Below are 56,201 nucleotides of genomic sequence, written 5' to 3' on the forward strand. Positions count from 1 at the left end.
ACGCCGGAGGTCTTCTTCGCGGCCATTTTTGTCATCAAGGCAACGTCATCGAGTACCGCGGCGATGTCGTCGATCAACACCAACAAGCTGCTTCCTGCCATGAATCGGACTTCCTTAAAGGGGGATGGCGCGAGCATAACGCGGCGCAGGGCTTTACGGGCACATTGTTGAGGCACGCGGATGGCCGGTGCTACCATGCGCAACCGCCGGTATTGGCAAGGAAACTCCTGGTTTATGAGCAGCATTCGCGAGCGCAACAAAGAAAAAATCCTGCGGGCGGCGAGCGAGGAGTTTGCCGACAAGGGCTTCGCCGCGACCAAAACCAGCGATATTGCCGCCAAGGCCGGGCTGCCCAAGCCCAACGTCTATTACTACTTCAAGTCCAAGGACAACCTCTACCGCGAGGTGCTCGAAAGCATTATCGAGCCGATCCTGGCGGCTTCCACGCCGTTCAATCCGGACGGCGAGCCTTCGGTGGTGCTGAGCAACTACATCCGCTCGAAAATCCGCATCTCCCGCGACCTGCCGTTTGCCTCCAAGGTGTTCGCCAGCGAAATCATGCACGGCGCGCCGCACCTGAGCGCCGAGCAGGTCGAACAGCTCAATGCCCAGGCCAAGCACAATATCCAATGCATCCAGAGCTGGGTGGACCGGGGCTTGATCGCGGCCATCGACCCCAATCACTTGATGTTCAGCATCTGGGCGGCGACCCAGACGTACGCGGACTTTGACTGGCAGATCTCGGCGGTGACCGGCAAGGCCAAGCTGGATGAAGCGGATTATGAAGCGGCGGCGCAGACGATTATTCGGTTGGTGCTCAAGGGCTGTGAGCCGGACTGATACACCGAGGGGCCTGTGCCAATCGGGGGCAAGCCCCCTCCCACAATTTATGCGGGAGGGGCTTGCCCCCGATGAGTCCTTTTCAGTCAGCAGAGAATCAAGCTGACCCCCCCGCATCCGCCAACAACCCCACCCCCTCAATCGCCGTGATCGCACACTGCTCGTCAATATCCGACGTATCCCCGCTGATCCCGATCGCCCCCAGCACCACACCGTCCTGATCCCGTATCAACACGCCACCCGGTGCCGGCACCACGCTGCCCTGCCCCAGGCTGTTCAACGCCGCGATAAACGCCGGTCGTTGCTGCGCATCCAGCGCCAGCAAGCGTGAGCCCTTGCCCAGGGCAATCGCGCCCCAGGCTTTGCCGATGGCGATTTGCGGGCGCAGCAGGCTCGCGCCGTCTTCGCGCTGCAGGGCGATCAAGTGGCCACCGCTGTCGAGTACCGCGATGGTCAACGGTGCCGCAGCAATGGTGCGGCCTGCGGCAAGGGCCTGGCCGGCCAGTTGGGTGGCGAGTTTCAAGGTTAAAGCGCTCATGGTGCCGTCCTTCTTTTGTTATTGGGAAAGCGGTTTGGATCTGTTTGATCAGATGCACGATCAAACAAATAGAACACAATGACATTTGTTTTTGTATGCAATATTTTCGCACAAAGTCTCCATACGTCGAAAAAGTCCGGTGAAAATGCCTTCCGACGAACGCCAAGGCCCAGGGAGAAAATCCATTGACCTCTGACGCTCGCCGTGAATACACTTTGACCGGACACCACTTGTATACAATTACAAAACGCAAGAGGCACCAAAACATGAGCAAAATGAGAGCAATCGAAGCCGCCGTCCTCGTCATGCGCCGTGAAGGCGTGGACACCGCCTTCGGCATCCCAGGCGCGGCGATCAACCCGCTGTACTCAGCCTTGCAGAAGGTGGGTGGCATCGATCACGTCCTTGCTCGCCACGTTGAAGGCGCCTCGCACATGGCCGAGGGTTACACCCGCACCAAGGCCGGCAATATCGGCGTGTGCATCGGCACTTCGGGCCCGGCGGGCACCGACATGGTCACCGGCCTTTACAGTGCCTCGGCCGACTCGATCCCGATCCTGTGCATCACCGGCCAAGCCCCGCGCGCACGGATGCACAAGGAAGACTTCCAGGCCGTGGACATCACCAGCATCGTCAAGCCGGTGACCAAGTGGGCAACCACCGTTCTGGAACCCGGCCAGGTGCCCTACGCGTTCCAGAAAGCCTTTTATGAAATGCGCTCCGGTCGCCCAGGCCCAGTGTTGATCGACCTGCCGTTCGACGTGCAGATGGCCGAGATCGAATTCGACATCGACGCCTACCAGCCGCTGCCCCTGACCAAGCCATTGGCGACACGCATCCAGGTCGAAAAAGCCCTGGCCCTGCTTGACGCCGCCGAACGCCCGCTGCTGGTCAGCGGCGGTGGTGTGATCAACGCCGACGCCAGCGAACTGCTGGTGGAATTCGCTGAACTCACCGGTATCCCGGTGATCCCGACCCTGATGGGCTGGGGCACCATCGCCGACGATCACCCGCTAATGGTGGGCATGGTTGGCCTGCAAACCTCCCACCGTTATGGCAACGCGACGATGCTCAAGTCGGACGTGGTGCTGGGCATCGGCAACCGTTGGGCCAACCGCCACACGGGTTCGGTGGAGGTCTACACCGAAGGCCGCAAGTTCATCCACGTGGACATCGAGCCGACCCAGATCGGCCGCGTGTTCACGCCGGACCTGGGCATCGTTTCCGACGCTGGTGCGGCACTGACGATGTTTATCGAAGTGGCCCGCGAGTGGAAAGCCGCCGGCAAGCTCAAGGACCGCAGCGCCTGGCTGCATGACTGCCAGCAGCGCAAAGCCACCCTGCACCGCAAGACTCACTTCGACAACGTGCCGGTCAAGCCACAGCGCGTGTACGAAGAGATGAACCAGGTGTTCGGCAAAGACACTTGCTACGTCAGCACCATCGGCCTGTCGCAGATTGCCGGTGCGCAGTTCCTGCATGTGTACAAGCCACGCCACTGGATCAACTGCGGCCAGGCCGGCCCGCTGGGCTGGACCATTCCGGCTGCACTGGGCGTGGTGAAGGCCGACCCGAGCCGCAAGGTGGTGGCGTTGTCCGGCGACTATGACTTCCAGTTCATGATCGAAGAACTGGCCGTGGGCGCGCAGTTCAAGCTGCCGTACATCCACGTGGTGGTGAACAATTCCTACCTGGGTTTGATCCGTCAGGCACAGCGCGGGTTTGAAATGGACTACTGCGTGCAGTTGTCTTTCGACAACCTCAACGCCCCGGAACTCAATGGCTATGGCGTCGACCACGTGGCCGTCGCCGAAGGCCTGGGTTGCAAGGCCCTGCGCGTATTCGAGCCAGGCCAGATCCAGCCCGCGCTGCGCAAGGCCCAGGAGATGATCGAAGAATTCAAGGTGCCGGTAATCGTCGAGATCATTCTGGAGCGCGTGACCAATATTTCCATGGGCACCGAGATCAACGCCGTCAACGAATTCGAAGACCTGGCCCTGGTCGGCAACGATGCGCCGACTGCCATTTCCCTGCTCGATTAAGGAGAACCCTATGCCGCGTTTTGCCGCCAACCTGTCCATGCTGTTTACCGAACAGGACTTTCTTGCCCGTTTCAAAGCGGCCGCCGAAGCCGGTTTCGAAGGAGTGGAATACCTGTTCCCGTATGAATTCAGCTCGGCTGAGATCAAGGCACACCTGGACGCCAACGGCCTGACCCAGGTGCTGTTCAACCTGCCGGCCGGTGACTGGGCCAAGGGCGAACGCGGCCTGGCGTGCCACCCGGACCGGGTCGAGGAGTTCCGCGCCGGGGTCAAGCTGGCCATCGCCTACGCCCAGGTGCTGGGCAATACCCAGATCAACTGCCTGGCAGGGATTCGTCCGGCCGGCGTGGATGATGAAACCCTGGAAAAGACCTTCGTCGCCAACCTCAAGTACGCCGCCGACAAGCTGCTGGCAGCGGGCATCAAGCTGGTGATGGAGATGATCAACACCCGCGACATCCCCGGCTTCTACCTGAACAACACGGCGCAGGCCCTGTCGATTCGCGAGCAGGTGGGCAGTGCCAACCTGTTCCTGCAATACGACATCTACCACATGCAAATCATGGAAGGCGACCTGGCCCGGACCATGACCACGCACCTGGATGCGATCAACCACATCCAACTGGCGGACAACCCTGGGCGCAATGAGCCGGGCACGGGCGAGATCAACTATCGCTTCCTGTTCGAGCATTTGGACCGCATCGGTTACCAGGGCTGGGTCGGCTGTGAGTACAAGCCGTTGACCACCACCGAAGCGGGTTTGGGTTGGCTCAAAACTCACAACGCGATCTAACAAACACCACCGAGTCAATGTGGGAGGGGGCTTGCCCCCGATAGCGGTGGGTCTGTCAGTCCTGTTTTATCTGACGCACCGTCATCGGGGGCAAGCCCCCTCCCACATAGGACCTGCTGTGTAATAACAAGAGGATTTCATCATGGCTAAAATCGGATTTATCGGCACCGGCATCATGGGCCACCCCATGGCCGCAAACCTGCAGAAAGCAGGTCACCAACTGTTCCTTTCCGAACACCACGGCAAGGCACCGGCTGAACTGATCAGCGCCGGCGCCGTGGCCTTGGCCAACCCGCAGCAAGTCGCCCAGGAAGCCGAGTTCATCATCGTCATGGTGCCCGACACCCCACAGGTCGAAGACGTGCTGTTCCGCGCCGACGGCGTCGCGGCTGGCCTCTCGCCGAACAAGGTGGTGATCGACATGAGTTCGATCTCGCCCACCGCCACCAAGGCATTCGCGGCGAAGATCAACGAGACCGGCGCGCAGTACCTCGACGCTCCGGTGTCCGGCGGTGAAGTCGGCGCCAAGGCCGGCACTCTGAGCATCATGGTCGGCGGCGAGTCGCAGACCTTCGAACGCGCCCTGCCGCTGTTCCAGAGCATGGGCAAGAACATCACGCTGGTCGGCGGCAATGGCGATGGCCAGACCGCCAAAGTGGCCAACCAGATCATCGTTGCGCTGAACATCCAGGCGGTGGCCGAAGCGCTGCTGTTCGCCTCGAAAAACGGCGCCGACCCGGCCAAGGTGCGTGAAGCGCTGATGGGCGGGTTTGCCTCCTCGAAGATCCTGGAAGTGCACGGCGAACGCATGATCAAGGGCACCTTCGATCCGGGTTTCCGCATCAACCTGCATCAGAAAGACCTGAACCTGGCCCTGGCCGGTGCCAAGGAGTTGGGGATCAACCTGCCGAACACCGCCGGCACCCAGCAGGTGTTCAGCACATGCACCGCGATTGGCGGCGGGAATTGGGACCACTCGGCGCTGATCAAGGGCCTGGAGCACATGGCGAATTTCTCGATTCGCGACAAGTAACTCCCCACAGATCTCACTCTGAAATGCAGTCAATGTGGAAGGGGGCCTGCCCCCTCCCACATTTGTTCCCATTCCAAGTCTGAAATTGCTGCATCTCTAAAAACAAGAATCCCCCCGGGAGCCCGCTTATGTCGGTCGATCCGCAACACCTGCTTCGCGAGCTATTTGCCACAGCCATCGACGCCGCCCATCCCCGGCTAGTCCTTGAACCTTATCTGCCCGCCGACCGCAGCGGCCGTGTGATCGTGATCGGCGCCGGCAAGGCCGCGGCGGCCATGGCGCTGGTCGTCGAAAACTGTTGGCAGGGCGAAGTCAGCGGCCTGGTGGTCACCCGCTACGGCCATGGCGCACCGTGCCAGAAAATCGAAGTGGTCGAAGCCGCTCACCCGGTGCCCGACGCCGCCGGCCTGGCCGTGGCCGAGCGCGTGCTGGCATTGATCAGCAACCTCGGCGAAGACGACCGTGTGATCTTCCTGCTTTCCGGCGGCGGCTCTGCCTTGCTGGCCCTGCCCGCCGAAGGCATCACCCTGGCCGACAAACAAACCATCAACAAGGCCCTGCTCAAGTCCGGCGCGACCATTGGCGAGATGAACTGCGTGCGCAAGCACCTCTCGGCGATCAAGGGCGGTCGGTTGGCCAAGGCCGTGTGGCCGGCGACGGTGTACACCTACGCCATCTCCGATGTGCCGGGCGACCAGGCCACGGTAATTGCCTCCGGCCCGACCGTCGGCGACCCGAGCACCTCGCAACAAGCCCTGGCGATCCTCAAGCGTTACGGGATCGACGCCCCAGCGTCCGTGCGCAGTTGGCTGCAAAACCCGGCCTCCGAAACCGTCAAGCCCGGCGACCCGATCCTCGCCCGCAGCCACTTCCAATTGATCGCCCGCCCCCAGCAATCCCTGGAAGCCGTGGCCGTGAAAGTACGCCAGGCCGGCTTCAGCCCGCTGATCCTCGGCGACCTGGAAGGCGAAGCGCGGGACGTGGCCAAAGTGCACGCGGGCATTGCCCGCCAGATCGTGCAGCACGGCCAGCCGTTGGCGGCGCCCTGCGTGATCCTGTCCGGCGGTGAAACCACCGTCACCGTGCGCGGCAATGGCCGTGGCGGGCGTAACGCGGAATTCCTGCTGAGCCTGACCGACAGCCTCAAGGGCCTGCCCGGCGTGTATGCCCTGGCGGGCGACACCGACGGCATCGACGGCTCGGAAGACAACGCCGGCGCAATCATGACGCCGTGCAGTTACCGCCGCGCCGAAGCCCTGGGCCTGAGTGCCAGTGATGAATTGGATAACAACAACGGCTACGGCTATTTCGCGGCGCTCGACGACTTGATCGTCACCGAGCCGACGCGCACCAACGTCAACGACTTCCGCGCCATTCTGATTCTTGAGACTGCCAAACATGACGCCTGACAAAAAAGTCAAAATCCTCGCCACCCTGGGCCCGGCCACCGACGGGATCGATGACATCCGTGAGTTGGTGGAGGCCGGGGTGAATATCTTCCGCCTCAACTTCAGCCACGGTGAGCACGCCGATCACGCCCAGCGCTACCAATGGATTCGCCAGGTGGAGCGCCAGCTCAACTACCCGTTGGGCATCCTGATGGACCTGCAAGGGCCGAAGCTGCGGGTCGGGCGGTTTGCCGAGGGCAAGGTGCAACTGGTGCGCGGCCAGGCACTGCGCCTGGACTTGGACGAGACTCCGGGCGACCAACGCCGGGTCAACCTGCCCCACCCGGAAATCATCGCAGCCCTGGAACCGGGCATGGACCTGCTGCTGGATGACGGCAAGCTGCGCCTGCGGGTGATCACCAAGCATGCCGATGCCATCGACACCACCGTGCTCAATGGCGGTGAGTTGTCCGATCGCAAAGGTGTGAACGTGCCCCAAGCGTTGCTGGAGCTGAGCCCACTGACCGCCAAGGACCGGCGTGACCTGAGCTTCGGCCTGGAACTGGGCGTGGACTGGGTGGCGCTGTCGTTCGTGCAACGCCCGGAAGATATCCGCGAAGCCCGTGAGCTGATCGGCGACAAGGCCTTTCTGATGGCCAAGATCGAGAAGCCCTCCGCCGTGCAGCGGCTGCGCGAAATCGCCGAGCTGAGCGACGCCATCATGGTGGCCCGGGGCGACCTGGGTGTGGAAGTGCCCGCCGAAAGCGTGCCGCAGATCCAGAAGGACATCATCAGCACCTGCCGCCAACTGGGTAAACCGGTGGTGGTGGCCACGCAGATGCTTGAATCCATGCGCTTCTCACCGGCACCGACCCGTGCCGAAGTCACCGACGTGGCCAACGCCGTGGCCGAAGGCGCGGATGCGGTGATGCTGTCAGCCGAAACTGCATCGGGCGAGTACCCGCTGGAAGCCGTGCAGATGATGAGCAAGATCATCCGCCAAGTGGAAAACGGCCCGGATTACCAGGCGCAGTTGGACGTCAGCCGGCCCAAAGCCGATGCCACCGTGTCGGACGCCATCAGCTGCGCGATCCGTCGTATCAGCAGCATCCTGCCGGTGGCGGTGCTGGTGAACTACAGCGAATCCGGCAGCTCCAGCCTGCGTGCGGCGCGGGAACGGCCAGTGGCGCCGATCCTCAACCTCACGCCGAACCTGTCCACGGCGCGACGGCTGAGCGTGGCGTGGGGCGTGCACTCGGTGGTCAACGATCGGCTGCGCCAGGTGGATGAGGTGTGTTCTACGGCGCTGGAGATTGCCCAGGCTCAGGGCATGGCGCAGCGTGGGGATACCTTGGTGATAACGGCGGGGGTGCCGTTTGGGCAGCCGGGGTCGACCAACTCGCTGCGTATCGAGATGTTGATTTAGCGCTTATGAAGGCCCCATCGGGGGCAAGCCCCCTCCCACATTGGACTGCATTCACACCTGTCGCTATGTGAACCCAATAAAGTGTGGGAGGGGGCTTGCCCCCGATGGGGACAACCCGGTCTCACTGAATAACCACCATGCACAACCAGACCTGCCCCGACTGGGCCGAAGCCCTGCTCAACGGCTTCAGCCAGATCTTCCTCCAACGCCAACCGCTGTGCGGCCTGCTGTGCCTGCTGGCCATCCTGATCGGCGCTCCGGCCTTGCTCGGCGGTGCGCTGCTGGGTGGCGTAGCCGGTTTGCTCACGGCCCAGCGCCGGGGTTATCCCAAGGCTGAACGCCAAGCCGGTTTGTATAGCTATAACGGCGTATTGCTGGGCCTGTTGATCAGCCAGCATTTCGCCTGGTCGGCCCTGTTGCCGCCGCTGATCCTGGCGTGTGGCGGCTTGAGTGCGATCCTCACGCGGCAATGGCTCAAGCGCGCGACGCAACCGGATGACTTGCCCGCCTACACCGCGCCGTTTGTGCTTCTGGGTTGGATGCTGCTGGGCACTGCGGCGCCAAATACTTTCGCCCTGGGCGAGCCCGATGCGCTGGCATTCCTCAGCGCCCCCTTCACTGGCCTGGCGCAAATCATGCTGCTGGACCAGCCCCTGGCCGGCGTGCTGATTGCCCTTGGCCTGTGGCTGGCCAACCGCCGCGCAGCCCTCTGGGCCTTGATCGGCGCCAGCGCCGGCGTGCTGATCGGCGTGCTGCTGGATGACAGCACCGGCGCCCTCCTCGGCCTGCACAGCTACAACCCAGCCCTCGCGGCCCTGGCCCTGAGCCCATTGCATCGCCAACCCTGGCTGCCGCTGCTCGGCATCCTACTGGCCAGCCTGCTCACGCCGGGCTTTGCCGCCCTGCACCTGCCCGCGCTCACTGCGCCGTTTATCCTCGCCTGCTGGCTGGTGCGCGCCGGTTGCCGCAGGCTTCAGAAACCGCGCATGGACAGCCCCTTCGAATCCCCCTAGGCTTGCTCGATCTTCGATTCGGGCGGGATTTATGGACAGCAACAACGACTGGCGCCAGCGGCTCTACGTCATGATTTTCCAGAGTGACACCCTGGCCGGGCGGCGCTTTGACGGCATCCTGCTACTGATCATCCTCGCCAGCCTGGTGATCGTGATGCTCGACAGCATCGACCAGGTACACCAGAACTACGCCGATATGCTGGCGTATATCGAGTGGGGCTTCACCGTCATCTTCCTGATCGAGTACGGCTTGCGCCTGTATTGCTCGCCCAAGCCCTTGCGCTATGCCTTCAGCTTTTACGGGCTGGTGGATCTGCTCGCCATTGTGCCCGGCATCCTGGCGCTGTATTACAGCGACGCGCAGTACCTGCTGATCATCCGCATCATCCGCATGTTGCGGATCTTCCGCGTGCTCAAGCTCAGTCCGTACCTCAAGCAGGCCAACTACCTGATGGCGGCGCTGCGCGGCAGCAAGCAGAAGATCGTGGTGTTCCTGGTGAGCGTGTGCACGCTGGTGACGGTGTTCGGCACCTTGATGTACGTGATCGAAGGCCCGGAACACGGGTTTACCAGCATTCCCAAGGGCATCTATTGGGCCATCGTGACGCTGACCACCGTGGGCTTTGGCGACATCGTGCCAAAGACGCCACTGGGCCAGGTGATTTCGTCACTGGTGATGATCACCGGTTACTCGATCATCGCCGTCCCCACCGGGATTTTCACCGCCGAGCTGGCCAGTGCCATGCGCGGTGAACAGCTGCAAACCGACTGCCCGGTGTGCAAGAAAAACAGCCACGAGCCCAACGCCGCGTTCTGTTCGCGTTGCGGCAGTAATCTTTTCAAGAAAGTGGAATAAGCAAAGTTCTTTTTAATCTTTAAGCGACTATGGCGCCCCGGCTATAGTCGCTGGCAAATGGCCTTACCCCTTCTTTCGAACAACAAGGAATGAGCAGTGAAAAAACTCGTTAGCGCCTCTCTCCTGGCCGCCGGCCTTGCCCTGGCGGGCGCCGTGCATGCCGCACCGGTCACACTGCTCAACGTCTCCTACGACGTCATGCGCGATTTCTACAAGGACTACAACGCCGCCTTCCAGAAACATTGGGACGCCGAGCACCCGAACGACAAATTGACCCTGCAAATGTCCTTCGGCGGTTCCAGCAAACAAGCCCGCTCGGTGATCGACGGCCTGCCGGCTGACGTGATCACCATGAACATGGCCACCGACATTAATGCCCTCGCCGACAACGGCAAACTGGTGCCGGACAACTGGGTCACGCGCTTGCCGAACAACAGCGCGCCGTTCACTTCCGCCACCGTGTTCATCGTGCGCAAAGGCAACCCCAAGGCCCTCAAGGATTGGCCGGATCTGCTCAAGGACGGCGTGCAAGTGATCGTGCCCAACCCGAAGACCTCGGGTAATGGCCGCTACACCTACCTGTCGGCCTGGGGTTATGTGCTCAAGAACGGCGGCGATGAAGAGAAAGCCAAGACCTTCGTCGGCAAGCTATTCAAGCAAGCGCCAGTGCTCGATACCGGTGGCCGCGCCGCCACCACCACGTTCATGACCAACCAGATTGGCGACGTGCTGGTGACCTTCGAGAACGAAGCTGAAATGATCGCCCGTGAATTTGGCCGTGATCAGTTCGAAGTCATCTACCCAAGCGTCTCCGCCGAAGCCGAGCCGCCAGTGTCGGTGGTTGACAAAGTGGTCGACAAGAAAGGCACCCGCGTGGCCGCCGAAGACTACTTGAAGTACCTGTGGTCACCTGAAGGCCAGGAAATTGCTGCCAACAACTACCTGCGCCCACGTGATCCGAAAGTGCTGGCCAAGTACACCGACCGCTTCCCGAAAGTCGACTTCCTGTCGGTGGAGAAGACCTTTGGTGACTGGCGCACGGTGCAGAAGACTCACTTCAATGATGGTGGGGTTTTTGACCAGATCTACTCCGGTCAGTAACTGAACAATGTGGGAGGGTCGGTACGACGATTCGACTTGCCCCCTCCCACATTTGTTTCTAGATGTATCATCAGCCAGCATAAGTGATATCACCCCAAGCGCCCTACCCGCGCTGACGCCTTGCCTTTACTCTCGCTCGCCATCTTCCTTCGCTTTTATGAGACAACCATGAATGCCACCCCCCACGCTGCAAGCACCATGACCCGCGGGATGGTGATGCTGTTTGCGTTCTGCTGTGGCGCCATCGTCGCCAACATTTACTACGCACAACCGATCATCGAACTGATCGCCCCGGACATCGGCCTTACGCCAGCCATGGCCAGCCTGATCGTGTCGCTGACGCAGATCGGTTATGCCTTGGGGCTGTTCTTCCTGGTGCCGTTGGGCGACCTGCTGGAAAACCGCAAGCTGATGATCCTCACCACCGTAGTGGCCATCGCCAGCCTGCTGGGCGCAGCGTTCACCGAACAGCCGAACCTGTTCCTGCTGGTGTCGCTGCTGATCGGTTTCAGTTCGGTGTCGGTGCAGATCCTGATCCCGCTGGCCGCGCACCTGGCGCCCGCTGAGTCCCGTGGCCGCGTGGTCGGCAGCATCATGGGCGGTTTGCTGCTGGGTATCCTGCTGGCACGGCCGGTGTCCAGCGTCGTGGCGGACCACTTCGGCTGGCGTGCGATGTTCATGGCCGCGGCGGGGTTGATGGCGTTTATCAGCGTGGTGTTGATGCTCACGATCCCCAAGCGCCAACCCGATCACAGCGCCAGTTACGGCCAATTGCTGGGCTCGCTGGGCACTTTGTTGCGGCGCCAGCCGGTGCTGCGCCAACGCGCGTTTTATCAAGGCTGCATGTTCGCCGCCTTCAGTCTGTTCTGGACCGCCGTGCCCCTGGAACTCGCACGTAATCATGGCCTGAGCCAGAGCGAAATCGCCCTGTTCGCCCTGGTCGGCGCACTGGGCGCCGTCGCCGCGCCCATCGCCGGGCGCCTGGCGGATGCCGGTCACACTCACCGCGCTTCGTTGCTGGCGATGCTGCTCGCGGTGTTGAGCTTCCTGCCTGCGTTTGTGCATCCGCTGTACAGCGTGATCGGCCTGGCGGTAACCGGTGTGGTCCTGGACTTCTGCGTACAGATGAACATGGTCCTCGGCCAACGCGCCGTCTACGCCCTCGACGCCCATAGCCGCAGCCGTTTGAACGCGCTGTATATGACCAGCATCTTCATCGGCGGCGCTTTCGGCTCGGCGATTGCCAGCAGCGTCTATGAGCACGGCGGTTGGCTGGGGGTGATACTGGTGGGGAGTGCATTCCCGCTGGTGGCGTTATTGCGTTTCGTCAGTGCCTCGCGCCAGACGTCGGTGGCCACCGCCTGAGGGGACGGCACACCGGGCGCCGATCAAGAACGCACTAGTTTTTCCAACGCGGCATCCGCCAGAAATGACGAGCGACTTTTGACTTTGTGCTCCCGCACGTAACGGTCGATGCGTTGAATGACATAACCGGGCAAGGTCACATTGACCTTCTCGGTCTTGCCCAGGTAGGGCGAGATGTCCAACTCCAGCATCCCCCAGCCCATCCCCGCGTAGTCCTCATGGGCGTGATGGGTCGCGACTGACGTTGGCATCGGAATCGTCGCACCCTGCGCGGCGATCTCCTGCAGCAGGATGTGCGCCACTTCCACGGCAGCGTTGTAAGCCTCTTCAAAACTGTCCCCGGCGGTGACAGCGCCTGGAATATCGGGGATCTGAATACCGGTGGCGGTAAAGTCATCGCCCCATTCGATACAGATTGGGTATTGCATGAATGCTCTCCTTAAAACTGAAACAACCCGGCGCGTTTTCTGATAAAAGCAACCCTAGAGTTATATTCACTCAAGCACAGAATGCGTCAGCCCGACTGACGGGTGTTTTACCGAATGTTGAGCGAGTGCCAGTAACCGAATGAGCCGGCGCTGGAACAGCATCAGGCGCAGACCGACTGCCCAAGGTCCAGGCAGCACAGCAAGCGGTCGACGGTATGCTCCAGGGGGCCGGAGTTATCCAGCACGAATAACCCCGAACTATTGCCGGCGATCAGCGCTTGGGTAAACCGCGCATTGCGCGCCAGGCGTTCCTCGATATCCGCCAGGGATTCACGGCCCCGCGCGATCAAGCGCTGGCGCAGCTCGGCTTGATCCACGGTCAACAGCAGCACCAGCAACTGCGGATAACGTGCGCGAGCCTGCGCCAAGTGCGCACGCGAGCCGTTGACCAGCACGTCCTCTCCCGACGCGAGCCAGGCGTCGATATCCTTGGGAATGCCGTAGGACAACCCATTGGCGTGCCAACTGAGGGCAAACGCGCCTTCGGCGTCCAGCGCGGCAAACTGCTCCGGGCTCACGCCCTGAGCCGCTTCGCCCACCGCTTCGGCCGAACGGGTGATGACCCTTCGCACAATGCGGCAGCCACGCTCGGTCAGGCGCGCACGGGCGGCATCCAGCAGGCTGTCTTTGCCTGAGCCCGATGGTCCGATGAGATAGATCAACCTGCCCGCCATCAAAACACCTTCTTTGCCTGTTGCCAGATTTGTTGCACTACCGGCTAGGCCGGATGGTAGCCACTGGAAAGTATATCCACTAATCCTTCCCATCAACGTGCCGCTTTCACCGGCTGCAAAGGTGAGAAACCGGACTTGGCCTACAGCAGCCGCAATGGCAGGTACTCATACTGCCGGCCGAGCGGCACGCAGCGGGGCTGCCCCGCCGGGTTTCCATCCCCCGGACGCCCCGTCTGCGTGCAGCTCGCCCTCTTGTATATCCGTAAAGCTCCCGCGTCACGGGCACAGTGTTCGCCCTTAGCATCAGGGCAAGCACCACTTCCACATTTGTTCGGTTGTGTTTGGAATAACGGATTTCAATTCAAAAAAAGGCGACCCCCACAGACTGTGTGAAAACCTAGCAATCTGCCGGCCGGTTAAACAAAATGCCCGTATCGCAAGATACGGGCATTTTGCTTATGCGCTATATCCAAGGTGATGGGCGCCCATCAGTTGATGGCATTGATGAGCTGAAAGGCCCTTTTTTCGTGCCGCCTGTTAGAAAAACCAATGCCCCGACAAGTCGGGGCATTGGTTTTTGACCTTGGCAGGCTGTGTTTTCACACAGTCTGCAACGCCTCCGGTATTCCTTTGAGGCCATCCGTGACGGCGATCAGAACATCTTCAACGCCACGAGTCTTGAGGTCGTTGAACACCTTCATCCACGCTCGACCAGGCGTGGGCGCGCGGCGTCCAGCAGGCTGTCCTTGCCCGAACCCGATGGCCCGATGAGATAGATCAACCTGCCCGCCATTCAAAACACCCTCTTCGCTTGTCTTCAGACCTGTAACGGCGCCTCGGTGTCAGTTGCCCACGCGTCGAGCGTCGTAGACGCTGGAAAGTATTTCCAGCCAACAGCCCCTTGCAGGCCGGCGCCGGCCACGTTACCCGAGTGTGACCCACCGCGCACCACGCGCGGCACCTGCACCCAGGCTTTCCGGGCTTGTTCGAGTAAATATGTGAATTTGTAACAACGATACAACATGAAACAAATGCTCGATGGTCGCCCCTTCTCACAATCTATAAAAAGCTCAGCACGTTCCTACATGGGAATGTTTTTCATCCTACAGCTGACAGTTTAAACAAGGATCTAGAACATGGAGTTCGACGTAATTGTAGTAGGCGCAGGCGCCATTGGCGGTTCTATCGCGTATGAACTGAGTGCACGGGGCTTGAAGGTTTGCCGGGTCGGTGAGACCGCCCGCACCAACGCTGCATCCAAGGCAGCCGGTGCCATGAATGGCTGTTTTGGCGAAGTCACCAGCGGCCTGTTGGCCAGCGAGCATGGCCGCCTCAAACTCAATATGGATCGTCAGGCACAAGACCTCTGGCCCGCCTGGGCCGAACGCCTGGCCGCCGACTCCGGCATCAGCACCCCGCTGTTCAGTGCCAGCGGCACTCATGTGTTGCTCAACAGTGCCGGCATGGACGAAGTCGATACGGTCAACTACGAAGCCATCGAGCACACACTGCAAGCCTATGGGGAACAGTACGAAACCATTGATCCAAGAGCCATGGAATGGCTGGCACCGGATCATCTGGTACGTCCGCTGCGCGGGCTGTTTATCCCCAATGAACACGCCGTTGATTCGCACTTGCTACTGGAAAAGCTCGACGCCGCGCTGCTCGCCAACCATGGCACCTTGATCAATGAGAACGCCCGCCGGGTGATCGCCGAAGGCGCAATCGCCACAGGGGTGGAGCTGCAAAGCGGTGAGGTGCTGTGGGGGAAAAAGGTGGTAGTGGCTGCCGGTGTTCAGTCTCTGGACCTGCTCAGCGAGTTCGACACGCTCGTCAACAAAATCCCACCGTTGTTCAGCGGATATGGCGTGTCCATTCTGGTCAAGCTGCCTGAGGGCATGGCGTTACCCCAATCGGTGATCCGCACCCCCAATCGCGCGTTTGCCTGTGGCCTGCATTGCGTGCCACGTGGTGACGGCGTGCTGTATCTGGGCGCGACCAATATCCTGTCCGAGCGCCCCAAGCACCGTGCGCTGATTTCGGATGTACAGTTTTTGCTCGATTGCGCCGTCGACCAATTGAACCTTGACCTGCACAGTGCCGAAATTATTTCGATCCAAGTGGGCAACCGTCCCATTCCAGCCGACGGCTTCCCTCTGATCGGCGAATGCGGCATGCAAGGGCTGTGGCTGGCAACCGGGACATACCGTGATGGCCTGCACCAATCGCCGCTGCTGGCAGCCTACATCGCCGACTGTTTGACCGGCGTCAAGAGCACCGGCCTGGACTTGAGCACCTTCAATCCTGTGCGCGCCCCACTGACCGGGCTTGCTCGCGAGCTGACGGTTGGCGAAACCGTCAAGCAGATGTTTGCCACCGGTTATGAATATCGCTGGGACGTAAAACCTTACTGGCTGCCCATTCTCGATAAAGGACTGTCGAGCAATTACCAGCAACTGATCGATGAACTGCACCCCTCGTTCACTCCCCCTCCGGAGCTGGTCGCATTCTCCTACCTCTATGAGTCCATGCGCGTGAAGCTGGCGCAGTACTACAAGGAGTGGTCATGAGTCTGGGCAAACAGGAGCAGGAGGCGATCGCCCTGGCCCGCGTGCAGCTGGAAGCGGCCGGCGTGTGGGACCCGGACAATGACCTGGATAGCCTGGTCGATCGCTTTATCGTGCGTGCCGACAAACAGCGCGCACTGGATGAGTTCAGGCTGGCGGTCAGCGAGCGCTGCAATCGGATTCCGTTGGGGCATATTGTCGGCACGGTCGCGTTCGACGACCTGCCCCTGGTTGTGGGCAGCGGCGTATTTATCCCGCGCCCGCACAGCACGGTGATTCATAAGTGGCTGGACGATGCCCGACTGGCGACGGGAACCTGCGTGCTGGACCTTTGCGCCGGCAGCGGCGCCATTGGCCTGGCCATCGCCCGGCGCCGGCCAGACCTGCGGGTGACCTGCGTGGAGTTTGAAGACGTGGCTGTCCACTACCTCAAACGCAATATCGCCCGGTTGGCCACCCACGACGTGCATGTCAACGCGATGCAGGCGGATATCCGTGAAACCCCTGCATTCGCTGGCTTCAAGCACCAGGTCGGGCTGATTGTCGCCAACCCGCCGTACGTTCCTAGGCAAACGCAGTTACAGCCCGAATGGGGCAGCCATCATCCCTCGGCGGCCGTCTATTCAGGTGCCGATGGCCTGGACCTGACACGGCACATCATCGCCCTGGCGACCACTTTGCTGACACCTGAGGGATGGCTGGTGATCGAACACGGCGAGGATCAAGCATTCGCCGTTCGTGAATTGTTCCAACAGCACCACTTGCTTGACGTCAGCACTGTGATTGACCGTGAGTCATCAGACACCACAGGCACGTCCGTCATGACCGTGGGCCGCTTATCGAACGCTGTTCAAGCATAGGAGTTTTTGAGCCATGGATGCACACACCAAACCAGACTGGATGACCATTCGCCGTGACAACACCACCAGCGCCCTGGAGAGCGCCTATGCGGAGGGCCTCACGGGCCTCACCGTCGCGAGCCGTGAAGGCAAGCGTATCACCCTGGCGCAGGGCGGCACGTTCACCGAGTTCGTTTCCTGTTCTTATCTGGGCCTGGAAACCCATCCTGCACTGATCGACGCGGCGCACCAGGCACTGGGCACCTTTGGCCTGCACCTGTCCTCGTCACGCAGTGCCATGCGCCCGGTCTATTTGCCAGAACTGGAGTCGCTGCTCAGCCGCGTCTATAAAGGCTGCGGTGTCAGCGTGTTCACCTCCACCAGCAGCGTGCACCTTGGCGTACTGCCACTGTTGGGCAGCAATTCGCTCAAGGGCTATCCGATCAAAAAGCGCGCCCACTGGTTGATCGATAAAACCGCTCACGCCTCGATGCAGGTGCTGCGCGGCATTCTGCAGCAGTTTGGTGAAGTGTCCCGTGTCGAGGCCACCGATCCGGAGTCGATGCGCGTGGCCTTGAAACACTGCGCTGATCGCCAGGAAACGCCGATTCTGTTGATCGACGGTATCGGCTCGATGAGCGGCCTGGTGCCCATCGCGCACCTCGCGCGCCAACTGGCGGACGCCGCAGGCTACCTGTATGTGGATGATGCCCACGGCATCTCGATCGCAGGGCGTCATGGTGCTGGCTACGCCCTGGCGGCGGTAGATAACCAGTTGCCGCACAACATGATCCTGGCCGGTTCTTTGTCCAAGGCCTTTGGCGGAGCGGGCGGGTTTGTGGTGGTGAGTGACCCGCGGGACATCCCGTCGATACACACACTGGCCAACCCCCTGGTGTTCGGTCACTCGATCATGGTGCCAATGCTGGCCGCCAACGTGGCGGCCGCGAAGATTCACCTGAGCGACGAGATAGACAGCCTGCAAGACCGCCTGTGGAGCAACGTGCGCCTGTTTGATTCGCTGACCCACAATCGCCTGCTCAACGCCGGGGTTCAATCCCCGGTCAGAGGCGCATTCTTCGAAACCGAAGAAGACGGCCTGCAAGCCTGCCGGATCCTGCGCGACCACGGCATCCTCATGTTCCCGGTGTTCTACCCGATCATCGCCAAGGGAAAAGCCATGCTGCGCTTCGCCTTTTCGGCCAGCCACGGCGATCACGATATCCGGCAACTGGCCCAAGCCTTGAACGAGCTCACCCGTGCAGGCTTATGGAACGCCACTGCGCTACCCGAGGCCACCGCCTGACCCTTCACACACCCGCACTACGTCGTACACATCAAAGGAATGAATATGACACGGCACCAGCAAATTTCACCTGCAACTCCGTCCACCATCCTGCAACCCATGCGGGATCAGTTGGACCGGATCAACACCCACTTGGTCGACCTGCTTGGCGAACGCATGAGCGTGTGCATGGAGATCGCCGAACTCAAGGCGGCCCATGACATCCCCATGATGCAGCCCAAACGTATCGTTCAAGTGATGGATCAGCTCGCAAGCCACGCCTCGAAAGTCGGCTTGAGGCCCGATTACGTTCAGTCGGTGTTCAAGCTGATCATTGAGGAAACCTGCAACCAGGAAGAGCGGTTGATTCAGCAGCGCCTGGGCCAGGGGCAGCGCTCATGAAAATATTGCTGATTGATAATTTTGACTCCTTCACTCAGAACATCGCCCAATACCTGTACGAGGTCACAGGTGTGTGCGTCGATATCGTCACCAACAGCGTGGCGTACGAACACCTGCACATTGAACAATACGATGCCGTAGTGCTTTCACCGGGCCCTGGGCACCCGGGCGAGTACCTGGATTTTGGCGTGTGCGGGCAGGTTATCCTGCGCTCCCCGGTACCCTTGCTCGGCATTTGCCTGGGGCACCAGGGTATCGCCCAATTCCTTGGCGGAACCGTCGGCCACGCGCCCAACCCGGTGCACGGTTACCGCAGTAAAATCCAGCACGCCGGCAGTGGTTTGTTCCGCGACCTGCCAGAGCAGTTTGAAGTGGTGCGCTACCACTCCCTGATGTGTACCCATCTGCCTGAGGAGCTGCGCTGCACGGCGTGGACGGAGGAAGGTGTGGTGATGGCGATCGAGCACCAAAGCCGTCCGATCTGGGGCGTCCAGTTCCATCCTGAGTCCATCGACTCGGAGTATGGGCATGCGCTGCTCAGTAACTTCATCCGCATGGCACTTGAGCACAATGGGCGCCAGCGCGTGCCGACGCGACAGAGCCCGGCCAGTGCTCAATCGGCCAAGGAGCACTACGTCGCGGTAGGCGGTTTGCTCAACCTGCAATTGGCCTATCGAGTCCATTCGGCTGCGTGCGATCCATTGGCGCTGTTCACCACGCTTTATGCCAATGATCAGCATGCTTTCTGGCTCGACAGCGAAAAATCCGAACGGCCCAACGCGCGCTATTCAATCATGGGCAGCGGCCAGGCCCAGGGAGCTATTCGTCTAACCTATGACGTCAACAGCGAAACCCTCACACTCGAAGGCCCCAAAGGCAGCAGGCGTGTGGCGGGTGATTTCTTCACCCTGCTCGGCCAGCTCATCGAATCGGTCAACGTGGCAGTCCCGCAATACCTTCCGTTTGAATTCAAGGGTGGTTTTGTCGGGTACCTGGGGTATGAACTCAAGGCCCTGACCGGCGGGAACAAGGTCTATCGCTCCGGGCAACCGGATGCCGGCTTTATGTTGGCGCCGCATTTCTTCGTCTTCGACCACCATGACCAAAAGGTCTACGAGTGCCTGTTAAGCGCGACGGGCCATCCCCCGCAGTGGCCGACGTTGCTGACCTCAATGCCCCCACCTCAGAGCGCCACGAACACACGGCGTTTTGTCCCCGGTGCAGTGAATGAACTTGAGCTGTCACTCGAAGACAGCCCCGACAGTTACATCCGTAAGGTCAAGCGGTCGCTGCAATACATCACCGATGGTGAATCCTATGAAATATGCCTGACCAACCGCGCGCGGATGAGCTACGACGGCGCGCCCCTCGCAGCCTATCGGAGAATGCGCGAAGCAAGCCCAGTACCTTATGGGGCCTATCTTTGCTTCGACAGCTTCAGCGTGCTGAGCGCATCACCCGAGACCTTTTTGAGAATCGATGAAGGCGGCCTGATCGAATCCCGCCCCATCAAGGGCACCCGTGCACGCAGCAAAGACCCTGAGCAAGATCAGCGCCTGCGAGATGACTTGCACGCCTCGACCAAAGATCGCGCCGAGAACCTGATGATTGTCGATCTGGTACGCCATGATCTGAACCGCGTATGCCGTTCAGGGAGTGTGCATGTGCCGAATATTTTCGCCGTGGAGAGTTTTTCCTCGGTACACCAGCTCGTCTCTACGGTACGTGGACATCTACGCAGCGACATCTCGTCAATGGAGGCCATCAGAGCGTGCTTTCCGGGAGGCTCAATGACCGGTGCGCCGAAAAAGCGCACGATGGAAATCATCGATGGGCTGGAGACCTGTGCACGGGGTGTTTATTCCGGAGCGCTGGGCTGGATCTCCTTCAATGGCAGTGCGGAACTGAGCATCGTCATCCGCACAGCGGTATTGCATAAACAACAGGCTGAGTTCGGCATTGGTGGCGCCATCGTCGCCCACTCCGACCCGAAAGAAGAACTTGAAGAGACGCTGGTCAAGGCCAGCGTGCCGTATTACAGCTTTTGCGCAGGGAGCGACACATGAATACCCAAGCAGTAGTCGTATTAGGAGGCGCTGGCCTCATCGGCTCACTGATCAGCCGTATTCTCAAGCAATACGGATACATCGTGCGCGTCGTGGATCGCCGTCCGCCGGATTCCGACTGTGAGTTTCACGAAATGGACGTGACTCAACCGTTCAATCATTCAGGGGCTGTTTTTCGCGACGCCATCGCCGTGGTGTTCGCTCTGCCTGAAAGCGTCGCGGTCAGCGCGATTGCCTGGGTGACCCGGTGCTTGCCTTCAGACGCGGTAATGATCCCCACCTGCTCGGTGCAGGGCCCCTTTTTCAAAGCACTGAAAGCAGCGGCGCCGCAGCAAAGGTTTGTGGGCGTCAACCCCATGTTTTCGCCCAAGTTGTCCGTCCAGGGGCGCACGGTGGCGGTCTGCGTGGAAGACGTGCAAACCCCGCAATCCTTCATCGAACGGCATTTGATGGAGGCCGGGATGAAGGTCCGTCGAATGACGCCCGCCGCGCATGATGAGCTGATGGCCCTGTGTCAGGCCTTGCCCCATGCAGCCATTCTCGGATTCGGCATGGCCCTGGCCCAATCTTCGGTCGACCTGGACATCGTGGCAGAGGTCATGCCGCCGCCCATGCGTACCATGATGGCGCTGCTGTCGCGCATCCTGGTCAACCCGCCCGAGGTGTATTGGGACATACAACTGGAAAACGACCAGGCGACCGCTCAGCGTGAAGCGCTGGTGCAGGGCCTGGAGCGCCTGCAGGAAAACATCGTGGAGCAGGACTATGAGCGCTTCAGAAGCGATTTACAGAGTGTTTCAAAGGTCTTGGGCAAACGCTTGAATGCAGGCGCCGTGGACTGCCAGCATCTGTTTTCATTGCTGAACTGAACGATGACCTCGCCAGGGAATGGCGAGGTGTTTTTTCACAACTCGCCACTTTTCCAAGAAGGAGCCGGTGATGTCTTTAGCGGCTGAGGAAGTAACACAACAACCACGCTCACGCCGGTGGTTGGCGCTCGCGATATTGATGCTGCCAGTCTTGCTGGTGACCGTGGATAACACCGTGCTGGGTTTTGCGCTGCCCAAAATCGCCGAGGCCCTGCACCCCAGTGCCAGCCAGCAATTGTGGATGATCGATGCCTACTCACTGGTGCTGGCAGGGTTGCTCATTTCCATGGGTAGCCTGGGTGATCGCAAAGGCCATCGCAAACTCCTGCTGATCGGCTCACTGGGCTTTACCCTGGTGTCGGTGATGACCGCTTATTCCAGCACCGCCACGCAGCTGGTCGCGGGACGGGCGTGCATGGGGATCTTCGGGGCAATGTTGATGCCGTCAACGTTGGCGTTGATTCGCTCAGTGTTCGACGACCGGGAAGAGCGTCGCCTGGCCGTGGCGATCTGGGCAACCACCTTGACCGTCGGTTCTGCGCTTGGGCCATTGGTCGGCGGCATACTGCTGGAGTTCTTCAACTGGGGGTCGATTTTTCTCCTGGCCGTGCCGGTGCTGGTGCCTCTGTTGATCCTCGGCCCCTGGCTGCTGCCTGAGTCCGAGCCGGACGCCTCGGGGCCGATGGACGTCATCAGCATTGTGCTCTCGATGGTCGCCCTCAGTGCCCTGGTGTACAGCATCAAGCATGTCGCCAGCGAAGGACCGGATGCCTGGGCACTGGCGACACTGGCCGTCGCAACCGTGAGCGGCTGGCAATTCGTACGCCGTCAGTTGCGCCTCCCTACCCCCTTGATGGACCTGAGCCTGTTTCGCAACAAGACGTTCAGCGGCTCGGTGACCATTAACCTGATGAGCCTGGCCTTCCTGATCGGTTTCGTGTTCTTTGCCACGCAATTGCTGCAAATCGTCCTGGGCATGTCGCCCTTGAACGCCAGCCTGGCGCTGATACCGGGCCAGCTCATGGCGATTGTGGTGGGGATCCTGATAGTCCCGGTCGCCCAGCGCGTATCGGTCAATGTCCTGATTCCCATCCTGCTGGCCTTCACTGCCGGCGCGTTCTTGCTGGTCGCCAGCCTCGGCAGCAGTTTGACGGTGATCGTGGTTGCGTTTGCCTTGTTGAACATTGGCGTGGGTGCCATCGCCACGGTTTCTAACGACGTGATCCTGTCGGCCGCACCGGCCAACAAGGCAGGAGCCGCGTCAGCCATCAGCGAGACGGCCTATGAAGTCGGGGTAGTACTCGGCACCACCGTGCTCGGTGGCCTGGTGACGGCGTACTACCGCGGCACGCTGCACCTACCGGACTTCTTGACCCCGGTGCAAATGCACCTGGCAAGCGAAACCTTGGCAGGCGCCCACGCAATTTCGACCAACCTGGCTCACGACCAGGCCAGTGAAGTCATGGGCAACGCTATACAGGCATTTGTCGCAGGGACTCAACTGATGGCCTGGGCCACCTTCAGCTTGGCGGTGCTGGCCATCGTCATCGCCCGGCGCACATTGAAGGCACAGGAGGCAGCGTCGGTGTGACGTGGGTGCGGGCGGGCGAACCAAGTGCAACTTGAATTCGGGGGTAACCCGGCAGGACGCCTGGTTAGATCCAACATCCCGATCGACTGTCAGGCCGCCTTCGCGAGCAAGCCCGCTCCCACAGTTGATAGCCGTTCAAATCGAACATAAAAAAGGCGACCCGAACACGGTCGCCTTTTGTCATTGCGCGTACTGCTTGCTCAACCCCGGCGGCACGCCTTGCACGTTGGTTTCTTCCCATGGCCCGTTGGGGCTGATGGAGCGGCTCCAGCCGTTGCTCCAGCGGTAGTAGGTGCGCTGGCGGTAGAAGGTGTCCGGCTGGTCATCGAGCACGTATACCTGCATCTTGCCGTCCCAGTGGCTGGCGGCGCCCGGTGGCGGGGCGAACGTCGGCGATTTGGTCGGCACAGGCTTCGGCGGCGGGGTAACCGGGCCGGAAGGCCTGGTGCTCGGCTGAGTCGAAGGGCCGGACGGCGGGATCGTCGGGCCGGTCGGGCCAGGAGGTGGCCGATGGACCGCACAGGCGCTCAGGCCCACTACCAGGCTGAGCAGGGTGATGCGTGCGAATGCGGTCGTCATGGGCGTTTCCTCAGGATTACTTGTCCGGACTGTCGATGGTCAGCTGTTGCAGTGCAGTAGTGCTGCTGGCCAGGGGTTGACTGCGGCCGATCCACTCGCCAGCGGTCGGAAGACCTGCCCGGGATATGCGCGCAACCAGTTGGACTTCGGCGAAGTTGGACAGTTTCAATTGCGGCATCATTGCGTCGGCGTCACCCAACTCGACGGTGACCGGCAGTTCGGCGACGGTAATGCGTTTGGCCGCCAACGGTGCCGGAGGGCCACTGACGGCGCGGGCGAAGATGAACACCGTGTCGTTCGGCAGCGCCTTGGCCTTCACATCGGCGGACACATCCACCCGCACCTTTATCACGGCTTTTTCGGCGACGGTGCCCCCGCTTTCCTTCAGGCTCTGCGCCGCCCGGTCGATGCCGCCTTGCAGCGCTGCACGGGAATTATCCTCCGGTGGCAGTTGGGCCAGCAGGCGTGTCCAGTAGTCGATGGCCTCTTGATAACGCTTGCCTTCAAACGCCGCGATACCCAACAGGCCGAGGCTGGTGACTTCCTTCGGATCCAGCTTCAGGGCTTCATCGGTCAACGCCTGAACCTTGGGCGACCACTGCTTATCGTCAGCGAAGTATTGCGCCTGGGCCCACTGGCCAAGCAGCTCCGGCTGGCGGCCAGCCAACGCCACGGCACGCTCGAAGACTCTGGCCGCATCGGCCGAACGATCCTGGGCCATATAGGCGCGGCCAAGGAAGTACAGGCCTTCGGCTGAATCCGGTTGGGCCACGGCCGCGCGCTCCAGGCGCTGGGTCATGTCTTCCATGGACACCGGCGGCTGGGAGAACTCGCGGGTCAGTTCGACTTTGTCGCTGGCGCCAAAGTGCAGGTACAGGCCCAAGCCAAGCACGGGCACGAGGACGGCGGCGAGCAACGGCAGCGGTTTGCCCAGACGCGACTCGCGGGGCTTTTCGACACCTTCGGTATCAGCCAGCAGTTCGCGGGCCGCTTCGGCGCGACCGGTGTCGAGTTGCGCGGCGTTGAGCACGCCTTCGTCCTGCTGCACTTGCAGCTCGGCGACACGCTCTTGGTACAGCGCCACGTTCAGCGCGGTGCGATCCTCTTCGCGCTGGGCACGACGGCCACGCAACACAGGGATCAACAGGAAACTCAGGGCAATCAGAAGCAGCAAGCCGGCTGCGAGCCAGAAATCAATCATCAGTCTTGGTGTCCAGCAATTGGTCGAGGCGTTTACGCTCTTCGGGGGACAGCGCGTCGGAACCATCGGTTGGCGCCGCGCGGCGACGGCGCACGATCACCGCCATAACCACCACGCCCGCCAACAACAACCCGGCGGGGCCGAACCAGAGCAGCGCGGTCTTGCCGGTGAGGGCCGGTTTGTAGCGCACGAAATCACCGTAGCGGTCGACCATGAAGTCGATGATCTGCTGGTTGTCCTTGCCCTCACCCAGCATGCGGAAGATCTCCTTGCGCAGGTCGGCGGCGATGGGCGCGTTGGAGTCGGCGATGTCCTGGTTCTGGCACTTGGGGCAGCGCAGTTCCTTGGTCAGTTCGCGAAAACGCTCGCGATCACCGTCCTTGGCAAACTCGTAGGTGTCGATGGCCGCGTGGGCCACACCGACCAAGCCCAGCGCCAGCACGGCAGCGGCTAACAGACGTTTCATGGTTTGGCCTCATCGACCAGCGCCTGGTACTTGGCGGCCAGTTGCTCACGCCACACGACTTCGTCGATCACGCCGACGTACTTGTCGCGGATCACGCCCTTGGCGTCGATAAAGAAGGTTTCCGGGGCGCCGTAGACGCCGAGGTTGAGGCCGAGATTGCCGTCTTCATCACGGATATCCAGCTGGTATGGGTTGTGGAACTCGGCCAGCCATTTCAAGGCTGCTGCGTTGTCGTCCTTGTAGTTGATGCCGTAGATCACCACACCCTTCTCGGCCAATTTGTTGAGCACCGGGTGTTCGACGCGGCAGGAGATACACCAGGTGCCCCACACGTTGACCAGCGCCGGTTTGCCCAGCAGGTCGGCACGGGTCAGCGTCTTGTCGCCTTGCACGTTCGACAGAGAGAACTCGGGGAACGGCTTGCCGATCATTGCCGAAGGCAGCTCGGCCGGGTCCAGGTACAGGCCGCGATACAGGAACACCGCCACCACCAGGAACAACGCCAGCGGCAACACCATCAACCAACGCTTCATACCGCCGCTCCTTGCAGACCGAGGGCTTCACGCACCCGGCTCTTGACCTTGACTCGATACCGCCGATCCAGCGCGGCCAGCAAACCACCAAAGCCGGTGAGCAAACCGCCAAACCAGATCCAGCGCACAAACGGCTTCACATGCACGCGCACGGCCCAGGCGCCGTCGCCCAGCGGTTCGCCCAACGCCACATAGAGGTCACGGGTGAAACCGGCGTCGATACCGGCTTCGGTCATCATCGAGCTCTGCACGGTGTAGAGGCGTTTTTCCGGGTGCAGCACGCTGATTTCCTTACCGTCGCGCACTACCCGCACAGTGCCTTTGTCGGACGTAAAATTCGGTCCTTCAAAGTGCTTGGCGCCCTCAAAGATAAACTGATAACCGCCCAGGTCCATGGACTCGCCCGGCGCCAGGCGCAGGTCGCGTTCGGCGCTGTTCTGGCTGGACAGCACCACGCCCAGCGCACACACGGCGATGCCAATGTGGGCGATCTGCATGCCCCAGTAGCTGCGGGTCAGCGTCGGCAGGCCTTTGATCAAGCCTTTGTGGCGGGTCTTGTCGAAGAGGTCGCGTACACCGGCCAGCAGCACCCAGGCGGCGAGCATAAAGGTGGCCAGTACCGCCCAGTTGAAGTCGCCATAGGCAATGCCGGCGATCACGGCCAGCGCGACGCTGCCCAGCAGTACCGGCATCAGCATGCCGGCCAGCCATTTCACCGGTGTGTCTTTCCAGCGCACCAGTACGCCGACCGCCATCACCACCATCAGCAACCCCATCAACGGGATAAACAGCGCGTTGAAATAGGGTGGGCCGACGGACAGCTTGGCGCCGCTCAGGGCATCCAGCACCAGCGGGTAAAGAGTGCCGAGCAGGATCATCGACGCAGCGACCACCAGCACCAGGTTGTTGCCCAGCAGCAGGGTTTCCCGCGACCACAGGTTGAAGCCAACGTGGCTCTTGACCACCGGCGCACGCAGGGCGAACAGGGTGAGTGAGCCGCCCACCACAAACAGCAGGAAGATCAGGATGAACACGCCGCGCTCCGGGTCGGACGCAAACGCATGCACCGAAGTCAGTACGCCCGAACGCACGAGGAACGTGCCGAGCAGGCTGAGGGAAAATGCGGCGATGGCCAGCAGCACCGTCCAGCTCTTGAACACGCCGCGCTTTTCAGTGACGGCCAGGGAGTGAATCAGCGCGGTGCCCACCAACCACGGCATGAACGAGGCGTTTTCCACCGGGTCCCAGAACCACCAGCCGCCCCAGCCGAGTTCGTAGTACGCCCACCAGGAGCCCAACGTAATGCCAATCCCCAGGAAGGCCCAGGCGACGATGGTCCACGGCCGCGACCAGCGCGCCCAGGCGGCATCCAGGCGCCCGCCCAACAAGGCGGCGATGGCGAAGGCGAAGGCCACGGAGAAACCGACGTAACCCATGTACAGCATCGGCGGGTGAACGATCAGGCCGATGTCCTGCAGCAAGGGGTTGAGGTCATGCCCATTCGACGGGATCTGCGGCAGGATGCGGCTGAACGGGTTGGAGGTCATGATCAGGAACAGCAGAAAACCAATACTGATCATGCCCATCACCGCCAGCACCCGCGCCAGCATCACTTGCGGCAGTTGGCGCGAGAACACCGACACGGCGAAGGTCCAGCCGCCGAGGATCAATGCCCACAGCAGCAACGAACCTTCGTGGGCGCCCCACACGGCGCTGAACTTGTAGTACCAAGGCAGCGCGGTGTTGGAGTTATTGGCGACGTAGGCGACGGAAAAATCGTCGGTCATAAACGCGTAGGTCAGGCAGCCAAACGCGAACAACAGGAAGGCGAACTGACCCCAGGCGGCCGGCTGCGCCAGGCTCATCCACAGACGGTCGCCGCGCCAGGCACCCAGCAAGGGCACCACGGCCTGGACCACGGCAAAGCACAGCGCGAGGATCATCGCCAACTGGCCCAACTCGGGAATAAACAGTGCGGACGTCATGGCTTAGCCCTCCTTGGCTGGGGCGGCGGGCGCGGTTTGGCCGCTGTCTTTCAAGGCTTTGGTGACCTCGGGCGGCATGTATTTTTCATCGTGCTTGGCCAGCACTTCGTCGGCCACCACCACGCCGTCGGCGTTGAGTTTGCCCAGGGCGACGATGCCCTGGCCTTCGCGGAACAGGTCCGGGAGGATGCCGCGGTAGGTGATGGTCACGGCCTTGTTGAAGTCGGTGACCACGAAGGTCACGTCGAGGGAATCGCCGGAGCGTTTCAGCGAGCCCTTCTCCACCATGCCGCCGGCGCGGATGCGCGTATCGACAGGCGCTTCGCCATTGGCGATCTGGGTCGGGGTGTAGAACAGGTTGATGTTCTGTTGCAGGGCGCTCAGGGCCAGGGCCACGGCAATGCCGACGCCGGCCAGGATGGCAAGGATGATCAACAGACGCTTTCTACGCAGCGGATTCACTTTTCGGTCTCCCGGCGCAGACGACGCGCCTCTTGTTGCAGGTAACGCTTGCGGGCCAGGATCGGCGCGGCGACGTTGAGGGCCAGCACCGCCAGGCAAATGCCATAGGCCGTCCAGACATACAGGCCGTGGTGGCCCATGGCGAGAAAATCACTGAAAGAAGCAAAGCTCATCCACGCGCTCCCAGGCAGGTTTGCACTTCGGCCTTGACCCAACTGGCGCGGGCTTCACGCTTGAGCACTTCAAGGCGCATGCGCATCAGCAGCACGGCGCCGAAGAAGCAGTAGAACCCCAGCACCATCAACAGCAACGGCGCCCACATTTCCACGGGCATTGCCGGTTTTTCGGTGAGGGTGAAGGTGGCGCCCTGGTGCAGGGTGTTCCACCATTCCACCGAGTATTTGATGATCGGGATGTTGATCACACCGACAATCGCCAGTACCGCACAGGCCTTGGCGGCGCTGTCACGATTACTGATCGCGTTGCCCAGGGCAATCAGACCGAAGTACAGAAACAGCAGGATCAACATGGACGTTAGTCGCGCATCCCAGACCCACCATGATCCCCAGGTGGGTTTGCCCCAGATCGCGCCGGTGACCAGCGCCACGGCGGTCATCCACGCGCCGATGGGCGCAGCGCATTGCAGGGCCACGTCGGCCAGTTTCATCTTCCACACCAGGCCAACGATGCCGCACACCGCCAGCATCACGTAGCAGGACTGGGCCAGCATCGCGGCGGGCACGTGGATATAGATGATGCGAAAGCTGTTGCCTTGCTGGTAGTCCGGCGGCGCGAAAGCCAGGCCCCAGACCAGGCCGATGCCGATCAGCAACACGGCGAAGAGGCTCAACCACGGCAGCAGTTTGCCGCTGATGCCATAGAACCATTTGGGCGAGCCAAGCTTGTGAAACCAGGTCCAGTTCATTGCTGTTTCTCACGGTTGCTTCGCGTCATGGCGAGAAGCGTAGGGTCTTTACTGACTCAGCGTGTCACGCCGGGTCAGACCTCATTATTCACCGACGCTGATCTTCAGGCCGGCAGCTATGGCAAAGGGTGTCAGGGTTACCGCCAGGGCGGTCAGGCTACCAAGCCACAGGAGGTAACCGGTCGCCGGCATGCCCATGAGCGCGGCCTGCAAAGCGCCGCTGCCAAGGATCAGTACCGGGATGTACAACGGCAGAATCAACAGGGCCAATAACAGGCCACCGCGCTTCAAACCGACGGTCAACGCTGCGCCCACGGCCCCCAACAGGCTGAGCACTGGCGTGCCGAGTAACAAGGACAGAAGCAAAACCGGCAGGCATTCAACGGGCAAGCCCAGCATCATCGCCAACAGCGGCGAGAGCAAGACTAGCGCGAGGCCGGAAAAAGCCCAGTGTGCCAGCACCTTGGCCAGTACCAGAAGTGGCAAAGGGTGCGACGAAAGGACCCACTGTTCCAGGGAACCGTCTTCGAAATCACTGCGAAACAGCCCGTCCAGCGAGAGCAGAACCGATAAAAGCGCCGCCACCCACACCAGTCCCGGAGACAAGGTTTGCAACAGTTTAGTCTCGGGGCCGACCGCCAGCGGGAACAGCGCAATCACAATGGCAAAGAACACCAGCGGGTTGGCCAATTCAGCCGGGCGACGGCACAACAGCCGCGCTTCACGGGCGACCAGCAGGGCGAAGACACTCATGCCGACCACCGGCCCAGGTCGAGGTCGCGGTAACCGGCGGGCATGCGAGCCAGGGTGTGATGGGTGGTGAGCAACACGGTGCCGCCCTGCTCGCAGTGCCGCGCCAGGTGCTCCTCCAGTTGGGCGACACCTTGTTTATCCAGGGCAGTAAAGGGCTCGTCGAGAATCCACAACGGCGGGCCCGGCAGGTACAGGCGCGCCAGGGCCACGCGGCGCTGTTGGCCGGCGGACAGGGTATGGCAAGGAACGTCTTCAAAGCCCTTGAGACCGACAGCGGCCAGGGCCTGCCAGATGGCGTCACGGGGAGCAGGATGATGCAGGGCGCTGAGCCAACTGAGGTTTTCTTCGGCGGTGAGCACGTCCTTGATGCCGGCGGCGTGGCCGATCCAGATCAGGTTTCGCGCCAGTTCAGTGCGTTGTTCGCTGAGGGGTTTACCGTTGAGCCGCACTTCGCCCGCCGTCGGCTGCATCAGCCCGGCCAGCAGGCGCAGCAGACTGGTCTTGCCACTGCCGTTGGGGCCGCTGACCTGCACCATATCGCCACCCGCCACACGCAGGTCGAGGTGCTCGAACAGCAGGCGCAAGTCGCGTTCACAGGCAAGCGCTACGGCTTCAAGAAGAGGGCTGGTCAAGAGATCGCGGGCCTTTACGGTTCAAGTCGGCGGTGCAGCGGCCGTTAAAGAGAGATGCACAATAACGGCTTTGGCGACCGGTTTTAGAGAGCTGGATCAAATAGTTGTGAGGTTTTTAGCGCTCTCTTTGCAGACGGGCGGCATTATACATGTGATGCCCTACGCTAAAGAGGGCAATTTCCCCAGAGACGATGCGCACGATGACCGGCGAGATCAACCTTCCTACGCTCCCTCCCACCCCGACAGCCGGGCAAAGCCCCGCGCCTGCGACGGGTGAATTGCTGAAACTGCTGGAGCCGCAGATCGGGCTGATCGACCCGGGAAAAACCGCGAACGCCGAAGTCATCGCGCTCAAGCAAGGCGGTGAAGCCTTTCAGCTTCTGCTCAAGCTGACCCTTGAAGGCGGCCGCCAGACCCTGGTGCAAGCCAGCAGCGCCCAGCCGTTGCCATTGGGCAGCAATGTGGCGGTGAGCCAGACGCCGGCGGGCAACCTGACCTTGAGCCTGCAACAGGCCTTGAGTGCCAATGTGGCAGCCCTGACCCGCATCGACACTGATCAGATGCCCGTGGGCACGCTGTTGCAGGCCAAGGTGCTGACCACCCAGATGTTGCCCCAGGGCACCGCACAACCGGCGATCTACCGCTCGCTGGTGACGGTGCTCAACAACGCCCTGGCCGGTGCGACGCTGACGGTGGAAAGCCCTCAGCCCCTGCGCGTGGGCAGCTTGCTCAGCGCCGTGGTGCAGAACGCGCAGACCCTGAGCTTCGTACCGTTGAGCGGGCTCAAGGATCAATTGGCCGTCACTCAACAACTCTCGACCCAGCAAAGTCGGCAAGGCTCGCTGGATGCGGTGTTCACTGCACTGCAGAACCTGCCGCGCGGCGACAGCACCTCCGCCGACCTGCGCGCCGCCGCCGACCGCTTGCTCGCCGCCCTGCCGGACCTGGCCCAGGTAAGTAATCCCAAAGTGCTGGCCCAGGTGGTCCAGAACAGCGGCGCATTTCTTGAAGCCAAGCTGCTCGCCGGGCAAAACCCGCAAGTGCCGCCCCTGGATATGAAGGGCGCGCTGCTGCGCCTGGTCGCGGATCTGCTGCCTGCCCTGCCCACCAGCACCAACTTGAATGCGATCCTCGCCGCCAACACCCTGGCCCAGGTGATGCCGAATTTCGTGCGCAGCCCGCTGAATACGCTCGGCCAAGTCAGCGCGCGACAGGCACCGGTTGGCTTCCCACTGCCGGAGCGGCTGATGGCCAAACTGGAAGGCGAAGGCGACCTGGAGAACCTGCTGCGCCTGGCTGCCGGGGCCATCTCCCGCTTGCAGAGCCATCAGTTGTCGAGCCTGGAACAAACCGGCACCACCGCCGATGGCCGCCTGCAAACCACCTGGCAGTTGGAAATCCCCATGCGCAGCCTGCAAGACATCGTGCCCTTGCAGGTCAAGTTCCAGCGCGAGGAACCGGCGCAGGACAAGGACCAGCCCGAACGCAAGGACAGGAAAGACCCCAGGCAAATGCTCTGGCGCGTCGAGTTGGCGTTCGATATGGAGCCGCTGGGGCCATTGCAGGTCCAGGCGCAACTGACCCAGGGCAAACTGTCCAGCCAACTGTGGGCAACCCGCCCGTTCACCGCCAGCCTGATCGAAAGCCATTTGGGCAGCCTGCGCGAGCGGCTGGTGACCTCTGGCATCAACGTCGGCGACCTGGATTGCCACCTCGGCACGCCGCCACGCGGGCCGAAAACCGGACTGGAGCAACGCTGGGTGGATGAAACCGCATGAACAACGCAAACCCGCCACGCCAGGCGATTGCCCTTAAGTACGACGGCCAGCAGGCGCCCACGCTCACTGCCAAGGGCGACGATGCCCTGGCCGAAGCCATCCTGAAATTGGCGCGGGAAAATGAAGTGCCGATCTATGAAAACGCCGAGCTGGTGAAGCTGCTGGCACGCATGGAGCTGGGCGACAGCATTCCGGAAGAGCTGTACCGCACGATTGCCGAGATCATTGCGTTTGCCTGGACGCTGAAGGGCAAGTTCCCGGTGGGGTATGACCCGTACGCCGCGCCGGTAGAGCGCGACGTGACCGAACGCGGGGATGACTACTGAATCAGCCCGGCACCACACTGGCCAATACGCGGGCCGCTACCGAGGTGGTAACCGGCTTGCGCTGAGCGTGCTGTTTCAACGCCTGCTCGAACGTCTGCCCCTCATACCGCCGCAATGCCGCACCAAACGCACTCGCCTGCGCAGGCGGAAGTGGCGCGGTGAAGGCCTCGATGAACGGCGCGTCAATCACGGTGTTGCGAACACTCTCTACCTCTGCCTGTACGGAACGGCTATCCCGGGCAGTGACCTTATCGAACTGGGCTTGATCCTTGATCACAAAATCCTTGGCACCGGGTGCGCGTTGAGCAACGAGCACATTCTGCTGACCGTTCCAGGCCGACAGTGAATACTCCTTAAGCCTGTCCTGACTGTTCTTGACCGACTCGATACTCGGGCCACGATGCTCCAGACCGGCACTGAAAAACTGGCTCAGGACATTGAAGTCCATCACCGCCTCATCGGTGCCGCGCTTGAGAATCCGACAGCACAAGGTCGCGAGGTCCACCTGGATATCGTGGAAATGCAACTTGGGTTCCTGGCTCAAGCGTGCGATATCGGCGATTTTCTGGTTGAAATCGTTTGGCCACAGGTACAACGCATCCCGCGTCAGTGGCTGCCCCAGGCGCTTTTCCATGGGGCTCATGAACTGCTGAACCAACGCCGCGCCCTGGTCATGCACCTGCAACATGCTCGTGCCGGGCATACGGTTTTGGATCATGTTCTTGACAACATCGGTGTTGAGCGCGAACTGGCCGGTGAGAAAGGTGGTTTTACCCGCTGATGGCGCACCCCGAACTATCGAGACATCCTGCGACAAGGCCGGTGCCGGGTCTTGAAGAATGGACTGGAATTGCGTCAGGTATTTTTCTGCCACCTGTGTAGTCAGGTTCTTCAGAATGTTGGCATTGAGGCTGTCCACCTCGGGCAGCCAGACATTTTTCTTGCCCAGGGCCTGCGCCAGTGTCGGCAAGGTTTTGTCAGCCGCAGCCGGGTCGGCCCACCGCAGCCGCTCATTGTCCTGCAATCGTTGCAACTGCCCAGGATCACGCGTCAGCGCCTGCCAGGAGGTAATGCTCGGATCGGCGATCATGCAGGCAAGCCGCTCCCGATAAGTATTCTCGGAAAGCGGCGTGCCGATCAGTTGATTCAAAACCCCACGTGCAGTGCTTGAATTGATCGACGCTGCAGTGGGCAAGCCGGGTTCGGCGAGAGCGGGTGCCGCCACGCCAGGAGCGGAAGTAGCAGGTTGGATAGTCATCGTCAGGCCTCCAGTAACCAAGACTCAGAAAATTAACCTGCCCGTTCTGGATGGCTCATAGGACTTATCTTGACTGTGCCCCCGCCACCGGTGAATTGTGTGTCAGCCAAATACCTCACTCAACGGAATGAAGTTGACCCGATCGCCGATAGCCAGCGTCGTGCCTTCCAACACCTCCACAAACCCTTCTGCCCACGCCGCACTGCGCAGCACACCGGAGCTCTGGTTGCGGTAGATGATCGCTTTGCCTTGCTCGACGCGACCGCGCAGGTATTCGCGGCGGTTGCCTGGCTTGGGCCACTCGAACCCTACCGGCACTTCAAAGCGCAGCGGCTCGACGTCTTGCACCCCTTGGCGGCGCAGCAGATAAGGGCGTGCCAGCAGTGCGAACGTGACCAGCGTCGACGCCGGGTTGCCGGGCAGGCCGATCACCGGCACGCCACGGAAGTGGCCAAAGGTCAGCGGCTTGCCCGGTTTGATCGCGAGTTTCCACAACGCCAGCTCACCCTCTTCACGCAGGGCGATCCCAAGGAAGTCCGCCTCGCCCACCGACACACCGCCCGTGGACAGGATCAAGTCGACACGGCCCAAACCGCCCAGGCGCGCGCGGGTTTGCTCCAGGTCGTCAGGCAGGATGCCAGCGTCAATCACTTCGCACCCCATGCGCGTAAGCCATGAGCACAGCACGCGTCGGTTACTGTTGTAGATCTGCCCCGGCCCGAGCGGTAAGCCGGGTTCGATCAATTCATCGCCGGTCGACAACACCGCCACGCGCGGGCGACGTATCACCGCCAAGCGATCATGGCCGAGGGACGCCGCCAGTCCCAGTTCAATCGGGCCCAGACGCGTGCCGGCCGACAATACCAACTCGCCTACGCTAGTTTCCTGGCCCTGGGGACGGATGTTCTGGTCGAGGTGCAGGGGCTCGGTGAAGCTCACGCGCTCATCGGCGTGGACCACGGCGTTCTCCTGCATTTCCACGCAGTCTGCCCCTTCCGGTACCGGGGCGCCGGTGAAGATGCGGGCGCAGGTGCCGGCGGCCAGGGGTTGTGGCGCCTGGCCTGCAAAAATGCGTTGGCTGACCACCAGCGGTTCGCCGGTCCAATCCGCCAGGCGCACGGCATAACCGTCCATGGCACTGTTTGGCCAGGGCGGCAGGTCGAGGGTTGAGATCAAGTCTTGCGCCAGTACACGGCCGTCGCACTCCGCCAGCAGCAGGGCATCCTGCTCACGGATCGGCGCGGCGTCGGCCATGGCCAGCAGTTGGGCCAAAGCGTCCTCTACCGGCAGCAGCGCGCCGGTCTTGCCGGGCTTACCCACGGGATTCACAGGGTTCGGCCTGTTTCAGGTGCGGGACGAAGTTGCATGGGCGGTGACGGTTGTCCAGTTGCTCGGCGAGGATGCCGTCCCAGCCGGTACGCACCGCATTGGTAGAGCCCGGCAGGCAGCACACCAGGGTGCCATTGGCCAGACCGGCCAGGGCACGGGACTGCACAGTGGACGTGCCGATGTCGGCCACGGAAATCTGGCGGAACAGTTCGCCGAAACCGTCGACCTGCTTGTCCAGCAGGCAGCTCACCGCCTCGGGGGTGCTGTCACGGCCGGTGAAGCCGGTGCCGCCGGTGATCAGCACAACCTGCACCACGTCTTCGGCGATCCAGTGGGCGACCTGGGCGCGAATTTTGTAGAGGTCATCCTTGAGCAGCACGCGCTCGGCCAGGTTATGGCCGGCGGCTGTCAGTCGGTCAACGAAGACCTGGCCGGAGGTATCGGTTTCGAGGTTGCGGGTGTCGCTGACGGTCAATACAGCAATGTTCAGGGGTACGAAGGGCGCATCTGCCTTGGCTTTCATGGCACGGTCCGGTTGTCGAAGGAACAGCCCGGTGTTATATCACAGGCCCCTGTTTACCTGCCGTAGCGGAACCCCTATGTCGTTAGATTCTTCGCCCCTGCCCTGCTCGATTCTGCTGTTGTCAGGTGGACGCGGCCAGCGCATGGGCGGCCAGGACAAGGGCCTGCTGGCGTGGCGCGGCCAGCCCTTGATCGCCCATCTGCAAGGCCTGGTGCGGCCACTGACGGATGACCTGATCATCTCGTGCAACCGCAACCAGGACCGCTACGCGCCCTATGCCGATACGCTGGTGAGTGACGACAGCCCGGACTTCCCGGGCCCCCTCGCAGGTATCCGCGCCGGGCTCGCCGTAGCGCGCCATGAGCACCTGCTGATATTGCCGTGCGATGTGCCGAATATCGACACACGACTACTGGCCGACCTGCGCGAGACCGCGCGGCAAAACCCATTGGTGCCCGTGATGGTGCGTCACGGCGCATTCTGGGAACCCTTGATCTGCATCATCCCCACCCACCTCAAAACCGAGGTAGAACGGGCCTGGAACACGGGTGAGCGCAGCCCGCGCAAGATCTTCCTGCAGTTGGGCGGCGTGGGCCTGGCGTGCCCGGCAGATGACCCGCGCTTGGCAAACCTTAATACGCCCGAGCTGTTAAAGCCGAGCGCTGACGTGTCAGAATGAAATTTCGCACAAGGAACTTTGGCGACGTCTTACACGTCTCAAGGTCAGCAATCAAAAAGTATTCTCTCGGAGACAAACCCATGACTCAACGGACCATCGCCGCTCTCATGCTTGCACTGGGCCTCGCCACCCTCGCCGGTTGCGCTTCGCCAACAGTGATCACACTGAATGACGGTCGCGAAATCCAGGCCGTCGACACCCCGAAATACAACGAAGATTCGGGTTTCTACGAATTCGAACAACTTGACGGCAAGCGCACCCGCATCAATAAAGATCAGGTTCGCACCGTAAAAGACCTGTAAATCTTAGCGTTTGCCAACAAGGCCCGCCTCGCGCGGGCCTTGTCGTTTCTGGCGGTTACCAGTCGAGGGTGATCTGGCTGCGGAAACTGCGTTCTTCACCCGTAACCGGGTCGATGAACCGCACCCCTTGGGCGAGCAGTTTGAGGGGGTTGGCGTAGTCGTCTACCGCGTCCTTGATCACGTCGGGGTAGAACGGGTCGTTGCAAATACTCGCGCCGAGGGCGCTCATGTGCACACGCAACTGGTGCTTCTTGCCGGTCACCGGGAACAGGCCGTAGCGCCACAGATCGCCGTTTTTCTCGCGCACCTCCACCGCCGTTTCGGTGTTGGCGGTGCCAGGGCCTTCCTGCATGCGAAAGAACGGCTCGCCATCGACCAGTCGGCTTTTATGCACCCTGGGAAAGCTCAGGTCAGGCAACGCTGGTGCAATGGCTTCGTAGAACTTATCGATCTGGCGTGTGGGAAACAGCTGCTGATAGGCCGAGCGGCTGGCGGGGTTGGCCGAGAACAGTACCAGCCCCGCCGTGTGCCGGTCGATACGGTGCAAGGGCACCAGTGAGGGATTATCCAGGCAGCGAATCAGGCGGCGCAGCAGGGTTTGCTCGACGTACTCGCCGGCCGGGGTCACAGGCAGGAAGTGCGGTTTATCCGCCACCACCAGATGCTCGTCGGCATACAGGATGGTTTCCTGCGCCGGGATCACCTTTTCGTTCGGTACTTCACGGAAGTAGTAAATGCACAGACCTTCCTTGTAGGCCAGGTCCAGCTGGATGGGGCTGCCGTTGATATCCAACACCCGCCCACGGCCGATGCGGTCCAACCAGTGTTCACGGCTGATCGCCGGGAAGTGCCCGCACAGGCAATCGAGCACGGTCGCCCAAGGGCCAGGCGGCAGGTACAGGGTGCTGGCTTGATGTTGGGACGCGGAAAAACCGGAAGTGGACATGCCGATGCTCGAAGCCTTGAAAAAACCGGCGGGCATTATCCCGCATGAAGCGGGACTCAGCCTAGGGCGGATCTCAGGCTTTGGCCAATTGCGCCCGCAGGACAGGCGACGCACTGGCCGCGTCGGTGAACTCCTTCAGCCAGCGCAGCACATCCACCGCGTCCCAGCGGCCCGGATCGTACAAGGCGTAAAGCAGCCCCTGATAACCCACCACGTCCAGTTGCTTGTGGTAACCGGCGCGCTGGAACAACGCTTCGATCTCCGCGAAGCAGGTATTGAAATGCACTTTGTTAAAGGGCGTCTTGCCTTCCGTGACCAGGCCATCGAGGCGCAGCTCGTTCACCGCGTCGCGCACGACGTCGGCGGACATGCGATTGACGCTGCTTTTCAGTTGTTCAACATTCACCACGGGCGTTCCCTCTATTCAATCGCTGTACAAACATACAGTAACGTAATAATTGGAAACCCGCCATCGCAGAAGCGTCAGCGCAAGAAGGCGACAACCTGCTCAGTGTCGAAAGGCCAATCCAGTTCGGCACCGGTGTCCACCCGTCTGAGCACCGGAATCCGCAGGCCGTAGGCTTCGGTGAGGTCAGCGGGATCGGTGATATCCACCAGTTCCACCAGCAACCCGTGTTCGACGAGCGGCATGATTTCGGCTTCGGCAATCTCACAAAGATGGCAACCCAGGGTGCCGAACAGCTGGCATTCAGGAAGCATGACGAAAGGACCTGATCAGAAAACAGATCAACATTCTAGGCCTGCTCAGTACTGGTGGCGAGCCGATAAACCCTGATCCAGATCAGCATGGCCTATAACTGATTCAGCGATTCTCGCGGCTTTTTGCCCGCTCACCCTGCAACGGAGATGCTTGTGTTCGCCAACCTGCTGATCATTCTGGCCTCATCCCTGGTGGTGATTGCGCTGTTTCGCCGGCTGCAACTGCCGCCCGTGCTGGGCTACCTGTGCGTGGGCCTGGCGGTGGGGCCTACGGCGCTGGACTGGGTGAACGACAGCGAAGAGCTGCCCGACCTCGCCGAGCTTGGCGTGGTGTTCCTGCTGTTTTCCCTGGGCCTGGAGTTCTCCCTGACCAAGATGCTCGCCCTGCGCCGCGTGGTGTTTGGCCTGGGTAGTTTGCAGGTGCTGGGGTGCAGTGCGCTGTTGGGGGGCGTGTTGATGGGCTTTGGCGTGGCGCCCGGCATCGCCTTGCTGCTGGGGGCGGGGCTGGCGTTGTCCTCCACGGCGATCGTCAGTAAAGAGCTGGGCAGCCTTGGGGAAATCTTCAGCAGCCATGGGCAGAATGCGATTGGCGTACTGCTGTTCCAGGACGTGGTCGCCGTTTTGCTGCTGACCCTGGTGCCGGTGTTTGCCGGCAGCAGCGACCACGCCTGGTACTGGGCGCTGCCGCTGACCCTGGGCAAAACCGTGGTGCTGTTTGTTGGCCTGCTGCTGGCCAGTCGCTGGTTGTTGCCGCGCCTGTTCCGTGAGGTCGCCGCGTCCCATTCGGCAGAACTGTTTGTGCTGCTGGCGCTGGTGATCGTGTTGCTGACCGCCTGGCTCACCCACTTGCTTGGCCTGTCCCCGGCCCTCGGTGCGTTCCTGGCCGGTATGCTGCTGGGAGAGAGCCATTACCGTCACCAGATCGAAGCGGATATCCGCCCGTTTCGCGACATCCTGCTGGGGCTGTTTTTCGTCAGCATCGGCATGTTGATTGACCTGCAGTTGTTCATCAGCCACAGCCTGCTGATCCTTGGCCTGACGCTTACACTGATGCTGGTTAAAGGTTGCGTGGTGGCGGTGCTGGTCAAGCTGCGCGGCAGCGACAGCGAAACAGCCTGGCGCAGCGGCCTGGCCCTCGCCCAAGGCGGTGAGTTCTGTTTTGCACTGATGGCGCAAATGCAGCAAAGCCGGCTGATCCCGGATCAATTCAATGGCCTGCTGCTCGCCGCCACGTTTTGCTCAATGCTGCTGACGCCACTGCTGTTGCGTGCCGCACCGGCAATTGCCCTGCGCCTGCACCGCAAGCCCAACCAGCAAGTGCAACTGGAAGAAATCACCGCGCTCAATGCCGAGCTGCGCGACCACGCGGTGATCTGTGGCTACGGCCGCGTCGGGCAGTCCATCGGGCGTTTTCTGCGCCACGAACAACAAACGTTTATCGCCCTGGATGACGACCCGGAACGGGTACAGGAAACCGCCACCGAAGACAGCAGCGTGCATTACGGCGACTGCCGTCGCGGCGCCTTGCTCAGTGCAGTGGGGCTGGAGCGCGCGCGGTTGGTGGTGATTGCCGTGGACAACAGCGATGTCGCCCTGGTGGTACTGAAGGAGGCACGTCGCATCAACCCCGATGTGCCGATCCTGGTGCGTACCCGCGATGACAGCCAGTGGGCCGAGTTGAAAGCTGCGGGCGCCAGCGAAGTGGTGCCCGAGCTATTGGAGTCGAGCCTGATGCTTGCCTCCCACGCCTTGATCCTGCTGGGCCTGCCGGACCAACAGGTGCAGGCGCGGGTCGATGAAGTGCGGCATAACCGCTATCGACTGCTCCACGGCTTTTACACGCCGCCGAACAGCGACGACGCGCCGATCAATCCTGACTGACCGCGCCGATCTTGTGGATCGACAGATCCGCGCCGTAGTACTCCTGCTCCTGGCTCAGGCGCAGGCCGCCGACGCGCTTGATCCCGCCGTACACCAACAGGCCTCCGCCAAATGCAACCGCCACGCCGAGGCCGGTGCCGATCAACTGGCTGATCAGGCTCACGCCGCCCAGGCCGCCCAACGCCGTCTGGCCAAAGATGCCGCAGGCAATCCCGCCCCACACACCGCACAGGCCATGCAGCGGCCACACACCCAGCACGTCGTCAATCTTCCAGCGATCCTGGGCGGCGATGAAGCACCACACAAACAGCCCACCGGCGACTACCCCAGTGACCAGCGCGCCCACCGGGTGCATCAAGTCGGACCCGGCGCAGATCGCCACCAGCCCGGCGAGCGGGCCGTTATGCAGGAAGCCTGGGTCGTTACGACCGATCACCAACGCAGCCACTGTGCCACCGACCATCGCCATCAACGAGTTGACCGCCACCAGGCCGCTGACGCCGTTGAGGGTTTGCGCGCTCATCACGTTAAAGCCGAACCAGCCGACGATGAGAATCCACGACCCGAGCGCCAGGAACGGAATGCTCGACGGTGCAAATGCAACCAGGCGCCCTTCCCTGTAGCGCCCGTTACGCGGGCCGAGCAGCAATACCGCCGCCAACGCCAGCCAGCCGCCCATGGCGTGTACCACCACGGAGCCGGCAAAGTCATGGAAGCTGGCACCAAAGGTCGCAAGCAACCAGGCTTGCAGGCCGAAATTGCCGTTCCAGACCATGCCTTCGAAAAACGGGTAGATAAACGCCACGATCAATGCGGTGGCGCACAACTGCGGAGCGAACTTTGCACGCTCGGCAATGCCGCCGGAGATAATCGCCGGGATTGCCGCCGCAAATGTCAGCAGGAAGAAGAACTTCACCAGGCCATAACCGTGGTCGGCGCTGATCACCGCCGCCGGTTGCATGAAGCTCACGCCGTAGGAGATCCAATAGCCTATAAAGAAATAGACCAGGGTGGAGATGGCGAAGTCGCTGAGGATCTTCGACAGTGCATTGACCTGGTTTTTCTGGCGTACCGTGCCGACTTCCAGGAAAGCGAAGCCGGCGTGCATGGCCAGCACCATGACCGCGCCGATCAGGATAAACAGGGTGTTTGAGCTGTGGACCAGGGTGTCCACCGCACTTTGCAAATTTTCCATGGAGGTTGGCAGGCCTGCATTAAAGGCAAAAAGCACCAAAGCGGTTCAGGCCACGATTGCGCGCACTAAATTGGCACCGCCGGCTCCACCCCTCTTGAGAGGGCGTGAACCGCTTTAGCGCAGCGTTCAACACAACAGGCCGTTGCCGACAGGGTTTTTCCGCGAGTTTCAGTTATTTAGGGTAAGGTTTTTGATGGCTTGAGGCCTTACCGCCCAGATTCAGCGCAGGCACTCGTGCATGCGCACCATGGCAAAGCAAAAGCTGTACCACACAATTGCACTGAACCTTCACCGATGCGGGTGACTCGAAACCACACGTACCGATCAGCCAATCACGGAGATAACCATGGCCAGAAAAACAGCACAGACAGCCCAGGAAATACTGATGGCGGATTTTCAAACCCTGGTCAGTGACACCGAAAAACTGCTGGATGACACGGCGATCCTGGCCGGCGACCAGGCCGACGAGCTGCGCAGCAAGATTCATGAAAGCCTGCTCAAGGCCCGCGAAACCCTGCAACTGACCGAAGATTCCTTGCGCGAGCGCGGTCAGGCGGCGGTTACTGCTACGGAAGATTACGTACAAGCCAACCCTTGGCAGTCGGTGGGTATCGCGGCCGGCGTGGGCTTTTTGATCGGCCTGCTAGCTACAAGGCGCTAATCATGTCTATCGGCGAAAGCGGCTCGGCTACGGGCGCAAGTTCTACCTCACGACGCCTGGGCGCGGCCGTTCTAGGCTTGCTGCACAGCCACGTCGAACTGTTCGGCATCGAATTGCAGGAGCAGAAAGCACGCACCGTCAGCCTGCTGCTGTTTGCCGGTCTGGCCTTGGTGTTTGCCCTGTTATTGCTGGTGGGGTTGTCGACACTGGTGATGATCCTCGTCTGGGACACCGGCTACCGTCTGACCGGCATCATCTGCCTCTGCGTGTTCTACAGCCTGGCCGCCGCGTTCTGCGGGGTGCGCTTGAAAGCTGCGGTGTTCGATGAATCCACGCCCTTCCACGCCACGCTTGAAGAGCTGGCCAATGATCGGGAGCGCCTGCTGCCATGAGCCTGACTGAGATCCCGCACAACACTTCCCGTCGGGAAATGCGCAAGGCACTGATCCGCCTGCGCATGGAAATGCACCGCCAGGAAATCCGTCACGAGTCCCAACAATTGATGGCACCGCTGCACAAAGTGCGCGACATGCGCCACAACTGGCAGGACAGCCTGGGTATCAAGCACGCGCCGCTGTGGGGCGTGGCGGCGGTGACGCTGATGGGTTTCTTTACCGGCAAGGGGGCCAAGGGCGGCAGTATCAGCAGCATCACCCGACTGGTGCGGCTGGGCGCCGGTTTGATCCCTCTGATCAAATTGGCGATGGCGGGGACTTCACGCAAAGGATAAGCCCTGCTGGCTGCATTCTTGCAAACAGAATCGGCCCGGCCTTCGTCATTGAAGGCCGGGCCTCTTTTTTCGCTATCTCCCATAAGGAGGCCCTGTGATTGACGGGCAACCGCTCGCCTGCTTCCAGCCGTTTATCGACACTGCCACCGGACGCATTGCCGGCGTAGAGGCACTGGGACGCCTGCGCCAGGCCGACGGCAGCTTGCAGTCCGTGGGCCCGTTGTTCGCCGACCCGCGCACGCCAGGCACGACCTTGCGCCGCCTCGACCGGCAGCTGCGCGACAATGCCTTGAGCCGCCTGCATGAAGCGCCCCAAGACTGGTTTCTGAGCCTCAACATCTCGCCGCGCTGGATCAACCGATTGCGTCCGGGCCAGGCCCTGCCGAGTCTGAAACAAATCCACGCCCATGGGGTTGACCCGCAGCGCATCGTGTTCGAGATCACTGAACTGGGCGGTGATATCCAGCGCCTGGCCGATGTGGTCGCGCGATATCGCCAGGCCGGTGCGCGCATCGCGATTGATGACTTCGGCGCGGGCTACTCCCAGCTAGACCGGGTACTGGCGTTGCAGCCGGATATCCTCAAGCTGGACATGCGCCTGTTCCAGGAAGCCGCCAAGGGCGGGCCGAGCAGTGATGTGGTGCGGGCACTGGCTCAGATGGCGGAAAAAACCGGCTGCTGGATCATTGCCGAAGGCGTGGAAACCGAGGCACAACTGAGCTTTGCCCTGGAATGCGGCTCGCGCTATGTACAAGGCTATCTGTTTGCCCAGGCACAGTTGGACTGGTTTGCCGCCGACGCTTTCGTACCGCGCTTTGCCCAACTGCGCACGACATACGTCCAGCAGAAACTGGCGGAGCGTGGGCGCATCATGCACCTGCGCCAGCAATTGACCGAGTTGATGAAAATCCTGCAAAGCTGGGCCCTGGGCCAGGCGCCGCTTGACCAGTTGCCGCAATTGCCGGATTTCCCCTGGCTGCTGCGTTTTTATCAGTGCGACCGGCATGGCACGCAGCTCACGCCCAACCTGGAATGGCGCCATGACGCCTGGCAAGCCGACAACCGTTACCTGGGCCACAACTGGTCGTGGCGCCCGTATTTCTACCACCTGCTGGCCGAAGGGTGGGACGAGCGGCGCCTGACGTTGTCCTCGACTTATCGCGACGCCACCACCAACCAGTATTGCCTCACCGCCGGACAATTCTTCGATAACGGTCAGCGCTTGCTGTTAATCGATATCGACGCGGCCGGGTTGTAGATTTTCGCTTGCCCCGCCAGGGCGGAACCGGGAAGCTGGGCGGGTCATTCACCGCACGGAGAGTACCCGCCTTGGATTGGCCTACCCTGCTTACCCGCGAACGGCTTGGAAAGCCCCTGCACAGCCCGGAAGAACTCGGCCGCAGCCCCTTTCACAAAGACCATGACCGCATTATTTTCTCCGGCGCGTTTCGCCGCCTGGGCCGCAAGACCCAAGTGCACCCGGTGTCCAGCAACGATCATATCCACACCCGCCTGACCCACTCCCTGGAAGTCAGTTGCGTGGGCCGCTCCCTCGGCATGCGCGTCGGCGAAACCCTGCGCAGCGCCCTGCCCGACTGGTGCGACCCGAGTGATCTGGGCATGGTGGTGCAATCGGCCTGTCTGGCCCACGACATCGGCAATCCGCCATTCGGGCATTCTGGGGAAGACGCTATCCGCCACTGGTTCCAACAGGCAGCCGGGCGCGGCTGGCTGGATGACATGAGCAGCGCCGAGCGCAATGACTTCCTCAATTTCGAAGGCAATGCCCAAGGTTTCCGGGTACTGACCCAGCTTGAATACCACCAGTTCGACGGCGGTACGCGGCTGACGTATGCCACCCTGGGCACTTACCTGAAATACCCCTGGACCGCTCGCCACGCCGACGCTCTGGGCTACAAGAAACACAAGTTCGGTTGCTACCAGAGCGAGCTGCCGATTCTCGAACAGATCGCCCACAAGCTCGGCCTGCCACAACTCGAAGAACAACGCTGGGCCCGTCACCCACTGGTCTATCTGATGGAAGCCGCGGATGACATCTGCTACGCCCTGATCGACCTGGAAGACGGCCTGGAAATGGATCTGCTGGAATACGCCGAAGTCGAGTCGCTGCTGCTTGATCTGGTGGGCGACGACCTGCCGCAGACCTATCGGCAACTCGGCCCCCAGGACTCGCGCCGACGCAAGCTGGCGATCCTGCGCGGCAAGGCCATCGAGCATTTGACCAACGCGGCGGCCAGAGCCTTCGTCGAACAGCAGGATGCGTTGCTGGCCGGCACCCTGCCCGGCGATCTGGTGGAGCACATGCACGGCCCGGCCAAACGCTGCGTGCTGGATGCCAAAGACATGGCGCGCAAGAAGATCTTCCAGGACAAACGCAAGACTTTGCATGAAATTGGCGCCTACACCACGCTGGAAATACTGCTGAACGCCTTTTGTGGCGCGGCATTGGAGCAGCATGGCGGGCGTACGCCGTCCTTCAAGAACCGGCGCATTCTCGATCTGCTGGGCAACAATGCGCCGAATCCTGCTTGGCCACTGCACGCCTCGTTCCTGCGCATGATCGACTTTATCGCCGGCATGACCGACAGCTATGCCACTGAGATGGCGCGGGAAATGACCGGGCGTTCAAGCCCTCAGTAACGTCATGCATCAAGTTGCCTGTTCCCTGAAGAGAATCGCCCTACGACGGGAACAGAGCGGCCTGATCGAATTCGCACAAACACCCGAGGAATAATCGCGCACGCTCCGGGCGAATCTGGCGAACCGTTCTTGCGTGCCTCCCATCGACGCTTGACTCACCGTGTGCCTTCTATGCCCAAGTACCCCCTTCGGATCCTGTTGGTAGAGGATCACCCCTTTCAATTGCTCGCCACCCAATGCCTGCTCAAAAGCTTCGGCTTTGAGCATCTGACCCCGGCGGAAAACGCCGAACAGGCGATTCGCTTCATGACGCAGGCCGAGGCGCCCTTCGACATTATCCTGTGCGATCAGTGCCTGCCCGATCTGCCTGGGCTTGAACTGATTGAAATCGCCAGCCGCCGTGGCTTTATAAAGGCCGCCATCCTGCTCAGCGGGCTGCCCGTGACAGAACTTTCAACGCTGCAGGCCCTGGCGCTCAAACGGGGCCTGCCGTTGCTCGGCTACTTGCCGAAGCCATTAAACAAAGATGAACTTGCAGGTTTGACCCTGCCATTACTCACACTATAAATGTAGGACTTAAAACATATAAACCCGTCGAAAACTGCACGCATAACGTCCGCAAAATCCCTGGCACCACGATTCAGTTCACGCCCCTGCGAAATATAGGCTTTTCGCCCTACAACGCCTTATCAGCCGGTAGGCCTTTACCTTTTTTGATGTAGGAATTTTCCTGTTTTATACCTACTCCCCTTCAAGTTCATGCTCCTGCCTTAGCTTCTGAGCTAATGTGCCCGCTTTATTTGCACACGCATGGAATACGATCATGAACACAGTTTTTATTATTGATGACCACCCGGTTATAAGGCTCGCCATACGAATGTTGTTGGAACATGAAGAGAATTTCAAAGTCGTCGGCGAAACGGATAACGGGTGCGACGCCATCCAAATGGTCCGCGAATGCATGCCGGACCTGATCATCCTCGACATCAGCATTCCGAAACTCGATGGACTGGAAGTGCTGTGCCGGTTCAACGCCATGAACACCTCGATGAAAACCCTGGTGCTGACGGCTCAATCGCCCACCCTGTTTGCCACACGCTGCATGCGTTCAGGTGCCGATGGCTATGTGTGCAAGGAAGGCGACCTGAGTGAACTGATGAGTGCCATCCGTGCCGTCTTGTCAGGTTACAACTACTTCCCCAGCCAGGCCTTGAACACCAATGACGAAAGCGGCAAGGAGCTTGAACTGTTCAAGGCCGTTAACGATCGCGAGTTAATGGTATTGCAACTTTTCGCACAAGGTCGCACCAACAAGGAAATCGCCAAAGGCATGTTTCTGAGCAACAAAACAGTAAGCACCTACAAAAAGAGGTTAATGCAAAAACTTCAAGCCAAGTCTTTGGTAGAACTTATCGAGATGGCAAAACGAAACGCGCTAGTGTGAGAAAGCGGATGCCCAGCCGTATAAAGGACTATTTGATTATATTGAGTGCCGGTTTGTGCTTCAGCACTGCCGTGCCTGCAACCCCTCCAGCGAGCCCGGAACATTTCGACCTATTGAGTCGCGCAAACTCCATGCAACTGGAAACCCACCTGAACAAGGCCCAGCGCCAATGGCTCCAAAACAAACGGGAATTGGTGCTGGGAACGGCATACCCGGACTATCCGCCGTTTGACCTGACCTCCAGCGGGCACGACTACGAGGGACTCACCGCGGACTACGCCGGCCTCCTGGCCACGGCATTGGCCTTACCGATAAAGGTATTGCGCTACCCCTCCCGAGAAGCCGCCATTCGGGCCCTTGAAGCTGGGGATATCGATTTACTGGGCTCCTCCAACAGTTTTGAAGCAGCAAACCCCAACCTGACCCTGTCTGAGCCCTATGCCGCAGACCGGCCGGTGCTGGTGACCCGCGAAGGCGAGACCCGCAGCCTGAGCGACGGACTGGCCGGGATGCGTCTGGCACTGGTCTACCACTACCTGCCGCTGGGCGAGGTGGAGAAGCTGTACCCCAAGGCGATCATCCGCGCCTACCCCTCTTATCAGAACGCGTTGAATGCGGTGGCTTTCGACCAGGCTGACGTTTTTCTCGGCGATACCATCTCCACGCACTACATGATCAACAAGGGCTACCTGAAAAACATCCGCATGGCGAACTTCGGCAAACATGAAGCCTATGGATTCAGCTTTGCGATGCCCCAGGAGCAGCAAACCCTGTTGAGCATCGTCGACGCAGCACTGAGGGCCGTGCCTACCACCGAAAGGGAAGCGATCGCCAAGCGCTGGAGTGCCGGCAGCGACATCCTGTTGACCGACCAGAAGCTGCAACTGACGCAGCGCGAGGAACGCTGGCTCAAAGACAATCCGGTGGTCAAGGTGATCGTGAACCCCACCTTTGCGCCGCTGACGTTCTTCGATGCCGATGGCAATTTCCACGGCGTCACCGCCGACCTGCTGGAACTGATTCGCCTGCGCACCGGGCTGCGCTTCGAGATCCAGCGCGGGCGGGATGTGAACGCGATGATCGAAGACGTCGAGACAGGCAAAGCGGACATCATCGGGGCGATCATCCCGAGCGTCGAACGCGAGGCTCAAATCAACTTCAGCCGCCCTTACCTGGAAAACTCCTACGTAATGCTGACGCGCAAGGACGGCCAGGCACCCACAGGTCTGGAGGAAATGGAGGGCAAACGCCTGGCAATCACTCAGGGCAGCCCGCTGAAAAAATTCCTGCGCGAGCAGTTCCCAAAGATTCAACTGGTAGAAGCCGGTGACACCTTCAAGTCAGCCGAGATGCTCGTACAAGGCCATGTGGAGGGCGCAGTGAATACTCTGGTGGTCGCCAATTACTTTCTGACCTCGCAGATGTTCCAGGACAAGGTTCAAATCAGCTTCAGCATTGGCACCATGCCCGCCACCTTTGGATTGGCGACGTCACGCAGCGCCACGGAACTCAGCTCGATCCTCGACAAAGCCCTGCTCAGCATCGCCCCGGATGAGCTGGGGGTGATCAACAGTCGTTGGCGCGGCTATACCGCCGCCTCAGACAGTTACTGGCGTGACTATCACCAACTCATTGCACGCATCATCATCGGCACCGGGTTGCTGCTGCTGATTTCCCTGAGCTGGAACGCTTACATGCGCCGCCAGATCAGTCACCGGAAAATGGCCGAGCGCGCCCTCAATGATCAGTTCGAGTTCATGCGCGCACTGGTCAATGAAACCCCGCACCCGATCTATGTACGTGATAGCAGGGGGCTGCTGCAGACCTGCAATGACAGCTACCTGCAGGTGTTCGACGTCAAGCGCGAAGACGTGATAGGCAAAAGTGCGGTCCAGATCAGCACAGCCCTTGCAACGGAAGCGGCGCAATACCATGCCGACTATCAACGCGTGGTGGCCGAAGGCAAACCGATGATCCTGGACCGTCCCCTGCATATTCGCGGAAAAAAACTCACGATCTACCACTGGATCCTGCCGTACCGTGACTCGGTCGGTGAAGTTCAGGGCATCATCGGTGGCTGGATAGACATCAGTGAGCGACGCCAGCTGTTCGACGAACTTCGTACCGCCAAGGAACGAGCCGACGAAGCCAACCGGGCCAAGAGCACGTTCCTCGCGACCATGAGCCATGAAATCCGCACACCGATGAACGCGGTGATCGGCATGCTGGAACTGACCCTCAAGCGGGCGGACCAGGGCCACCTTGATCGCCCGGCCATCGAAGTGGCCTATAACTCAGCCAAGGATCTGCTGGAACTGATCGGCGACATCCTGGACATTGCGCGTATTGAATCCGGGCGTCTGAGCCTGGCACCGGAGCGCGTCAACCTGCGGGAAGTGATCGAGTCGGTGGTGCGTGTCTTCGACGGCCTGGCGCGTCAAAAGAGCCTCAGCCTGATGCTGGAGTTCACGCCAGACCTTGAAGACACTGAAGTCTTGATCGACCCACTGCGCTTCAAGCAGGTGCTGTCGAACCTGGTCAGCAATGCCATCAAGTTCACCGAGCGTGGCCAGGTAAAAATCAAGGTACAAGTCTTACCCACTGAGCTGGCGCAACAGGTCGAGATGAAACTGGTGGTGGAAGACACCGGCATCGGTATCAGCCGGGACGACCAGAAACGCCTGTTCGAACCCTTTGCCCAGGCCGACAATTCCGGGCAACTGGCCAGGAGCGGCGCAGGCCTGGGGCTGGTGATCTGTCGCAGCCTGTGCGCCATGATGGGCGGGCAACTGAGCCTGAGCAGCGTGCCCATGGTGGGTACCCAAGTGCATGTGAGCCTGAGGATGACGCGCCTGCAACCGGTGACGACGGCGGACGAACTCAAATCCGAGGCGCCTGCAAGCGCGACCGTGCTCAATGTGCTGGTGGTGGACGACCACCCGGCGAACCGTTTGCTGATGTGTCAGCAACTCGGTTTCCTGGGCCACCAGTTCACTGCCGCCCAGAACGGGGCCACCGGTTTCCAGGCGTGGCGCCAGGAGCACTTCGATCTGGTGATCGCCGATTGCAACATGCCCATCATGAACGGCTACGAGTTGAGTCGCTCAATCCGCGAATATGAACAACGCGAACACCTGAAGCCCTGCGTCGTGCTGGGCTTCACTGCCAATGCACAGCCCGAGGAGAAGCATCGCTGCGCAGAAGCAGGCATGAACGACTGCCTGTTCAAACCCATTAGCCTCACGGCGCTGGAACGGCAACTGGCAAAGATCAGTCCGCAACCCACCCACATGATCCTGGACCTCGGCAATTTCGAGAACCTTACCGGTGGCGACCCGCACATGAGCCGTCGCTTGCTGGAAGAGCTACTGAAAAGCAGCCGTCAGGATCGCCAAGAGTTGGTCGCACTGATGGCTGCGCAGGCCCCGGCCCAGAACATCATCGAACAGGCTCACAAGATCAAGGGCGCTGCCCGCATCGTTCAAGCCAGTACGCTGGCCTCGCACTGCGAAGCCCTTGAACAGACCTGTGCCCACGGCGATGAACGACACCTGATCAATGCGGGTGTGAAATCCCTGGAAAAGCTGATGCTGGAGATGGAGAGGATGCTGCAGGTGCAGCTTGACGGGATGGAGGGTCAATAAGGGGGCGTGCTACGCCCCCCTGCTTGATCAGCAGTCGGTCAAGCGCAGGAAGATCGCCGCCAGATGTTCGATTCCCGCCTGGTCCTGAGGGGTAAAGCGGGCCAGCAAGGGGCTATCGAGGTCGAGGACGCCAATCAACTTGCCGTCCTTGACCAGTGGCACCACCAGTTCGCTGTTGGACGCGCTGTCACAAGCGATATGCCCGGGGAACGCGTGCACATCTTCCACCCGTTGGGTTTGCCGCGAGGCCGCAGCGGCACCGCAGACCCCTCGGCCAAACGGAATACGCACACACGCGATCTGCCCCTGGAATGGGCCGAGTACCAGCTCTTCATTGCGGTTAAGGTAAAAGCCGGCCCAGTTCAGGTGATCCAACTGGCTAAATAGAAAAGCGGAAAACTGCGCGCTGTTGGCAATGAAATCGCGTTCATCCGCCAGCAGCGACTCCAACTGGGCACACAGCAGGGCATAGCCACCGAGACCGGTGCCGGCTTGTTGTAAATCGATCATGGTTGACGCTCCAATAATTTGAGGCCCACCCAATAACGGGCGAATTGATACGCGCAACGGCCGTTGCGGTTGCCGCGCCCGGTCGCCCAGCGCACGGCCAGAATGTCGAGGGCTTCATCGCGCTGCCACTGCAAACCCGCCTTGTTCGCCAGCTCACCGATCCAGTGCTCGACCACATCCAGAAAATGCTCCTGGGTGAACGGGTAAAACGACAGCCACAAGCCAAAACGGTCGGACAGGGCAATCTTGTCTTCCACCGCCTCACTGGGGTGCAGTTCGCCATCCACGCGCTTCCAGTTGTCGTTGTCGCTCTGGTTTTCCGGCACCAAGTGACGGCGGTTGGACGTGGCATACAGCAGCACGTTTTCAGGCGCCTGTTCCAGGGAGCCATCCAGTACGCTCTTGAGTACCCGGTAGTCGCCCTCGCCGGCCTCGAACGACAGGTCGTCACAAAACAGGATGAAACGCTGCGGCAGCTTGAGCAGTTGCTCAACCACACGGGGCAAGTCGGCCAGGTGGTCACGCTCGATTTCGATCAGGCGCAAACCGGCCTCGGCATGCTGGGCGAGCAACGCGCGCACCATGGACGATTTACCGGTACCGCGCGAACCCCACAGCAACGCATGGTTGGCGGGCAGCCCATCCAGAAACTGCTGAGTGTTGCGCGCCAGTGTTTCACGTTGCTTGTCCACGCCAATCAGGTCGGACAGGCGCATGTCCAGGCTTACATCCAGGGGCAACAGGAAACCACTGCGGCCTTCACGCTGCCAACGGGCGGCCAGGCAATGGTTCCAGTCGATGGCTTGGCGTGGCGCGGGCAACAAGGGTTCCAGACGAGCGAGCACTGCATCGGCCCGCTCCAGAAAGGCATTCAATCGAGAGTCCACGATTATTCCTCTGGCAAGTTCTTGTAAAAGATGGCGTATTGGCAACCCTGCGACAGACCGCTTGGGGCTGCGTAAAAAACGATTTATGCCGGGCAAGCCTGAGCCTGTGGATGTTCAGCTATGCTTGCCGGGCGAAGGGAAACGTGAAGTGGTTCAACACTCGATGGATATCAAATTCGCCCACCGCTTGTCTTTTAAACAAGCCAGATTGACTGTGCTGGTCGGTTTCGTCTTGGGAACCTTGCTCAGCCTGATCCAAATCGGCATTGATTATGCCAGTGAAGACGCATCCATCAACCGTGAAATACGCTCGCTGATCGAAATCAGCCATAACCCGGCGTCACGTATTGCCTACAACATCGATGCGGAACTGGCCCAGGAGCTGACCCGCGGCCTGTTGCACTCCCCAGCCATCATTCGCGCGCAGTTGATCGACAACAACGGCGTGGTACTCGCCGATGTCGACCGGCCACGCAAGGAAAGCACTTACCGGCCTATCAGTGACTTCATGTTTGGCGCCAACCGCCAGTTCGAAGATCAACTGTTCCTGAGCCACATGCCCAACGAGTCACTGGGCGTACTACGTCTGGATGTCGACACCTACGCTTTTGGCAGCCGGTTCCTACGCCGCGCCGAGATCACCCTGCTCAACGGATTTGCCCGCAGCCTGCTGCTGACCGGGATTCTGCTGGGCCTGTTCTATGTGATGCTGACTCAACCGCTGGTGCGCATTATCCGTGAACTGAGCACCCGCAAGCAGGCCCGCCTGGATTGCCCGCCGGGGCATGAGCACGATGAAATCGGCGTGTTGGTGAATGTCGCCAACCAGCAATTCGAAAACATGGAAACCGAAATCCAGCAACGCCGTCACGCCGAAGACCGATTGACGGAATACCTGGGGCAACTGGAGGACATCGTCTCCGCTCGCACCCTCGAACTCAAGGCCAGCAACCAGCGCCTGACCCAGACCAACAATGAGCTCGAAGCGGCAAAGATGAATGCATTGGCCATGGCTCAGGCCCGGGCGGCTTTCCTCGCAAACATGAGCCACGAAATCCGCACCCCGCTCAACGGCCTGCTGGGCATGATCGCGCTGTCGCTGGACAGCCCGTTGAACGCCGAGCAACGCCAGCAACTGTCTATCGCCCATGACTCGGGCAAAGTGCTGGTGGAGTTGCTCAACGATATTCTCGACCTGTCCAAGTTTGATGCCGGGCAGTTGGAGCTGGAGCGCATCCCGTTCGACCTCGGCGCGCTGGTCGAAGACACCGCGAACCTGTTGTCACAGAACGCAGCGCCGAGCGTGGAACTGACGTGCCTGATCGACCCGCAGTTTCCGGCCCAGGTACTGGGCGACCCGACCCGTGTGCGGCAGATTGTCAGCAACTTACTGTCCAACGCCCTCAAGTTCACACGCTTCGGTCGCGTTGATGCGCGCCTGCACACCCACGACGGCGGCGTGCGTATTGAAGTCTGCGATACCGGCATCGGCATTGCGCAGGATGCCCAGGTGAAGATCTTCCAACCGTTCACCCAGGCCGGTGCCGGTATCACTCGCCAGTTTGGCGGGACGGGCCTGGGTCTGGCGCTGACCCACAACCTCTGTGAAGCCATGAAGGGACGGTTGAGTATCAGCTCGGAGGTGGGCTTTGGCAGCCAATTCTGCGCAGACCTGCCACTGCCCACCCATTTGCCCGCCGTGCAGCCGCCGCCGTTGAGCGGCCAGGTCATCGCCATCACCAGCGCTGGCGGCGGCCTGACGGAGTTGCTCACCACACTGCTGCCCAGTTGGGGGCTGACACCGCGTTGTTTCACCATGGATGACGATTTGAGCGGGCAAACGCCTGACCTGCTGATTACCGATTGCCCGGAATGCCTGTTCCGCATACGGCCGGGCATTACCGCACCCATTTTGCTGGTGACGGCCTATGGCAATTTCATGCCCAGCGAGGAAGTGGCAGCGCTGGTACCCCTGCACCAACAGGCGCGTCCTTTGAGCCGCACCGCGCTGTATCAGATCCTGCTGCGCAACATGCACAGAGGCACGCAGTTGATCCTTGATCCGATCCAGCTGGATGCCGCCCCCCTCGCGCATCGCGCGCGCATCCTGCTGGTGGAGGACAACCCGGTCAATCAACTGGTGGCCAAGGGCATGCTCAGCAAACTGGGCTGCGAGGTGATTGTGGCGCCCCATGGCGGCGAAGCGCTCAAACTCCTCGAAGAGCAACCCTTCGACCTGGTGCTGATGGACTGCAACATGCCGGTGATGGATGGCTATGAAGCCAGCCGACAGATTCGCCGCAGCGGGCGCTGGCCGGACCTGCCGATTGTCGCGTTGACCGCCAACGCGCTGTCCGAGGAGCGCGAGCGGTGCCGTGCGGCGGGCATGAATGACTACCTGGCCAAACCGTTCCGCCGCGAAGAACTCAATGCCCTGCTGGACCTGTGGGTGCCTCGGACGACAACGCTCTGATCTGCGCCAGCAACTGATCCAGACCGTCACGCAAGGCGTCAGCCTGGTTCAGGTCAACCCCACTGGCGCACAGCAGCCGGGTTTTCAGGGCGAGGGTCTGGTCACGCAGCTGTACGCCGCTGTCACTCAGGCTCAGGTGAACCTCCCGCTCATCCTGGGCACTGCGCCGGCGCCGCACCAGCGCAAGTTGCTCCAGACGCTTGAGCAAGGGCGTCAACGTACCCGAGTCGAGCATCAGGCGTTCGCCCAGGGCTTTGATTGTTGGTTGCGACGTTGGCGTGTCGTGCCACTCCCACAACACCAGCATCACCACATATTGCGGATAGGTCAGGCCCAATTGGTCGAGCATCGGCTTATAGGCGCGTGTAACAGCCCTGGAAGCAGCGTAGAGCTTGAAACACAGCTGGTTGTCCAGGGCCAGGGACACGGCGGGCGGCTGGATCATTTGAGCAGGGCTTCGATCTCTTGGGTCAGGTCCTGCGGCTTGGTGGTGGGGCCAAAGCGCTTGACCACCTGGCCGTCGCGACCGATGAGGAACTTGGTGAAGTTCCACTTGATGCCTTTGGAACCCAGCAGGCCCGGCGCCTGTTTTTTCAGTTGCACGAACAGTGGATGGGCATCGCTGCCATTCACGTCGATCTTCTTGAACAACGGGAAGCTGACACCGAAATTCAGCTCGCAGAATTCTGAGATCGCACCTTCGTCACCCGGCTCCTGCTTGCCGAACTGGTTGCAGGGAAAGCCCAGCACCACCAAGCCCTGATCCTTGTATTGCTGCCAAAGCTGTTCCAGCCCCTTGTACTGCGGGGTGAAACCGCACTTGCTGGCAGTGTTGACCACCAGCACGGCCTTGCCGGCGAAATCGGCCAAGGTCTTTTGCTCACCTTTGATGGTGGTGCAAGGGATGCTCAGCAGGTTGTCGCTCATGGCAGTGCCTCAAGAAAAAGGGGAGAAGAAGGAGAAAGATAGTAGGCGATTCAATTGTGTGCAATTGAATTGATCGAAATGATAGTGCCTTATGGGCACGGGATGAGGGAGCAGGCTCCCTCACCGCGAGGACTCAGCGCGGGACCAGGTCCAGGCACACCGAGTTGATGCAATAACGCAGACCGGTCGGCGGCGGACCATCCGGGAATACATGGCCCAGATGCGCATCACACTTGGCGCAGGTGACTTCGGTGCGGATCATGCCGTGGCTGACGTCACGGATCTCGATCATCGCGCTGTCGGCAATCGGCGCGTAAAAGCTCGGCCAGCCGCAGCCGGAATCAAATTTGGTGGCGGAGTCGAACAGCGGCGCATTGCAGCAGATGCAGTGGTACACGCCGTCGGTCTTGGTATCGTTGTACTTGCCGCTGAACGGGCGCTCGGTACCTTTGAGCCGGCACACGTTGTACTGCTCGGGATCGAGCATGGCTTTCCACTCGTCAACGGTTTTCTGCAACTTATCCATCGGTACACCTCGGCAACTGAAAAAGCCTGATCTGTGTCTTTTCCATGGATCAGGCGGCACGTATGATTGCGCCTCTTCAAAACGCCAGT

The 56,201-nt window shown here is 60.9% G+C and carries 57 protein-coding genes and 2 pseudogenes (1 of these 59 running past the window's edge); 31 read left to right on the forward strand and 28 right to left on the reverse strand.

Annotation, left to right across the window (positions count from 1 at the left end; genetic code table 11):
- Positions 1-101: the 5' end (the start) of a DUF808 domain-containing protein gene (locus tag AOA60_RS25860; RefSeq protein ID WP_099586752.1), read on the reverse strand. It extends 814 nt beyond the left edge of the window; the window shows 101 of its 915 coding nt (coding positions 1-101); its start codon is at positions 99-101; its stop codon lies beyond the left edge, outside the window.
- Between the two features lie 133 nt (positions 102-234).
- On the opposite strand from AOA60_RS25860, the gene AOA60_RS25865 reads away from it, so the two are divergent.
- The gene (locus AOA60_RS25865) at positions 235-840 is read left to right on the forward strand and encodes a TetR/AcrR family transcriptional regulator (RefSeq protein WP_099586753.1); all 606 of its coding nucleotides are present in this window, start codon (positions 235-237) and stop codon (positions 838-840) included.
- 97 nt (positions 841-937) lie between these two features.
- Here the strand turns inward: AOA60_RS25865 and AOA60_RS25870 are convergent, their stop codons facing one another.
- The gene (locus tag AOA60_RS25870) at positions 938-1,378 is read right to left on the reverse strand and encodes a heme-binding protein (RefSeq protein WP_099586754.1); all 441 of its coding nucleotides are present in this window, start codon (positions 1,376-1,378) and stop codon (positions 938-940) included.
- A 266-nt stretch (positions 1,379-1,644) separates the two neighbouring features.
- Here AOA60_RS25870 and gcl point away from each other — a divergent pair, with 266 nt between their 5' ends.
- From gcl to AOA60_RS25915, 9 genes are all read left to right on the forward strand, one after another.
- The gene (gcl, locus tag AOA60_RS25875; RefSeq protein ID WP_099586755.1) at positions 1,645-3,420 is read left to right on the forward strand and encodes a glyoxylate carboligase; all 1,776 of its coding nucleotides are present in this window, start codon (positions 1,645-1,647) and stop codon (positions 3,418-3,420) included.
- Positions 3,421-3,430: 10 nt separating this feature from the next.
- A complete protein-coding gene (gene hyi, locus AOA60_RS25880; RefSeq protein WP_099586756.1) occupies positions 3,431-4,213 on the forward strand; it encodes a hydroxypyruvate isomerase in 783 nt (260 codons plus the stop codon).
- A gap of 142 nt (positions 4,214-4,355) precedes the next feature.
- Positions 4,356-5,246, forward strand: coding sequence for a 2-hydroxy-3-oxopropionate reductase (locus AOA60_RS25885; protein WP_099586757.1), 891 nt, complete (start codon positions 4,356-4,358; stop codon positions 5,244-5,246).
- 128 nt (positions 5,247-5,374) lie between these two features.
- The gene (locus AOA60_RS25890) at positions 5,375-6,655 is read left to right on the forward strand and encodes a glycerate kinase (RefSeq protein WP_099586758.1); all 1,281 of its coding nucleotides are present in this window, start codon (positions 5,375-5,377) and stop codon (positions 6,653-6,655) included.
- Positions 6,645-8,060, forward strand: a complete 1,416-nt coding sequence (gene pyk, locus AOA60_RS25895) for a pyruvate kinase (RefSeq protein ID WP_099586759.1) — start codon at positions 6,645-6,647, stop codon at positions 8,058-8,060. Before AOA60_RS25890 ends, pyk begins: the two co-directional genes overlap by 11 nt.
- Positions 8,061-8,197: 137 nt before the next feature.
- On the forward strand, positions 8,198-9,073 hold the full coding sequence (locus tag AOA60_RS25900) for an urea transporter (RefSeq protein WP_099586760.1): 876 nt from the start codon (positions 8,198-8,200) through the stop codon (positions 9,071-9,073).
- Between the two features lie 31 nt (positions 9,074-9,104).
- Positions 9,105-9,929 (forward strand): ion transporter, encoded by an 825-nt coding sequence (locus AOA60_RS25905; protein ID WP_099586761.1) that lies wholly within the window; start codon positions 9,105-9,107, stop codon positions 9,927-9,929.
- A gap of 96 nt (positions 9,930-10,025) precedes the next feature.
- Complete coding sequence (locus AOA60_RS25910; RefSeq protein WP_099586762.1) at positions 10,026-11,030, forward strand: sulfate ABC transporter substrate-binding protein; 1,005 nt, start codon at positions 10,026-10,028, stop codon at positions 11,028-11,030.
- A gap of 168 nt (positions 11,031-11,198) precedes the next feature.
- Entirely contained in the window at positions 11,199-12,395 is a 1,197-nt protein-coding gene (locus AOA60_RS25915; RefSeq protein WP_099586763.1) for an MFS transporter, read from the forward strand.
- A gap of 23 nt (positions 12,396-12,418) precedes the next feature.
- Here AOA60_RS25915 and AOA60_RS25920 read toward each other — a convergent pair whose 3' ends face one another.
- From AOA60_RS25920 to AOA60_RS25930, 4 genes and pseudogenes are all read right to left on the reverse strand, one after another.
- Positions 12,419-12,823 (reverse strand): type II toxin-antitoxin system HicB family antitoxin, encoded by a 405-nt coding sequence (locus AOA60_RS25920; RefSeq protein ID WP_099586764.1) that lies wholly within the window; start codon positions 12,821-12,823, stop codon positions 12,419-12,421.
- A 161-nt stretch (positions 12,824-12,984) separates the two neighbouring features.
- Positions 12,985-13,557: a phosphonate metabolism protein/1,5-bisphosphokinase (PRPP-forming) PhnN gene (phnN, locus tag AOA60_RS25925; protein WP_099586765.1), complete on the reverse strand. Its 573-nt coding sequence runs from the start codon at positions 13,555-13,557 to the stop codon at positions 12,985-12,987.
- A gap of 611 nt (positions 13,558-14,168) precedes the next feature.
- Positions 14,169-14,267, reverse strand: a pseudogene (locus AOA60_RS32395) (transposase); the annotation flags it as partial.
- Positions 14,258-14,350 (reverse strand): annotated as a pseudogene (locus AOA60_RS25930) (phosphonate metabolism protein/1,5-bisphosphokinase (PRPP-forming) PhnN); the annotation flags it as partial. The pseudogenes AOA60_RS25930 and AOA60_RS32395, both read right to left, overlap by 10 nt.
- Positions 14,351-14,693: 343 nt before the next feature.
- Here AOA60_RS25930 and AOA60_RS25935 point away from each other — a divergent pair.
- From AOA60_RS25935 to AOA60_RS25965, 7 genes are all read left to right on the forward strand, one after another.
- The gene (locus tag AOA60_RS25935; protein ID WP_099586766.1) at positions 14,694-16,127 is read left to right on the forward strand and encodes an FAD-binding oxidoreductase; all 1,434 of its coding nucleotides are present in this window, start codon (positions 14,694-14,696) and stop codon (positions 16,125-16,127) included.
- Entirely contained in the window at positions 16,124-16,984 is an 861-nt protein-coding gene (locus AOA60_RS25940) for a HemK/PrmC family methyltransferase (protein WP_044273103.1), read from the forward strand. Before AOA60_RS25935 ends, AOA60_RS25940 begins: the two co-directional genes overlap by 4 nt.
- A 13-nt stretch (positions 16,985-16,997) precedes the next feature.
- Complete coding sequence (locus AOA60_RS25945; RefSeq protein WP_099586767.1) at positions 16,998-18,269, forward strand: aminotransferase class I/II-fold pyridoxal phosphate-dependent enzyme; 1,272 nt, start codon at positions 16,998-17,000, stop codon at positions 18,267-18,269.
- 45 nt (positions 18,270-18,314) lie between these two features.
- Positions 18,315-18,650, forward strand: coding sequence for a chorismate mutase (locus tag AOA60_RS25950; RefSeq protein ID WP_256592887.1), 336 nt, complete (start codon positions 18,315-18,317; stop codon positions 18,648-18,650).
- On the forward strand, positions 18,647-20,716 hold the full coding sequence (gene pabB / locus AOA60_RS25955) for an aminodeoxychorismate synthase component I (RefSeq protein ID WP_099586769.1): 2,070 nt from the start codon (positions 18,647-18,649) through the stop codon (positions 20,714-20,716). Before AOA60_RS25950 ends, pabB begins: the two co-directional genes overlap by 4 nt.
- A complete protein-coding gene (locus AOA60_RS25960) occupies positions 20,713-21,585 on the forward strand; it encodes a prephenate dehydrogenase dimerization domain-containing protein (protein ID WP_099586770.1) in 873 nt (290 codons plus the stop codon). Before pabB ends, AOA60_RS25960 begins: the two co-directional genes overlap by 4 nt.
- A 70-nt stretch (positions 21,586-21,655) precedes the next feature.
- On the forward strand, positions 21,656-23,176 hold the full coding sequence (locus AOA60_RS25965) for an MFS transporter (protein WP_099586771.1): 1,521 nt from the start codon (positions 21,656-21,658) through the stop codon (positions 23,174-23,176).
- A gap of 180 nt (positions 23,177-23,356) precedes the next feature.
- Here AOA60_RS25965 and AOA60_RS25970 read toward each other — a convergent pair whose 3' ends face one another.
- The 10 genes from AOA60_RS25970 to ccmA form a co-directional block, all read right to left on the reverse strand.
- A complete protein-coding gene (locus AOA60_RS25970) occupies positions 23,357-23,755 on the reverse strand; it encodes a hypothetical protein (protein ID WP_099586772.1) in 399 nt (132 codons plus the stop codon).
- A gap of 16 nt (positions 23,756-23,771) precedes the next feature.
- Positions 23,772-24,956, reverse strand: coding sequence for a c-type cytochrome biogenesis protein CcmI (gene ccmI / locus AOA60_RS25975; protein ID WP_099586773.1), 1,185 nt, complete (start codon positions 24,954-24,956; stop codon positions 23,772-23,774).
- A complete protein-coding gene (locus tag AOA60_RS25980; RefSeq protein ID WP_012723038.1) occupies positions 24,949-25,422 on the reverse strand; it encodes a cytochrome c-type biogenesis protein in 474 nt (157 codons plus the stop codon). Before AOA60_RS25980 ends, ccmI begins: the two co-directional genes overlap by 8 nt.
- Complete coding sequence (locus tag AOA60_RS25985; protein WP_032889103.1) at positions 25,419-25,955, reverse strand: DsbE family thiol:disulfide interchange protein; 537 nt, start codon at positions 25,953-25,955, stop codon at positions 25,419-25,421. Before AOA60_RS25985 ends, AOA60_RS25980 begins: the two co-directional genes overlap by 4 nt.
- Positions 25,952-27,940 carry a heme lyase CcmF/NrfE family subunit gene (locus AOA60_RS25990; RefSeq protein WP_099586774.1) on the reverse strand — a complete coding sequence of 663 codons (1,989 nt, stop codon included), beginning with the start codon at positions 27,938-27,940 and terminating at the stop codon, positions 25,952-25,954. The genes AOA60_RS25985 and AOA60_RS25990 overlap by 4 nt, the downstream gene beginning before the upstream one ends.
- 3 nt (positions 27,941-27,943) lie before the next feature.
- The gene (gene ccmE / locus AOA60_RS25995; protein WP_099586775.1) at positions 27,944-28,402 is read right to left on the reverse strand and encodes a cytochrome c maturation protein CcmE; all 459 of its coding nucleotides are present in this window, start codon (positions 28,400-28,402) and stop codon (positions 27,944-27,946) included.
- Entirely contained in the window at positions 28,399-28,575 is a 177-nt protein-coding gene (ccmD, locus tag AOA60_RS26000; RefSeq protein WP_003172771.1) for a heme exporter protein CcmD, read from the reverse strand. Before ccmD ends, ccmE begins: the two co-directional genes overlap by 4 nt.
- On the reverse strand, positions 28,572-29,327 hold the full coding sequence (locus AOA60_RS26005) for a heme ABC transporter permease (RefSeq protein ID WP_099586776.1): 756 nt from the start codon (positions 29,325-29,327) through the stop codon (positions 28,572-28,574). The genes ccmD and AOA60_RS26005 overlap by 4 nt, the downstream gene beginning before the upstream one ends.
- Before the next feature lie 84 nt (positions 29,328-29,411).
- Positions 29,412-30,080, reverse strand: a complete 669-nt coding sequence (gene ccmB, locus AOA60_RS26010; RefSeq protein WP_003189951.1) for a heme exporter protein CcmB — start codon at positions 30,078-30,080, stop codon at positions 29,412-29,414.
- Positions 30,077-30,712 (reverse strand): cytochrome c biogenesis heme-transporting ATPase CcmA, encoded by a 636-nt coding sequence (gene ccmA, locus AOA60_RS26015; protein ID WP_099586777.1) that lies wholly within the window; start codon positions 30,710-30,712, stop codon positions 30,077-30,079. The genes ccmB and ccmA overlap by 4 nt, the downstream gene beginning before the upstream one ends.
- Positions 30,713-30,912: 200 nt before the next feature.
- Between ccmA and AOA60_RS26020 the strand changes: the two genes are divergently transcribed.
- A complete protein-coding gene (locus AOA60_RS26020; protein WP_099586835.1) occupies positions 30,913-32,490 on the forward strand; it encodes a flagellar hook-length control protein FliK in 1,578 nt (525 codons plus the stop codon).
- Positions 32,487-32,816 carry an EscU/YscU/HrcU family type III secretion system export apparatus switch protein gene (locus AOA60_RS26025; RefSeq protein ID WP_099586778.1) on the forward strand — a complete coding sequence of 110 codons (330 nt, stop codon included), beginning with the start codon at positions 32,487-32,489 and terminating at the stop codon, positions 32,814-32,816. The genes AOA60_RS26020 and AOA60_RS26025 overlap by 4 nt, the downstream gene beginning before the upstream one ends.
- A gap of 1 nt (position 32,817) precedes the next feature.
- Here the strand turns inward: AOA60_RS26025 and AOA60_RS26030 are convergent, their stop codons facing one another.
- The 3 genes from AOA60_RS26030 to moaB form a co-directional block, all read right to left on the reverse strand.
- Entirely contained in the window at positions 32,818-34,074 is a 1,257-nt protein-coding gene (locus AOA60_RS26030) for a hypothetical protein (protein WP_143522564.1), read from the reverse strand.
- A 102-nt stretch (positions 34,075-34,176) separates the two neighbouring features.
- Positions 34,177-35,403: a gephyrin-like molybdotransferase Glp gene (gene glp, locus AOA60_RS26035; RefSeq protein ID WP_099586780.1), complete on the reverse strand. Its 1,227-nt coding sequence runs from the start codon at positions 35,401-35,403 to the stop codon at positions 34,177-34,179.
- Positions 35,387-35,926 (reverse strand): molybdenum cofactor biosynthesis protein B, encoded by a 540-nt coding sequence (gene moaB, locus AOA60_RS26040; protein ID WP_099586781.1) that lies wholly within the window; start codon positions 35,924-35,926, stop codon positions 35,387-35,389. Before moaB ends, glp begins: the two co-directional genes overlap by 17 nt.
- A 76-nt stretch (positions 35,927-36,002) precedes the next feature.
- On the opposite strand from moaB, the gene mobA reads away from it, so the two are divergent.
- Both mobA and AOA60_RS26050 read left to right on the forward strand, forming a co-directional pair.
- Positions 36,003-36,605 (forward strand): molybdenum cofactor guanylyltransferase MobA, encoded by a 603-nt coding sequence (gene mobA / locus AOA60_RS26045; RefSeq protein ID WP_099586782.1) that lies wholly within the window; start codon positions 36,003-36,005, stop codon positions 36,603-36,605.
- Between the two features lie 80 nt (positions 36,606-36,685).
- A complete protein-coding gene (locus tag AOA60_RS26050; RefSeq protein WP_010211805.1) occupies positions 36,686-36,907 on the forward strand; it encodes a YgdI/YgdR family lipoprotein in 222 nt (73 codons plus the stop codon).
- 55 nt (positions 36,908-36,962) lie between these two features.
- Here AOA60_RS26050 and AOA60_RS26055 read toward each other — a convergent pair whose 3' ends face one another.
- From AOA60_RS26055 to AOA60_RS26065, 3 genes are all read right to left on the reverse strand, one after another.
- Entirely contained in the window at positions 36,963-37,853 is an 891-nt protein-coding gene (locus AOA60_RS26055) for a pseudouridine synthase (RefSeq protein WP_099586836.1), read from the reverse strand.
- A 73-nt stretch (positions 37,854-37,926) separates the two neighbouring features.
- Positions 37,927-38,262 (reverse strand): transcriptional regulator, encoded by a 336-nt coding sequence (locus AOA60_RS26060; protein ID WP_099586783.1) that lies wholly within the window; start codon positions 38,260-38,262, stop codon positions 37,927-37,929.
- A 74-nt stretch (positions 38,263-38,336) separates the two neighbouring features.
- Positions 38,337-38,573 carry a glutaredoxin family protein gene (locus AOA60_RS26065; protein WP_099586784.1) on the reverse strand — a complete coding sequence of 79 codons (237 nt, stop codon included), beginning with the start codon at positions 38,571-38,573 and terminating at the stop codon, positions 38,337-38,339.
- A gap of 147 nt (positions 38,574-38,720) precedes the next feature.
- On the opposite strand from AOA60_RS26065, the gene AOA60_RS26070 reads away from it, so the two are divergent.
- Positions 38,721-40,454, forward strand: a complete 1,734-nt coding sequence (locus tag AOA60_RS26070; RefSeq protein WP_143522565.1) for a monovalent cation:proton antiporter-2 (CPA2) family protein — start codon at positions 38,721-38,723, stop codon at positions 40,452-40,454.
- Here AOA60_RS26070 and AOA60_RS26075 read toward each other — a convergent pair.
- A complete protein-coding gene (locus AOA60_RS26075) occupies positions 40,441-41,649 on the reverse strand; it encodes an ammonium transporter (RefSeq protein WP_099586838.1) in 1,209 nt (402 codons plus the stop codon). The two genes, AOA60_RS26070 and AOA60_RS26075, sit on opposite strands and share 14 nt — an antisense overlap.
- A 346-nt stretch (positions 41,650-41,995) precedes the next feature.
- Between AOA60_RS26075 and AOA60_RS26080 the strand changes: the two genes are divergently transcribed.
- From AOA60_RS26080 to AOA60_RS26115, 8 genes are all read left to right on the forward strand, one after another.
- The gene (locus tag AOA60_RS26080; RefSeq protein WP_032889079.1) at positions 41,996-42,310 is read left to right on the forward strand and encodes a YqjD family protein; all 315 of its coding nucleotides are present in this window, start codon (positions 41,996-41,998) and stop codon (positions 42,308-42,310) included.
- Between the two features lie 2 nt (positions 42,311-42,312).
- Positions 42,313-42,702, forward strand: coding sequence for a phage holin family protein (locus tag AOA60_RS26085; RefSeq protein ID WP_099586785.1), 390 nt, complete (start codon positions 42,313-42,315; stop codon positions 42,700-42,702).
- Positions 42,699-43,040: a hypothetical protein gene (locus tag AOA60_RS26090; RefSeq protein WP_099586786.1), complete on the forward strand. Its 342-nt coding sequence runs from the start codon at positions 42,699-42,701 to the stop codon at positions 43,038-43,040. Before AOA60_RS26085 ends, AOA60_RS26090 begins: the two co-directional genes overlap by 4 nt.
- Before the next feature lie 94 nt (positions 43,041-43,134).
- Entirely contained in the window at positions 43,135-44,298 is a 1,164-nt protein-coding gene (locus tag AOA60_RS26095; protein WP_099586787.1) for an EAL domain-containing protein, read from the forward strand.
- 71 nt (positions 44,299-44,369) lie between these two features.
- Positions 44,370-45,701, forward strand: coding sequence for a deoxyguanosinetriphosphate triphosphohydrolase (locus tag AOA60_RS26100; RefSeq protein ID WP_099586788.1), 1,332 nt, complete (start codon positions 44,370-44,372; stop codon positions 45,699-45,701).
- Between the two features lie 171 nt (positions 45,702-45,872).
- The gene (locus tag AOA60_RS26105) at positions 45,873-46,268 is read left to right on the forward strand and encodes a response regulator (protein WP_099586789.1); all 396 of its coding nucleotides are present in this window, start codon (positions 45,873-45,875) and stop codon (positions 46,266-46,268) included.
- A gap of 256 nt (positions 46,269-46,524) precedes the next feature.
- A complete protein-coding gene (locus AOA60_RS26110) occupies positions 46,525-47,145 on the forward strand; it encodes a response regulator transcription factor (RefSeq protein WP_099586790.1) in 621 nt (206 codons plus the stop codon).
- 8 nt (positions 47,146-47,153) lie between these two features.
- Positions 47,154-50,789, forward strand: coding sequence for a transporter substrate-binding domain-containing protein (locus tag AOA60_RS26115; RefSeq protein WP_099586791.1), 3,636 nt, complete (start codon positions 47,154-47,156; stop codon positions 50,787-50,789).
- A gap of 27 nt (positions 50,790-50,816) precedes the next feature.
- Here the strand turns inward: AOA60_RS26115 and AOA60_RS26120 are convergent, their stop codons facing one another.
- Both AOA60_RS26120 and AOA60_RS26125 read right to left on the reverse strand, forming a co-directional pair.
- Positions 50,817-51,299, reverse strand: coding sequence for a GAF domain-containing protein (locus AOA60_RS26120; protein WP_099586792.1), 483 nt, complete (start codon positions 51,297-51,299; stop codon positions 50,817-50,819).
- Positions 51,296-52,186 (reverse strand): ATP-binding protein, encoded by an 891-nt coding sequence (locus AOA60_RS26125; protein WP_099586793.1) that lies wholly within the window; start codon positions 52,184-52,186, stop codon positions 51,296-51,298. Before AOA60_RS26125 ends, AOA60_RS26120 begins: the two co-directional genes overlap by 4 nt.
- A 163-nt stretch (positions 52,187-52,349) precedes the next feature.
- On the opposite strand from AOA60_RS26125, the gene AOA60_RS26130 reads away from it, so the two are divergent.
- Positions 52,350-54,659 (forward strand): response regulator, encoded by a 2,310-nt coding sequence (locus AOA60_RS26130; RefSeq protein ID WP_099586794.1) that lies wholly within the window; start codon positions 52,350-52,352, stop codon positions 54,657-54,659.
- On the opposite strand, the gene AOA60_RS26135 is transcribed toward AOA60_RS26130, so the two are convergent.
- The 3 genes from AOA60_RS26135 to msrB form a co-directional block, all read right to left on the reverse strand.
- Positions 54,613-55,104 carry a MarR family winged helix-turn-helix transcriptional regulator gene (locus AOA60_RS26135; RefSeq protein ID WP_099586795.1) on the reverse strand — a complete coding sequence of 164 codons (492 nt, stop codon included), beginning with the start codon at positions 55,102-55,104 and terminating at the stop codon, positions 54,613-54,615. The two genes, AOA60_RS26130 and AOA60_RS26135, sit on opposite strands and share 47 nt — an antisense overlap.
- On the reverse strand, positions 55,101-55,586 hold the full coding sequence (locus AOA60_RS26140) for a glutathione peroxidase (RefSeq protein WP_099586796.1): 486 nt from the start codon (positions 55,584-55,586) through the stop codon (positions 55,101-55,103). Before AOA60_RS26140 ends, AOA60_RS26135 begins: the two co-directional genes overlap by 4 nt.
- 133 nt (positions 55,587-55,719) lie before the next feature.
- The gene (msrB, locus tag AOA60_RS26145) at positions 55,720-56,112 is read right to left on the reverse strand and encodes a peptide-methionine (R)-S-oxide reductase MsrB (RefSeq protein ID WP_099586797.1); all 393 of its coding nucleotides are present in this window, start codon (positions 56,110-56,112) and stop codon (positions 55,720-55,722) included.
- Positions 56,113-56,201 lie beyond the last annotated feature (89 nt).

The organism is Pseudomonas sp. 2822-17 (assembly GCF_002742485.1).
Lineage (GTDB): Bacteria > Pseudomonadota > Gammaproteobacteria > Pseudomonadales > Pseudomonadaceae > Aquipseudomonas > Aquipseudomonas cyclaminis.

Bases quoted from the DNA above. Each gene is read 5' to 3' on its own strand.
- AOA60_RS25865 (WP_099586753.1), top strand. From the start codon at position 235: ATGAGCAGCATTCGCGAGCGCAACAAAGAAAAAATCCTGCGGGCGGCG.
- AOA60_RS25870 (WP_099586754.1), bottom strand. From the start codon at position 1,378: ATGAGCGCTTTAACCTTGAAACTCGCCACCCAACTGGCCGGCCAGGCC.
- gcl (WP_099586755.1), top strand. From the start codon at position 1,645: ATGAGCAAAATGAGAGCAATCGAAGCCGCCGTCCTCGTCATGCGCCGT.
- hyi (WP_099586756.1), top strand. From the start codon at position 3,431: ATGCCGCGTTTTGCCGCCAACCTGTCCATGCTGTTTACCGAACAGGAC.
- AOA60_RS25885 (WP_099586757.1), top strand. From the start codon at position 4,356: ATGGCTAAAATCGGATTTATCGGCACCGGCATCATGGGCCACCCCATG.
- AOA60_RS25890 (WP_099586758.1), top strand. From the start codon at position 5,375: ATGTCGGTCGATCCGCAACACCTGCTTCGCGAGCTATTTGCCACAGCC.
- pyk (WP_099586759.1), top strand. From the start codon at position 6,645: ATGACGCCTGACAAAAAAGTCAAAATCCTCGCCACCCTGGGCCCGGCC.
- AOA60_RS25900 (WP_099586760.1), top strand. From the start codon at position 8,198: ATGCACAACCAGACCTGCCCCGACTGGGCCGAAGCCCTGCTCAACGGC.
- AOA60_RS25905 (WP_099586761.1), top strand. From the start codon at position 9,105: ATGGACAGCAACAACGACTGGCGCCAGCGGCTCTACGTCATGATTTTC.
- AOA60_RS25915 (WP_099586763.1), top strand. From the start codon at position 11,199: ATGAATGCCACCCCCCACGCTGCAAGCACCATGACCCGCGGGATGGTG.
- AOA60_RS25920 (WP_099586764.1), bottom strand. From the start codon at position 12,823: ATGCAATACCCAATCTGTATCGAATGGGGCGATGACTTTACCGCCACC.
- phnN (WP_099586765.1), bottom strand. From the start codon at position 13,557: ATGGCGGGCAGGTTGATCTATCTCATCGGACCATCGGGCTCAGGCAAA.
- AOA60_RS25935 (WP_099586766.1), top strand. From the start codon at position 14,694: ATGGAGTTCGACGTAATTGTAGTAGGCGCAGGCGCCATTGGCGGTTCT.
- AOA60_RS25940 (WP_044273103.1), top strand. From the start codon at position 16,124: ATGAGTCTGGGCAAACAGGAGCAGGAGGCGATCGCCCTGGCCCGCGTG.
- AOA60_RS25945 (WP_099586767.1), top strand. From the start codon at position 16,998: ATGGATGCACACACCAAACCAGACTGGATGACCATTCGCCGTGACAAC.
- AOA60_RS25950 (WP_256592887.1), top strand. From the start codon at position 18,315: ATGACACGGCACCAGCAAATTTCACCTGCAACTCCGTCCACCATCCTG.
- pabB (WP_099586769.1), top strand. From the start codon at position 18,647: ATGAAAATATTGCTGATTGATAATTTTGACTCCTTCACTCAGAACATC.
- AOA60_RS25960 (WP_099586770.1), top strand. From the start codon at position 20,713: ATGAATACCCAAGCAGTAGTCGTATTAGGAGGCGCTGGCCTCATCGGC.
- AOA60_RS25965 (WP_099586771.1), top strand. From the start codon at position 21,656: ATGTCTTTAGCGGCTGAGGAAGTAACACAACAACCACGCTCACGCCGG.
- AOA60_RS25970 (WP_099586772.1), bottom strand. From the start codon at position 23,755: ATGACGACCGCATTCGCACGCATCACCCTGCTCAGCCTGGTAGTGGGC.
- ccmI (WP_099586773.1), bottom strand. From the start codon at position 24,956: ATGATTGATTTCTGGCTCGCAGCCGGCTTGCTGCTTCTGATTGCCCTG.
- AOA60_RS25980 (WP_012723038.1), bottom strand. From the start codon at position 25,422: ATGAAACGTCTGTTAGCCGCTGCCGTGCTGGCGCTGGGCTTGGTCGGT.
- AOA60_RS25985 (WP_032889103.1), bottom strand. From the start codon at position 25,955: ATGAAGCGTTGGTTGATGGTGTTGCCGCTGGCGTTGTTCCTGGTGGTG.
- AOA60_RS25990 (WP_099586774.1), bottom strand. From the start codon at position 27,940: ATGACGTCCGCACTGTTTATTCCCGAGTTGGGCCAGTTGGCGATGATC.
- ccmD (WP_003172771.1), bottom strand. From the start codon at position 28,575: ATGAGCTTTGCTTCTTTCAGTGATTTTCTCGCCATGGGCCACCACGGC.
- AOA60_RS26005 (WP_099586776.1), bottom strand. From the start codon at position 29,327: ATGAACTGGACCTGGTTTCACAAGCTTGGCTCGCCCAAATGGTTCTAT.
- ccmB (WP_003189951.1), bottom strand. From the start codon at position 30,080: ATGAGTGTCTTCGCCCTGCTGGTCGCCCGTGAAGCGCGGCTGTTGTGC.
- AOA60_RS26020 (WP_099586835.1), top strand. From the start codon at position 30,913: ATGACCGGCGAGATCAACCTTCCTACGCTCCCTCCCACCCCGACAGCC.
- AOA60_RS26025 (WP_099586778.1), top strand. From the start codon at position 32,487: ATGAACAACGCAAACCCGCCACGCCAGGCGATTGCCCTTAAGTACGAC.
- AOA60_RS26030 (WP_143522564.1), bottom strand. From the start codon at position 34,074: ATGACTATCCAACCTGCTACTTCCGCTCCTGGCGTGGCGGCACCCGCT.
- moaB (WP_099586781.1), bottom strand. From the start codon at position 35,926: ATGAAAGCCAAGGCAGATGCGCCCTTCGTACCCCTGAACATTGCTGTA.
- mobA (WP_099586782.1), top strand. From the start codon at position 36,003: ATGTCGTTAGATTCTTCGCCCCTGCCCTGCTCGATTCTGCTGTTGTCA.
- AOA60_RS26050 (WP_010211805.1), top strand. From the start codon at position 36,686: ATGACTCAACGGACCATCGCCGCTCTCATGCTTGCACTGGGCCTCGCC.
- AOA60_RS26055 (WP_099586836.1), bottom strand. From the start codon at position 37,853: ATGTCCACTTCCGGTTTTTCCGCGTCCCAACATCAAGCCAGCACCCTG.
- AOA60_RS26065 (WP_099586784.1), bottom strand. From the start codon at position 38,573: ATGCTTCCTGAATGCCAGCTGTTCGGCACCCTGGGTTGCCATCTTTGT.
- AOA60_RS26070 (WP_143522565.1), top strand. From the start codon at position 38,721: ATGCTTGTGTTCGCCAACCTGCTGATCATTCTGGCCTCATCCCTGGTG.
- AOA60_RS26075 (WP_099586838.1), bottom strand. From the start codon at position 41,649: ATGGAAAATTTGCAAAGTGCGGTGGACACCCTGGTCCACAGCTCAAAC.
- AOA60_RS26080 (WP_032889079.1), top strand. From the start codon at position 41,996: ATGGCCAGAAAAACAGCACAGACAGCCCAGGAAATACTGATGGCGGAT.
- AOA60_RS26085 (WP_099586785.1), top strand. From the start codon at position 42,313: ATGTCTATCGGCGAAAGCGGCTCGGCTACGGGCGCAAGTTCTACCTCA.
- AOA60_RS26090 (WP_099586786.1), top strand. From the start codon at position 42,699: ATGAGCCTGACTGAGATCCCGCACAACACTTCCCGTCGGGAAATGCGC.
- AOA60_RS26105 (WP_099586789.1), top strand. From the start codon at position 45,873: ATGCCCAAGTACCCCCTTCGGATCCTGTTGGTAGAGGATCACCCCTTT.
- AOA60_RS26110 (WP_099586790.1), top strand. From the start codon at position 46,525: ATGAACACAGTTTTTATTATTGATGACCACCCGGTTATAAGGCTCGCC.
- AOA60_RS26115 (WP_099586791.1), top strand. From the start codon at position 47,154: ATGCCCAGCCGTATAAAGGACTATTTGATTATATTGAGTGCCGGTTTG.
- AOA60_RS26120 (WP_099586792.1), bottom strand. From the start codon at position 51,299: ATGATCGATTTACAACAAGCCGGCACCGGTCTCGGTGGCTATGCCCTG.
- AOA60_RS26130 (WP_099586794.1), top strand. From the start codon at position 52,350: ATGGATATCAAATTCGCCCACCGCTTGTCTTTTAAACAAGCCAGATTG.
- AOA60_RS26135 (WP_099586795.1), bottom strand. From the start codon at position 55,104: ATGATCCAGCCGCCCGCCGTGTCCCTGGCCCTGGACAACCAGCTGTGT.
- AOA60_RS26140 (WP_099586796.1), bottom strand. From the start codon at position 55,586: ATGAGCGACAACCTGCTGAGCATCCCTTGCACCACCATCAAAGGTGAG.
- msrB (WP_099586797.1), bottom strand. From the start codon at position 56,112: ATGGATAAGTTGCAGAAAACCGTTGACGAGTGGAAAGCCATGCTCGAT.